At 61.7% G+C, this 40824-nt stretch carries 38 protein-coding genes, 2 tRNA genes, 3 rRNA genes and 2 pseudogenes; 22 read left to right on the top strand and 23 right to left on the bottom strand.

All coding sequences use genetic code 11. The annotated features are described in order from the left end of the window. Positions 1 to 276 precede the first annotated feature (276 nt). From EO136_RS08765 to rrf, 5 genes are all read left to right on the top strand, one after another. A 16S ribosomal RNA gene (locus EO136_RS08765) occupies positions 277 to 1762 on the top strand. Between the two features lie 323 nt (positions 1763 to 2085). Next, positions 2086 to 2162 (top strand) — tRNA-Ile (locus EO136_RS08760). Positions 2163 to 2300: 138 nt separating this feature from the next. Continuing rightward, positions 2301 to 2376 (top strand) — tRNA-Ala (locus tag EO136_RS08755). A gap of 487 nt (positions 2377 to 2863) precedes the next feature. Then, positions 2864 to 5598 (top strand): 23S ribosomal RNA (locus EO136_RS08750). Positions 5599 to 5678: 80 nt separating this feature from the next. Then, positions 5679 to 5794: ribosomal RNA gene (gene rrf / locus EO136_RS08745) — 5S ribosomal RNA — on the top strand. The 16S, 23S and 5S rRNA genes sit together here with 2 tRNA genes alongside, the layout of an rRNA operon. Before the next feature lie 95 nt (positions 5795 to 5889). Here rrf and EO136_RS08740 read toward each other — a convergent pair. Continuing rightward, complete coding sequence (locus EO136_RS08740; protein ID WP_127144069.1) at positions 5890 to 6189, bottom strand: 4a-hydroxytetrahydrobiopterin dehydratase; 300 nt, start codon at positions 6187 to 6189, stop codon at positions 5890 to 5892. A 196-nt stretch (positions 6190 to 6385) separates the two neighbouring features. Here EO136_RS08740 and EO136_RS08735 point away from each other — a divergent pair, with 196 nt between their 5' ends. Both EO136_RS08735 and EO136_RS08730 read left to right on the top strand, forming a co-directional pair. Next, the gene (locus tag EO136_RS08735) at positions 6386 to 8704 is read left to right on the top strand and encodes a putative bifunctional diguanylate cyclase/phosphodiesterase (protein ID WP_164730506.1); all 2319 of its coding nucleotides are present in this window, start codon (positions 6386 to 6388) and stop codon (positions 8702 to 8704) included. A 120-nt stretch (positions 8705 to 8824) separates the two neighbouring features. Continuing rightward, positions 8825 to 9532, top strand: coding sequence for an N-acyl amino acid synthase FeeM domain-containing protein (locus EO136_RS08730; RefSeq protein WP_127144067.1), 708 nt, complete (start codon positions 8825 to 8827; stop codon positions 9530 to 9532). A 31-nt stretch (positions 9533 to 9563) separates the two neighbouring features. On the opposite strand, the gene EO136_RS08725 is transcribed toward EO136_RS08730, so the two are convergent. The 5 genes from EO136_RS08725 to sdhC form a co-directional block, all read right to left on the bottom strand. Continuing rightward, on the bottom strand, positions 9564 to 9791 hold the full coding sequence (locus EO136_RS08725; protein WP_127144066.1) for a hypothetical protein: 228 nt from the start codon (positions 9789 to 9791) through the stop codon (positions 9564 to 9566). A 78-nt stretch (positions 9792 to 9869) separates the two neighbouring features. Continuing rightward, positions 9870 to 10649, bottom strand: a complete 780-nt coding sequence (locus EO136_RS08720; protein WP_127144065.1) for a succinate dehydrogenase iron-sulfur subunit — start codon at positions 10647 to 10649, stop codon at positions 9870 to 9872. A gap of 18 nt (positions 10650 to 10667) precedes the next feature. Continuing rightward, positions 10668 to 12470 (bottom strand): succinate dehydrogenase flavoprotein subunit, encoded by a 1803-nt coding sequence (sdhA, locus tag EO136_RS08715; RefSeq protein ID WP_127144064.1) that lies wholly within the window; start codon positions 12468 to 12470, stop codon positions 10668 to 10670. Between the two features lie 10 nt (positions 12471 to 12480). Beyond that, on the bottom strand, positions 12481 to 12822 hold the full coding sequence (gene sdhD, locus EO136_RS08710) for a succinate dehydrogenase, hydrophobic membrane anchor protein (RefSeq protein ID WP_127144063.1): 342 nt from the start codon (positions 12820 to 12822) through the stop codon (positions 12481 to 12483). A gap of 13 nt (positions 12823 to 12835) precedes the next feature. After that, positions 12836 to 13219, bottom strand: a complete 384-nt coding sequence (sdhC, locus tag EO136_RS08705; RefSeq protein WP_127144062.1) for a succinate dehydrogenase, cytochrome b556 subunit — start codon at positions 13217 to 13219, stop codon at positions 12836 to 12838. A gap of 235 nt (positions 13220 to 13454) precedes the next feature. Between sdhC and EO136_RS08700 the strand changes: the two genes are divergently transcribed. Together EO136_RS08700 and EO136_RS08695 are read left to right on the top strand one after the other, a co-directional pair. Continuing rightward, positions 13455 to 14051: an NUDIX domain-containing protein gene (locus tag EO136_RS08700; protein ID WP_127144061.1), complete on the top strand. Its 597-nt coding sequence runs from the start codon at positions 13455 to 13457 to the stop codon at positions 14049 to 14051. Positions 14052 to 14082: 31 nt separating this feature from the next. After that, a complete protein-coding gene (locus tag EO136_RS08695) occupies positions 14083 to 14484 on the top strand; it encodes a VOC family protein (RefSeq protein WP_127144060.1) in 402 nt (133 codons plus the stop codon). Positions 14485 to 14580: 96 nt separating this feature from the next. On the opposite strand, the gene EO136_RS08690 is transcribed toward EO136_RS08695, so the two are convergent. Beyond that, a complete protein-coding gene (locus tag EO136_RS08690; RefSeq protein ID WP_127144071.1) occupies positions 14581 to 14790 on the bottom strand; it encodes a DUF1737 domain-containing protein in 210 nt (69 codons plus the stop codon). A 110-nt stretch (positions 14791 to 14900) separates the two neighbouring features. On the opposite strand from EO136_RS08690, the gene EO136_RS08685 reads away from it, so the two are divergent. Together EO136_RS08685 and EO136_RS08680 are read left to right on the top strand one after the other, a co-directional pair. Next, on the top strand, positions 14901 to 15542 hold the full coding sequence (locus EO136_RS08685) for a carbonic anhydrase (RefSeq protein ID WP_127144059.1): 642 nt from the start codon (positions 14901 to 14903) through the stop codon (positions 15540 to 15542). A gap of 26 nt (positions 15543 to 15568) precedes the next feature. Then, the gene (locus tag EO136_RS08680; RefSeq protein WP_127144058.1) at positions 15569 to 15934 is read left to right on the top strand and encodes a hypothetical protein; all 366 of its coding nucleotides are present in this window, start codon (positions 15569 to 15571) and stop codon (positions 15932 to 15934) included. A 21-nt stretch (positions 15935 to 15955) separates the two neighbouring features. On the opposite strand, the gene EO136_RS08675 is transcribed toward EO136_RS08680, so the two are convergent. From EO136_RS08675 to EO136_RS08665, 3 genes are all read right to left on the bottom strand, one after another. Beyond that, positions 15956 to 16267, bottom strand: a complete 312-nt coding sequence (locus EO136_RS08675) for a YciI family protein (RefSeq protein ID WP_127144057.1) — start codon at positions 16265 to 16267, stop codon at positions 15956 to 15958. Beyond that, positions 16267 to 17307, bottom strand: a complete 1041-nt coding sequence (locus EO136_RS08670) for an aspartate-semialdehyde dehydrogenase (RefSeq protein WP_127144056.1) — start codon at positions 17305 to 17307, stop codon at positions 16267 to 16269. The genes EO136_RS08675 and EO136_RS08670 overlap by 1 nt, the downstream gene beginning before the upstream one ends. 355 nt (positions 17308 to 17662) lie before the next feature. Beyond that, entirely contained in the window at positions 17663 to 18220 is a 558-nt protein-coding gene (locus tag EO136_RS08665) for a fasciclin domain-containing protein (protein WP_127144055.1), read from the bottom strand. Between the two features lie 199 nt (positions 18221 to 18419). On the opposite strand from EO136_RS08665, the gene EO136_RS08660 reads away from it, so the two are divergent. Then, complete coding sequence (locus EO136_RS08660) at positions 18420 to 19424, top strand: LLM class flavin-dependent oxidoreductase (protein ID WP_127144054.1); 1005 nt, start codon at positions 18420 to 18422, stop codon at positions 19422 to 19424. A gap of 50 nt (positions 19425 to 19474) precedes the next feature. Here the strand turns inward: EO136_RS08660 and EO136_RS18570 are convergent, their stop codons facing one another. The 7 genes from EO136_RS18570 to EO136_RS08630 form a co-directional block, all read right to left on the bottom strand. Further along, positions 19475 to 19651, bottom strand: coding sequence for a hypothetical protein (locus EO136_RS18570; protein ID WP_164730505.1), 177 nt, complete (start codon positions 19649 to 19651; stop codon positions 19475 to 19477). 183 nt (positions 19652 to 19834) lie between these two features. Continuing rightward, positions 19835 to 21739: a glucose/sorbosone family PQQ-dependent dehydrogenase gene (locus tag EO136_RS08655; protein ID WP_164730504.1), complete on the bottom strand. Its 1905-nt coding sequence runs from the start codon at positions 21737 to 21739 to the stop codon at positions 19835 to 19837. Positions 21740 to 21842: 103 nt separating this feature from the next. Further along, positions 21843 to 23408 (bottom strand): ABC transporter substrate-binding protein, encoded by a 1566-nt coding sequence (locus EO136_RS08650; protein ID WP_127144053.1) that lies wholly within the window; start codon positions 23406 to 23408, stop codon positions 21843 to 21845. Between the two features lie 177 nt (positions 23409 to 23585). Beyond that, on the bottom strand, positions 23586 to 24086 hold the full coding sequence (locus EO136_RS08645; protein WP_127144052.1) for a DoxX family protein: 501 nt from the start codon (positions 24084 to 24086) through the stop codon (positions 23586 to 23588). Further along, a complete protein-coding gene (locus EO136_RS08640) occupies positions 24083 to 24877 on the bottom strand; it encodes an HvfC/BufC N-terminal domain-containing protein (protein WP_127144051.1) in 795 nt (264 codons plus the stop codon). The genes EO136_RS08645 and EO136_RS08640 overlap by 4 nt, the downstream gene beginning before the upstream one ends. Continuing rightward, positions 24874 to 25740 (bottom strand): MNIO family bufferin maturase, encoded by an 867-nt coding sequence (gene bufB / locus EO136_RS08635; protein WP_127144050.1) that lies wholly within the window; start codon positions 25738 to 25740, stop codon positions 24874 to 24876. Before bufB ends, EO136_RS08640 begins: the two co-directional genes overlap by 4 nt. A gap of 68 nt (positions 25741 to 25808) precedes the next feature. Then, positions 25809 to 26099 carry a BufA1 family periplasmic bufferin-type metallophore gene (locus EO136_RS08630; protein ID WP_206513298.1) on the bottom strand — a complete coding sequence of 97 codons (291 nt, stop codon included), beginning with the start codon at positions 26097 to 26099 and terminating at the stop codon, positions 25809 to 25811. A gap of 200 nt (positions 26100 to 26299) precedes the next feature. Here EO136_RS08630 and EO136_RS08625 point away from each other — a divergent pair, with 200 nt between their 5' ends. Together EO136_RS08625 and EO136_RS08620 are read left to right on the top strand one after the other, a co-directional pair. After that, positions 26300 to 26842, top strand: coding sequence for a sigma-70 family RNA polymerase sigma factor (locus EO136_RS08625; RefSeq protein ID WP_127144048.1), 543 nt, complete (start codon positions 26300 to 26302; stop codon positions 26840 to 26842). Next, a complete protein-coding gene (locus tag EO136_RS08620) occupies positions 26843 to 27475 on the top strand; it encodes an NrsF family protein (protein WP_127144047.1) in 633 nt (210 codons plus the stop codon). A gap of 21 nt (positions 27476 to 27496) precedes the next feature. Here EO136_RS08620 and EO136_RS08615 read toward each other — a convergent pair whose 3' ends face one another. The 5 genes from EO136_RS08615 to ytfQ form a co-directional block, all read right to left on the bottom strand. Next, positions 27497 to 28228 (bottom strand): FadR/GntR family transcriptional regulator, encoded by a 732-nt coding sequence (locus tag EO136_RS08615; RefSeq protein WP_246018305.1) that lies wholly within the window; start codon positions 28226 to 28228, stop codon positions 27497 to 27499. Between the two features lie 105 nt (positions 28229 to 28333). Continuing rightward, a complete protein-coding gene (yjfF, locus tag EO136_RS08610; RefSeq protein ID WP_127144045.1) occupies positions 28334 to 29329 on the bottom strand; it encodes a galactofuranose ABC transporter, permease protein YjfF in 996 nt (331 codons plus the stop codon). After that, positions 29326 to 30372 (bottom strand): ABC transporter permease, encoded by a 1047-nt coding sequence (locus EO136_RS08605; protein WP_127144044.1) that lies wholly within the window; start codon positions 30370 to 30372, stop codon positions 29326 to 29328. The genes yjfF and EO136_RS08605 overlap by 4 nt, the downstream gene beginning before the upstream one ends. After that, entirely contained in the window at positions 30369 to 31880 is a 1512-nt protein-coding gene (locus EO136_RS08600; RefSeq protein WP_127144043.1) for a sugar ABC transporter ATP-binding protein, read from the bottom strand. Before EO136_RS08600 ends, EO136_RS08605 begins: the two co-directional genes overlap by 4 nt. Before the next feature lie 129 nt (positions 31881 to 32009). Continuing rightward, a complete protein-coding gene (ytfQ, locus tag EO136_RS08595; RefSeq protein WP_127144042.1) occupies positions 32010 to 32984 on the bottom strand; it encodes a galactofuranose ABC transporter, galactofuranose-binding protein YtfQ in 975 nt (324 codons plus the stop codon). 483 nt (positions 32985 to 33467) lie between these two features. On the opposite strand from ytfQ, the gene EO136_RS08590 reads away from it, so the two are divergent. From EO136_RS08590 to EO136_RS18825, 8 genes and pseudogenes are all read left to right on the top strand, one after another. Further along, the gene (locus EO136_RS08590; RefSeq protein WP_127144041.1) at positions 33468 to 34403 is read left to right on the top strand and encodes a LysR family transcriptional regulator; all 936 of its coding nucleotides are present in this window, start codon (positions 33468 to 33470) and stop codon (positions 34401 to 34403) included. Between the two features lie 103 nt (positions 34404 to 34506). Further along, positions 34507 to 35328: an ABC transporter ATP-binding protein gene (locus EO136_RS08585; protein ID WP_127144040.1), complete on the top strand. Its 822-nt coding sequence runs from the start codon at positions 34507 to 34509 to the stop codon at positions 35326 to 35328. Continuing rightward, complete coding sequence (locus EO136_RS08580; RefSeq protein WP_127144039.1) at positions 35325 to 36098, top strand: ABC transporter permease; 774 nt, start codon at positions 35325 to 35327, stop codon at positions 36096 to 36098. The genes EO136_RS08585 and EO136_RS08580 overlap by 4 nt, the downstream gene beginning before the upstream one ends. Positions 36099 to 36133: 35 nt before the next feature. Continuing rightward, positions 36134 to 37150, top strand: a complete 1017-nt coding sequence (locus tag EO136_RS08575) for an ABC transporter substrate-binding protein (protein WP_127144038.1) — start codon at positions 36134 to 36136, stop codon at positions 37148 to 37150. A gap of 56 nt (positions 37151 to 37206) precedes the next feature. Further along, complete coding sequence (locus tag EO136_RS08570) at positions 37207 to 37683, top strand: nucleoside deaminase (protein WP_127144037.1); 477 nt, start codon at positions 37207 to 37209, stop codon at positions 37681 to 37683. Between the two features lie 35 nt (positions 37684 to 37718). Continuing rightward, positions 37719 to 38219 carry a thiamine pyrophosphate-binding protein gene (locus EO136_RS08565; RefSeq protein ID WP_127144036.1) on the top strand — a complete coding sequence of 167 codons (501 nt, stop codon included), beginning with the start codon at positions 37719 to 37721 and terminating at the stop codon, positions 38217 to 38219. Beyond that, positions 38216 to 38824: a thiamine pyrophosphate-dependent enzyme gene (locus EO136_RS08560; RefSeq protein ID WP_127144035.1), complete on the top strand. Its 609-nt coding sequence runs from the start codon at positions 38216 to 38218 to the stop codon at positions 38822 to 38824. The genes EO136_RS08565 and EO136_RS08560 overlap by 4 nt, the downstream gene beginning before the upstream one ends. A 61-nt stretch (positions 38825 to 38885) precedes the next feature. After that, positions 38886 to 39481: pseudogene (locus EO136_RS18825) on the top strand (IS701 family transposase); the annotation flags it as partial. Between the two features lie 112 nt (positions 39482 to 39593). Here EO136_RS18825 and EO136_RS08550 read toward each other — a convergent pair. Next, positions 39594 to 40760 (bottom strand): annotated as a pseudogene (locus tag EO136_RS08550) (IS3 family transposase). Between the last annotated feature and the right edge of the window lie 64 nt (positions 40761 to 40824).

Here is a 40824-nt window from a genome sequence, read left to right as displayed (position 1 = left end):
AAACGTTCTTATTGGGCGTTTGTTATTTTGACATTGTAGTTTTGTTGGAAAGGGAAACGTGGCCGGCGGCTTTGGTTTTGCGGGTTGATGTTTTCCGGGTTTTGGATGGCGCTGGATTTATCTGGTGTTGTTTGGGGTCTGGAAGGTATTGACTGTATGACTTTTGTCGATGGGTGCACGTTTTTCTAAGAGGTACACTCTTTCATTGTTTCCTTTATGGGGATGATGAGGTGTGTGTCCTCGTCAATGTGCATTGCGTCAGACATGTCAGAAATCAAACTTGAGAGTTTGATCCTGGCTCAGAACGAACGCTGGCGGCAGGCTTAACACATGCAAGTCGAGCGAGGACTTCGGTCCTAGCGGCAGACGGGTGAGTAACGCGTGGGAATCTACCCAGTCCTGCGGAATAGCTCCGGGAAACTGGAATTAATACCGCATACGCCCTTTTGGGGAAAGATTTATCGGGATTGGATGAGCCCGCGTAAGATTAGCTAGTTGGTGGGGTAATGGCCTACCAAGGCGACGATCTTTAGCTGGTCTGAGAGGATGATCAGCCACACTGGGACTGAGACACGGCCCAGACTCCTACGGGAGGCAGCAGTGGGGAATATTGGACAATGGGGGCAACCCTGATCCAGCCATGCCGCGTGAGTGATGAAGGCCTTAGGGTTGTAAAGCTCTTTCACCGGTGAAGATAATGACGGTAACCGGAGAAGAAGCCCCGGCTAACTTCGTGCCAGCAGCCGCGGTAATACGAAGGGGGCTAGCGTTGTTCGGAATTACTGGGCGTAAAGCGCACGTAGGCGGATATTTAAGTCAGAGGTGAAATCCCAGGGCTCAACCCTGGAACTGCCTTTGATACTGGGTATCTTGAGGCCGAGAGAGGTGAGTGGAACTCCTAGTGTAGAGGTGGAATTCGTAGATATTAGGAAGAACACCAGTGGCGAAGGCGGCTCACTGGCTCGGTACTGACGCTGAGGTGCGAAAGCGTGGGGAGCAAACAGGATTAGATACCCTGGTAGTCCACGCCGTAAACGATGGAAGCTAGCCGTTGGGGGGTTTACCCTTCAGTGGCGCAGCTAACGCATTAAGCTTCCCGCCTGGGGAGTACGGTCGCAAGATTAAAACTCAAAGGAATTGACGGGGGCCCGCACAAGCGGTGGAGCATGTGGTTTAATTCGAAGCAACGCGAAGAACCTTACCAGCCCTTGACATCCCGGTCGCGCTTTCCAGAGATGGATTGCTTCAGTTCGGCTGGACCGGTGACAGGTGCTGCATGGCTGTCGTCAGCTCGTGTCGTGAGATGTTGGGTTAAGTCCCGCAACGAGCGCAACCCTCGCCTTTAGTTGCCATCATTTGGTTGGGCACTCTAGAGGGACTGCCGGTGATAAGCCGGAGGAAGGTGGGGATGAGGTCAAGTCATCATGGCCCTTACGGGCTGGGCTACACACGTGCTACAATGGCGGTGACAGAGGGCAGCTAGGTCGCGAGGCCGTGCTAATCCCTAAAAGCCGTCTCAGTTCGGATTGCACTCTGCAACTCGGGTGCATGAAGTTGGAATCGCTAGTAATCGCAGATCAGCATGCTGCGGTGAATACGTTCCCGGGCCTTGTACACACCGCCCGTCACACCATGGGAGTTGGTTCTACCCGAAGCCGGTGCGCTAACCGCAAGGAGGCAGCCGACCACGGTAGGGTCAGCGACTGGGGTGAAGTCGTAACAAGGTAGCCGTAGGGGAACCTGCGGCTGGATCACCTCCTTTCTAAGGATTGTCCTTCATCGGGCTTGCTCGATATCGGACTTTCATTGGACAGATCGGTCAAGTCAGGCCGATCGCTTGAATAACAGGCGAACCAGAACCGCCGCCTTCGTTTCTCTTTCCACACACACGCACATCATGGAGCTTGGGTCTTTGGGCCTGGGGCGATCATGATGACAGTGAAGTCCGGGTTCTGACCCGGAGGCCGGCCGGCGTTCGAAAGGCGCGTTGTTCTTTTGAATTGGCGCGCCTTGTTCACCACCAGAGCCGGAACGGGTGTCTCTTTGGAGGCGCCTGGTCGCAAGGCCAGTCCCGGCGACGGGCATGGGCACGTAGCTCAGGTGGTTAGAGCACACGCCTGATAAGCGTGAGGTCGGTAGTTCGAGTCTACCCGTGCCCACCATTCTCTACCTCACGGGCCGTACCGCTCGGGCATGACGGCGCTAAAACCGCGCCTATGCCCTCGCTGGCCCTCCAGCGGGCGGCGAACGGTCGCCGGCTCGCTCTTCGCTCGCGAAAGAGGCGTCGCGTTCCCGGAAATGGGGCCATAGCTCAGCTGGGAGAGCGCCTGATTTGCATTCAGGAGGTCGTCGGTTCGATCCCGTCTGGCTCCACCACTTCGGTCCGTCCGGAACGGTAAAAGCGCTCCGGTGGAGCGATTTGAGGGGAGAAGGCCATGAGAGCTGTGCTCGAATGGCAGGACCCTTGGGTGGCAAGGCGATCTTTGGGGTCTTGATCTGGTTTGCGTGTGTAGGGAAGAAAACGGTTCGGCCGTCTCTTGAAAAAGGGCGTGCCTGTTCGACGATACATTGTGAAGAGAAGGATTGTTTGTCCTGCCTGTACCCCAGGCGATCCCCCAGTCGGGATTAGGCTTTTTGCCTTGGAGAAACGATACCTCGTGAAACTGGTCTTTGGATCGGATCAGGGCAGCACCTGGAGGCGTGGCGACACGTCTTGTGGGGTTTTGTCCGGTCGGATGGGCCGCTCGCATCGGTGGTGCACACCGGTGAGCAACGGGTGGTCTGTTCGGTATATCCGATCCTTTAAATGATCTGACCATCGATGCCCGATGATCGAGAGATTGCGGGCATTGGTAATGAGAACGATCAAGTGCCAAAAGGGCGTTCAGTGGATGCCTTGGCGCACACAGGCGATGAAGGACGTGATACGCTGCGATAAGCGTCGGGGAGCTGCGAATAAGCTTTGATCCGGCGATTTCCGAATGGGGCAACCCACTCAGCAATGAGTATCCCGCAAGGGAGGCGAACCCGGGGAACTGAAACATCTCAGTACCCGGAGGAAAGGACATCAATTGAGACTCCGTTAGTAGTGGCGAGCGAACGCGGATCAGGCCAGTGGCAACAGGGTAAGAACGGGAACGCATTGGAAAATGCGGCCAGAGTGGGTGATAGCCCCGTACCGGTAGAAAACCTTGTTGTCCTCGAGTAAGGCGGGACACGTGAAATCCTGTCTGAACATGGGGGGACCACCCTCCAAGCCTAAGTACTCGTGTGCGACCGATAGTGAACAAGTACCGTGAGGGAAAGGTGAAAAGCACCCCGACAAGGGGAGTGAAACAGTCCCTGAAACTGGATGCCTACAAACAGTCAGAGCCCAAGGTTTGTCCTGGGTGATGGCGTACCTTTTGTATAATGGGTCAGCGACTTGGTCTAACGAGCAAGCTTAAGCCGATAGGTGTAGGCGCAGCGAAAGCGAGTCTTAAGAGGGCGAATGAGTTCGTTGGATCAGACCCGAAACCGAGTGATCTAGCCATGTGCAGGTTGAAGGTGCGGTAACACGCACTGGAGGACCGAACCCACGTCTGTTGAAAAAGACGGGGATGACGTGTGGCTAGGGGTGAAAGGCCAATCAAACTCGGAAATAGCTGGTTCTCCGCGAAATCTATTTAGGTAGAGCGTCAGACGAATACCTCGGGGGGTAGAGCACTGGATGGGCTAGGGGTCCTCACCGGATTACCAAACCTAACCAAACTCCGAATACCCGAGAGTACTATCTGGCAGACACACGGCGGGTGCTAAGGTCCGTCGTGGAAAGGGAAACAGCCCTGACCTACAGCTAAGGTCCCCAAGTCATGGTTAAGTGGGAAAGCATGTGGGAATGCTTAGACAACCAGGAGGTTGGCTTAGAAGCAGCCATCCTTTAAAGATAGCGTAACAGCTCACTGGTCAAGCGTTCCTGCGGCGAAAATGTAACGGGGCTCAAACCATGCACCGAAGCTTAGGGTGTGCAGCTTTTGCTGTACGCGGTAGCGGAGCGTTGTGTAAGCCTGCGAAGGGATACCCGTGAGGGATCCTGGAGGTATCACAAGTGCGAATGCTGACATGAGTAGCGACAAAGAGTGTGAGAGACACTCTCGCCGAAAGTCCAAGGGTTCCTGCGCAATGCTAATCAGCGCAGGGTTAGCCGGCTCCTAAGGCGAGGCCGAAAGGCGTAGTCGATGGGAATCACGTTAATATTCGTGAGCCTGCTGGGAAGTGACGGATTGCCAGAGTTGTATGTCCTTATCGGATTGGACGTGCAGTGAGGCGGTTCCAGGAAATAGCCCCAGCTTATAGACCGTACCCGAAACCGACACAGGTGGACTGGTAGAGCATACCAAGGCGCTTGAGAGAACGATGCTGAAGGAACTCGGCAAATTGCACGCGTAACTTCGGGATAAGCGTGACCCTTCATCGGGCAACCGGTGGGGGGTGGCACAGACCAGGGGGTGGCGACTGTTTATTAAAAACACAGGGCTCTGCGAAGCCGCAAGGCGACGTATAGGGTCTGACGCCTGCCCGGTGCCGGAAGGTTAAAAGGAGAGGTGCAAGCCTTGAATTGAAGCCCCGGTAAACGGCGGCCGTAACTATAACGGTCCTAAGGTAGCGAAATTCCTTGTCGGGTAAGTTCCGACCTGCACGAATGGCGTAACGACTTCCCCACTGTCTCCAGCATCGACTCAGCGAAATTGAATTCCCCGTGAAGATGCGGGGTTCCTGCGGTCAGACGGAAAGACCCCGTGCACCTTTACTATAGCTTCACGCTGGCATTCGTGTCGGCATGTGCAGAATAGGTGGTAGGCTTTGAAGCGGGAACGCCAGTTCTCGTGGAGCCGCAATGTGAGATACCACCCTTATCGTCATGGATGTCTAACCGCGGTGTAACAGCACCCGGGACAGCGTGTGGTGGGTAGTTTGACTGGGGCGGTCGCCTCCCAAAGAGTAACGGAGGCGCGCGATGGTGGGCTCAGACCGGTCGGAAATCGGTCGTTGAGTGCAATGGCATAAGCCTGCCTGACTGCGAGAGTGACAACTCGAGCAGAGACGAAAGTCGGTCATAGTGATCCGGTGGTCCCGCGTGGAAGGGCCATCGCTCAACGGATAAAAGGTACGCCGGGGATAACAGGCTGATGATGCCCAAGAGTCCTTATCGACGGCATCGTTTGGCACCTCGATGTCGGCTCATCACATCCTGGGGCTGGAGCAGGTCCCAAGGGTACGGCTGTTCGCCGTTTAAAGTGGTACGTGAGCTGGGTTTAGAACGTCGTGAGACAGTTCGGTCCCTATCTGCCGTGGGTGTTGGAATATTGAGAAGAGCTGTCCCTAGTACGAGAGGACCGGGATGGACGAACCTCTGGTGGACCTGTTGTGGCGCCAGCCGCAGTGCAGGGTAGCTAAGTTCGGACGGGATAACCGCTGAAAGCATCTAAGCGGGAAGCCTCCTTCAAAACCAGTATTCCCTATCAGAGCCGTGGAAGACCACCACGTCGATAGGCCGGGTGTGGAAGCGCAGCAATGCGTGAAGCTTACCGGTACTAATAGCTCGATCGGCTTGATCGTTCTCATTTATCAATGCCTGCAACCCGCACGTTGCACAGATCTCAAAAAGACCAGTCTCACACCAATTTGTTCTTGTTCGACCTGGTGGCTATGGCGAAGCGCCCAGAACCCGATCCCATTCCGAACTCGACCGTTAAACGCTTCAGCGCCAATGGTACTGTGTCTTAAGGCACGGGAGAGTAGGTCGCCGCCAGGTCTAACAAGAACAAATATCCCTTCTCTTTAACCCTCATCCAAAAAGCCCCGCTGCATAACCGCAGCGGGGCTTCTTGTTTTCCAAAGAACACAACATCAGCCAAAAGCATCAACCAAAGACGCAAACGAAAAGTCCAAACCCGTCACACCACCCGAATCATGGGTCCAAAGACCTATCTCAACACGCGAATAGACATTGAATATCTCAGGGTGATGGCCAAGCTGCTCGGCAACCAACGCCACGCGCGCCATGAAACCGAATGCTTCCGAGAAGTTCTTGAACTTGAATGTTCGCGCCAGGCGGCCCTCGTGATTGATGGCCCATTGTGGGCATTCGGCCAGATGCTTTTGCAACGCGGGGCCTTCGAGCAGGTCTCGCTCCGTCGGTCTTGCCATCGGTTCGCTCCGTATCGTGGTGGATACCGGACTGTGGTCCCTGGGACGTTATGTCCGCATTAACCACATGGGCCGGCGCGCCCCAGTCACGGCCGTGAACGTGGCGGTCTTAACCAAATCGCATTGGGACGGGCCCATAATGCACACCCGATCCACGATGCGCCAGCCGAGCTGGACAGGGGAACACGCCGGACCCATGCAGTCAGCCAAGATATTGCCGACTCTCGACTATGTGTCGATCGTTGCCTCCGTTTATCAGGAGCGGCGGGCGATGCTTGTTGGCATGGGGGCCACGATCCTCGCCGTAGGGCTCACGGCGCTCAAGACCGGCGCTCCTGTTCTCTGGCTCCACGTTGCCGCCTTTATGGTGCTCACCTATTTCCGGGACCGCAACGTGGTCGGCTTCTCCAGGGCAGACCTCGGGCCAGCAGACAGGGCAAGGGCACGGTTCTGGGAGGGCCGGGCGACGTTGTTTGGGGTGATGACCTCGGGGCTTTACGGGAGTTGGTGCTTTTTCTCCCTTGTCATCGTGAACGACCCTTTTGCCGAACTTACGGCGGTTTCTGTCACGGTCGCGGCCATGATCGGAATCGCCACGCGCAATTTCGGAATCGATCGGCTGGTGACGCTCCAGTGTCTCGCAAGCGCACTGCCTCTGGCGCTCGGGCTCTTGCTGACATTCGATTCCTACCACATCGCGCTGTCGGCGCTCTTGCTGCCGCTGATGACCAGTTTCCGGTTCCTGGCGGCCGACGTGCGCAACATGCTGCTCAACGCTGTCCATGAACGGGTGGCGGCGTCCAGCCTCGCAGATCAGCTCGATACCGCCCTCGATACCATGCAGCATGGGCTCTGCATGCTCGACAACAACGGCGTGATCGCGCTCGCAAACAGCCGGGCCCAGCAGTCCTTTGCCATGATCGCCAACGGCGCCTGGGTCGGCCAGACCTTCAGGGAGCTGATCCTGGCCGGCGCGGAGCAGGGCGTTATGCGCCGCACGACCGCCGAGCGCGTTCTGCGGATGGTCGGCGATGGTGGAGGAGGCAAGGTGGTCGTCGCCCTGACTGAGGCCTATCATTGCGAGATCACCATCAGCTCGCGTGGGGACCGGACCGTCCTTCTGTTCGAGGACGTGACCGCACGGGTGCGGGCCCAGGAGAGGATCAACTTCATGGCCCGCTACGACGGGCTGACCGGTCTGCCGAACCGGGCCCAGTTCACCGAACTGGTCGATGCAGATCTTGCCGGGCGCGTGCGGCGCGACGAGGCGACGCCGGTCGTTCTCATGATCGTTGACCTTGATGATTTCAAGCACGTCAACGATTCGCTTGGCCACCTGGCCGGCGACAAGGTGCTTGCCGAGGCTGCGAACCGGCTGCGCCGGGTCGTGCATAACGCCAGCCATGTGGCGCGGTTCGGCGGGGATGAATTCGTCGTCTATCGCGCCCAGCCGACGCTCGATTCCGAGCCGGGGCTCGAAGCGCAGGCGATGCTCGACGCGCTGGCCGAGCCTTACGAGATCGATGGAGAGCGCCTCGAACTCAAGGCAAGTATCGGCATCGCAAGGGTACCGGGGAACGAGACCCTGCTGGACGATCTCATCCGGCAGGCTGATCTGGCACTCTATCGCGCCAAGGGCAATGGCAAGAGCCAGTGGCACGAGTTCGAAGAGGCGCTCGACGTTGAGTACCGTTATCGCCAGAGACTCAAGGCGGATCTGCGCGCGGCCGTCGAAGCGGGGTCACTGACCGTGGTCTACCAACCGGTCGTCGATCTCGCCACGCGGCGGATCGCAGGCTGCGAGGCGCTGGTGCGCTGGTATCATCCCGAGCTTGGAGCCGTCGCCCCCATGGTGTTCGTGCCGTTGGCCGAGGATATAGGGCTGGTCTCGAGAATCACAGAATTCGTGCTCGACACCGCCTGCGCGGAATGCGCGCGCTGGCCTGAAGGCATCGGAATTGCCATCAACGTCTCGGGACGGGATCTGAGAAGTGACCTTCTGGTCGGTCAGGTCGATGCTGCGATAAAGAGAAGCGGACTTTCGCCCGAGCGGCTGGAGATCGAGGTGACCGAAACCGCCCTGATCGAAGAGCGCAACCTGGCGGCCCAGCGCCTTGATGCATTGGTGTCCCATGGTATCGGGCTGGCGCTCGACGATTTCGGGACGGGCTACTCCTCGCTCTCTTATCTCAATGAGCTGCCCTTCACCAAACTCAAGATCGACCGCTCCTTCATCTGCGACATAGCCCGCAGCGAGCGTTCCGAACGCCTTGTGCGCAATGTGGCGCGGCTCGGCCAGGACCTCGGCCTCCTGGTCACGGCCGAAGGCGTGGAAACCGAAGAACAGCTCGAGGTGCTGGCCGACCGGGTCGGGGTGGACCAGGTGCAGGGCTATCTTTTCGGCGCGCCGCTGCCCGCGAGCGAAATCCGCGAGCTGATCACGTCCATGAAGGGACAATCGGCGCGTCTGGAGATGATTGGGCGGGAGCACAGCCGGCGCATGAACGCCGATTAAAGGTTTCCATTATCATTAAAAATTTATTACAATTGCCCTCAATGGTTTCGGGGGCGATATGTAATGGGTACCAACCGAACACGGCCGGCGGCGCAAACTTCGCGGTTTGCCTCGGCTCTCATGGATATTCTTGATCGGGTGGAGTACCGCCGGGTCAGGCTCGATGAGATTCACGATCCGATCTTCAGGCTTAGATACGAAGCCTATCGGCGCGAAGAGGGCGTTCCCTTCAATGTGGACCGCATCGTGCGCGAAGATCTTGATCTGGTTCCAAATGCCATGTGCTACGGCGTCTATATCGATGGCGCGCTGGTGAGTTCTATCCGCCTCCACCATGTGACCGCCGATTTCCGGCGCTCCCCTTGCATGTCGGTCTGGCCGGACGTGCTCTCCCCATGGCTCGATGCGGGGAGGACCTTTATCGATCCTTCACGCTTTACCGCTGACCGCGACGCGACGCTGGCCTTCCCGGCCCTGCCGTTCCTCACCCTGCGCGTGGCGGCCATGGCATGCGAGTATTTCGAGGTCGATCATTGTCTCTCGGGCGTCCGGGACGAGCATGCGCCCTTCTACAAACGGGTGTTCGGAGCCGTGCCGATCGCCGAAGAGCGGACCTGGGGCGGGGCGACGTTCAGCGTCAAGCTCCATTCGGCCGACGTGCGCGATATCCGCAACAGGGTGGCCGATCGCTTCCCGTTCTTCATGTCGACGCCCGAGGAACGCGAGCGCATGTTCGGTGGAGATCCCGATTCGCGGTTTCTCTCTCCGGTGGTGCCCACAGCGCGGGTTGCTGCGATCGCAGAGAACCGCTTCGCGCCCGCTCAGTAGCGTTTCACGCCAGCCGCACGACAGCCGATCTTCAATCCCTCATGTCGCCAAGGAGCGCTTCGGCCAGGGGCCGGGCCTCCGCGGCTTCGCTGGCAGGGACAGTGATGGGTATTCCAGAACCCGTGAGCCCGCTCGAGACGCCCGGAAAGCCGCCGTCGGCGATGTCGCGCGGTGAGAAGCCGTGGGCTCTGAGCGCGGTGATGAGAACGCGGGCGGTGCCTTCGCGCTTGACCGTTGCGATGGTCTCGAAGTCAATCATCTGAACTCCTTTGAACGGCAAGCAAAAAACAAGGGGCCCGGTTCCCCGGACCCCTCGATTATGTGAGATTTTATTTTCTCAGGCCACTTTGCGCTCGACCATCATCTTCTTGATCTCGGCGATGGCCTTGGCCGGGTTCAACCCCTTGGGGCAGACCTGGGCGCAGTTCATGATGGTGTGGCAGCGATAGAGCTTGAACGGATCCTCGATATTGTCGAGGCGCTCGGACGTGTTCTGGTCGCGGCTGTCGATCAGCCAGCGATAGGCCTGGAGCAGGGTGGCCGGGCCCAGATACTTCTCGCCGTTCCACCAATAGGACGGGCAGGAGGTCGAGCAGCACGCGCACAGGATGCACTCGTAAAGCCCATCGAGCCTGGCCCGGTCATCGCGGCTCTGGATCCATTCGGTCCCTGGCGCTTCGGTCTTGGTCTGAAGCCAGGGCTCGATCGACTTGTGCTGGGCATAGAAAGTCGTGAGGTCGGGCACCAGGTCCTTGACCACCGGCATGTGCGGCAGCGGGTAGATCGAGATCGGTCCGTCCCCGTCCATGCCGCGGGTGCACGCAAGGGTATTGGCGCCGTCGATGTTCATGGCACACGATCCGCAGATCCCCTCGCGGCAAGAGCGGCGCAGGGTCAGGGTCGGATCGATATTGTTCTTAATCCACAACAGGCCATCGAGAACCATCGGCCCGCAATCGTCGAGATCGACGAAATAGGTGTCGATCCGGGGATTGGCCTCGGTGTCCGGGTCGTAGCGGTAGACACGGTATTCGCGCACATTGGTGGCGCCTCCGGGACGGGGCCACACCTTACCCTTGCCTGGTCGGGACTTCTTGTCGAGCAGGAGTTCAACCATGATGCCGTCCGCCCTTGGTTAGTATACGCGCGCCTTGGGCGCGATCTTTTCGAGGTCGATACCGTCCGAAAGCGGATCGGTGTGCACGGGGCGGTAGTCGAGGGTGACTTTCCCGCTCTCGTCGATCCAGGACAGGGTGTGCTTGCGCCAGTTGGCGTCGTCGCGGTCCGAGAAGTCCTCGCGCGCATGGGCGCCACGGCTTTCCTTGCGCGCCTCGGCCGAGTAGACCGTGGTGACCGCATTTGCCATCAGGTTCTCCAGCTCGAGGGTCTCCACAAGATCGGAGTTCCAGATCAGCGAGCGGTCGTGGACCTTGAGGTCGGAAAGCTCGTCCCAGATCTCGGAAATCCTGCGGCAGCCCGCCTCGAGCGTCTCCTGGGTGCGGAACACGGCCGCATCTTCCTGCATGGCCCGCTGCATGTGGTCGCGAACCTTGGCCGTGGGCGTGCTGCCATCGGCGTGGCGCAGCCGGTCGAACCGAGCGAGAATCTGGTCCTCGCTGGCGACGTTGATGTCGGGGATTGCGCTGTTGCGGTCGATGATCTCGCCGGCGCGGATCGCGGCGGCCCGCCCGAACACCACGAGGTCGATCAGCGAGTTAGAGCCCAGACGGTTGGCGCCGTGCACCGAGGCGCAGGCCGCTTCGCCCACGGCCATCAGGCCGGGTGAGGTGGCGTCGGGCCCGCCGCGGCGCGGGTCGATCACTTCGCCCCAATAGGTCGTGGGGATGCCACCCATATTGTAGTGCACCGTGGGCAGCACCGGGATCGGGTCACGGGTCACGTCGACGCCGGCAAAGATCTTGGCCGATTCCGAAATGCCGGGCAGGCGTTCGTGCAGGACGGCCGGATCGAGATGGTCGAGATGAAGGAAGATGTGGTCGCCCTTGGGGCCGACACCGCGTCCTTCTCGGATTTCGAGGGTCATGCAGCGCGAGACGACGTCGCGGCTGGCCAGATCCTTGGCATTGGGCGCATAGCGCTCCATGAAGCGCTCGCCCTCGGAATTGACGAGATAGCCGCCCTCCCCGCGGGCACCCTCGGTAATCAGGCACCCCGAGCCATAAATGCCGGTGGGGTGGAACTGGACGAACTCCATGTCCTGGAGCGGCAGGCCGGCGCGCGCGATCATCGCATTGCCGTCCCCGGTGCAGGTATGGGCGGAGGTGGCCGAGAAATACGCACGGCCATAGCCGCCGGTCGCCAGCACCACCATCTTGGCGCGGAACCGGTGAATGGTGCCGTCATCAAGCTTCCAGGCGATGATGCCCTGACAGACCCCGTCCTCGCTCATGATCAGGTCGAGTGCGAAATACTCGACGAAGAATTCCGCGTTGTTGCGCAGGGATTGGCCGTAAAGCGTGTGCAGGATGGCGTGTCCGGTGCGGTCAGCCGCCGCGCAGGTGCGCTGGACCGGGGGGCCTTCGCCATAGTTCTGCATGTGCCCGCCGAAAGGGCGCTGGTAGATCTTGCCCTCTTCGGTGCGCGAGAAGGGCACGCCGTAATGCTCGAGCTCATAGACCGCCTGAGGCGCCTCGCGGGCGAGATACTCCATGGCGTCGTTGTCGCCCAGCCAGTCCGAACCCTTGACGGTGTCGTACATGTGCCACTGCCAGGAATCCGGGCCCATGTTGGACAGGGACGCCGCGATGCCGCCCTGTGCGGCCACGGTGTGGGAGCGGGTGGGGAAGACCTTGGTCACGCAAGCGGTCTTGAAGCCCTGCTCGGCCATGCCGAGCGTTGCCCGCAGGCCCGCTCCGCCGGCGCCCACGACGACGACGTCGTAAGCGTGGTCGATAATCGGATAGGATTTGGTCGCCATGAGTAGAGAGCTAGCCTCCAAAAGCCAGGACGAGGACCGAAAAAGCTCCGACCACGCCCAGCATCAGAACGAAAACGGTGTTGAGCGCCAAAGCGAGGGAGTTGAGCCGCGGCTCGTGAACGTAGTCCTCGATGATTTCGCCCATCCCGATGCGCATGTGAAACAGCACCGAACCCAGAAGCGCCAAGGTGAGGATGGCGACGATCGGGTTGGAAAAGGTTGCAGCAATCGTCGCGCGGTCGGCCTGGTACAGCGTGGCGACCAGCCAGACGAGAAAGCCGATGACGACGATGTTGGTCAGTGCGGTGACGCGCTGCTGGATGAATATGCCCGTGCCCCGATGATGTGACATGCGCCGACCTTCCTCAGAACCAGACGAACACGGCCCAGACCACAAGCGTGGCGAGCACGGAAAAGATGAGGGTGGCCAGAGAGATCGCCTCTCGCTCGGCCTTGCCAAAGCCCAGACCCGTATCCCAGATCAGGTGCTTGATCCCGCCCGCCAGGTGGTGGAACAGCACCCAGGTATAGAGAAAAAGTCCGATCTGGATCAGCGGGAAGGCATAAAACCCATTGATCGCCGCGAGCTGGTCTTGTCCCAGAGCGGCAGCGCCGAGCCAGAGAATAAACAGCACCGAGCCGAAATACAGCGCGCCGCCCAGAATACGATGGGTTATCGACAGCACATAGGTGAGCGTCGGGCGCCATATCTGCAAATGGGGCGAGAGCGGTTTGAACTTTTCGGCCATGTCTGCCTCTATACGCGCTGGTGCGCGATGCGGATTGATCGCTTTGCAAGTCTTCTATCGCTGCTTTCCCCATTCGTCAAAGCCAAGCAGCTACTCATTTGGTCGGACCTGAGCTCAGTCTGGCGGGAGAAAATATGTTGAGTTTCAATATCATCTTTGTTTCCCTGGCCGGCCAGCCTCCAAGTAGCTGTCCGGCGTACCAATTCTGCAGATACCTGACCTATAGGTAAATTTCGTGGACCGGCATCGCACACACATCACCAGCAAGACGATTCTTTCCGATGGCTGGGGGCGGCTCACCCTCTATGACCTCGACTATGCCCGTTCGGACGGATCCCGTCAGCCATTGAAGCGTGAAGTCTACGATCATGGCAATGGCGCCTGCGTGCTCCTGTTTGACCCCCGTGCGCAGACACTGACCTTCGTGCGCCAGTATCGGCTGCCCGGAGCGCTCAATGGCGACGAGCCAATGATGCTGGAGGTCTGCGCGGGGCTTCTCGATGGCGATGGTCCCGAAGAGTGCGCGCGGCGCGAGGCGATGGAGGAGACGGGGATCGCTCCCGCCCGGGTCGTTCACGCCTTCGATCTCTATATGAGCCCGGGGTCGCTCTCGGAAAAGGTCCACTGTTTTGTCGGCTATTACGGCACGGGCGACCGGCCGGGATGGGGCGGCGGGCTCGCGGCGGAAGGGGAGGATATCGAGGTGGTCACGCTCTCGCCCCAAGAGGCGCTGGCCATGATCCGCTCGGGCGCCATAACCGACGCCAAGACCGTGGCCCTGATCCAGCATGCGGCCCTCGAAGGGCTTCTGGAAGCCCCGGCAACGGGCTAGACTGGACTTCGATTTGCAAGGGAGACGACAGATGGAGTTCTATCGCGGTCGGTTGATCGACCACATTCACCTCAGGGTGGCCGATCTCGACAAGAGCCGGGACTTCTACCGGGCTGCGCTGGCCGCTCTGGGGCGCACGATCACCCACGAGACCGAACATTTCTTTGTCGCCGACGAGTTGTTTGTCGACGCCGCCGATGGTGAGGTTTCCCGGATCCATCTGGCATTCCAGACCGACGGTCCGGAATGGGTCAAGGCGTTCCACGCGGCAGGCCTCGCCAATGGCGGCACCGACAACGGGGCGCCGGGGGAGCGGACCTACCATCCGGGCTACTATGCCGCGTTCGTGCTCGATCCGGACGGCAACAATATCGAAGCGGTCTGGCACGGGCCGGCAACCCGCAGCGCCGATGCGGTGGTCCTCACCGCTTAGTGCTCCTGTTCTGATTCAATCCGAACAGGAGCACTCAGTCTTTGATGTGCCGCGTTTCCGAACCGGAAAAGCGTTTCCACTTTTCCTGGAAACGCTCTAGGCGTAGTCGACCAGCTTTTTGTCCGGATCGTAGGGCTGGTCGGCCACGTCCCGCGTCACAGCCTGGCCGCAGCGCATACGTCCGGTGCCGGGGTCGTGCACATAGCGGGGCTCGCCATAAAGCTGCCAGCCTTCGATCAGGGCCTTGGACACCTTGTGGCAAAAGGCGGAATCGTCGTCACCGGAGAGAAATCTGTAGATCAGCATGGCCTGTCTCGTCTGCATAGGCGCCCGCCGGGTGGCACTGCGCGATTGATCTTGCGCGCGCTTGCCGCTAATCGGTCGGGCGGTCACACTTGAGATGAAAGCGAGTGACGATGCAAGATTTTCCGCCTTTTCTCATCAACGGCTATCGCAACTTCATGTCCGGGCGCTACGCGGCCGAAAGCGAGCGCTATCGCGAACTGGCCGAAGACGGGCAGAAGCCCACGACGCTGGTCATCGCGTGCTGCGACTCCCGTGCCGCGCCTGAAACCATCTTCGACTCTGGTCCCGGCCAGCTTTTCGTGATCCGCAACGTGGCCAATCTGGTGCCCCCGTTCGGACCGACGGGCACGTTCCACGCCACATCAGCAGCCATCGAATTCGCGGTCAAGCATCTCAGGGTCGAGCACATCGTGGTGATGGGGCATGGCCGGTGCGGCGGCATTCAGGCTGCCCTTGCCAGCGCGGCCGGTGCGGCCCCGGCCGGCGATTTCATCGGCAAATGGCTGACCATGGTCGAGCAGGTGGCCGAGAAGGTGGAGAACAATGACCTGATGACCGCATCCGAGCGTCAGACTGCGCTCGAGCGTATCGCCATCCGGCAGTCGATCGGCAATCTGCTGAGTTTTCCGTTCATCGCCGAGGCCGTGGACGGTCAGGCGCTCTCGCTCCATGGCGCGTGGTTCGACATCTCCAGCGGTGAGCTTTGGGTGATGAGCGGGGAAAGCGGCGACTTCCGGAGGCCGGAACTCTGAGCGCAAGCGGTCGGCATCGATCGACCTTGGTGCTGGGCGTATGCCTGTTGCTGGCGCTTGTCGTGTCGCTCGCCCTCGCTCCGGCTTTGCCCGCTCAGGAGGACGATGAAGGGCTCGTTGGTATGCTCGTTGTGGTCGAACGCTACCAGGCGATCGTCACCCGATGCGGGATCGAAATCGATTCCGATTTTCTCGCCGAACTTGCAGAGACCGCAAACCTGCTCGAGAGCTATTCGGAGGCTGGCACGCGCGCCGGTGTCGCCAGAGCAATCAAGGCCGAACCGATCAACTGCCACGGGGAGGCCGAGTGGGTGAGAATGTTGCGCCGTGCTGAAGCGGGCTTTCTGGCACAACAGGACCGCCAGAGCGGTGACCGGACGAAGGAGCGCTGATCCTTCGTCCAGCCAACGCGATCAGTCTTTTGGGGCGATCGCCACGTCTTCATAGCCAGGGGCGGTGCCCCAGGCGTAGATCCGGGTGACTGCCCTCAGGCCCTCGCGCTGGAAGGGGTCCTGGCGGATGATGTCCTCGACCTCCTGCCTGCTGTCGGCCTCGAACACCCAGAGCCCGCCGACCGGCTTGCCATCGGGGTCGGCGCGCATGGCGCCGGCAAGGACGATCTTGCCCCTGTTGGCCCGCAGATAGGCCTGGTGGGCATCGGTGAACCGGGCGCGGATATCGGCCGCGCCTTCGGTCTTGTCCTCGAACAGTGCCACCCAGCGCATCAGGACGCCTTGGCCGTCACCAGGCCGCGCTCGATGAGCGTTTCGGCGATCTGGACCGTGTTGAGCGCGGCGCCCTTGCGCAGATTGTCCGAGACCACCCACATGACCAGCCCGTTCTCGACCGTCACGTCTTCGCGGATGCGCGAGACGAACGTGGCATCCTCGCCCTTGGCTTCGACCGGGGTCACGTAGCCACCGTCCTCGCGCTTGTCCACGACGGAAATCCCCGGGGCGTTGCGGAGCGCTTCGCGCGCCTCGTCGGGGGTGATGGGGCGGGCAAACTCGAGATTGACCGCCTCGCCGTGTCCCACGAACACCGGTACACGCACTGCCGTGCAGGTCACTTTGATCTTGGGGTCGAGCATCTTCTTGGTTTCGGCGAGGACCTTCCACTCTTCCTTGGTGTAGCCATCTTCCATGAAGACATCGATGTGGGGAATGACGTTGAAGGCGATCTGCTTGGTGAACTTATGCGCCTGGGGCGTTTCGTTCACGAATATGCCCTTGGTCTGGCCCCAGAGCTCGTCCATGGCGTCCTTGCCCGCGCCCGAGACCGACTGGTAGGTCGAAACCACCATCCGGGTGATCTGGGCCAGATCGTGCAGCGGCTTGAGCGCCACGACGAGCTGGGCGGTCGAGCAATTGGGATTGGCGATGATGTTCTTGCGATCGGTCCGGGCCATGTAGGCGTCCAGAACGTGCCCATTGACTTCCGGGACGATCAGCGGGACGTCCTCGTGATAGCGGAAGGCCGAAGAGTTATCGATGACGATGGCGCCCGACGCTCCGATCCTGGGTGACCAGGTCTGCGAGAGCGTGCCACCCGCGCTCATCAGCACGAAATCGGTGCCGGTGAAGTCGAAATCATCGAGGTTCTTGCACTTGAGGGTCCGATCCCCAAAGCTGATCTCGCGGCCGACCGAACGCGAGGAGGCGAGCGCCACCACTTCGGACGCCGGAAAATTGCGTTCGGCCAGAATATCGAGCATCTCGCGGCCCACATTGCCCGTGGCACCGACGATTGCGACTTTGTATCCCATAGTGGAAATCTTCCTTTCACCCCGCCTCCCGCGCCAGGGACGATGCCCTTGCCGACCGCATGGTCCGATCCGCCCTCCCGGCGGGAGGGGGCGGCCGCTGGGAGTGCGTCTAGAGAGTTTTGGTGGTGGTTTTGGTCCCGCGCGAGGATCCGGGCCGCACATGCGCGCCGGTCGCGATCGGCAATGATGTGGTCGTCCTGCGAACCATCTTGCGCTCCGGGAAACGAGAAAGTGCCCGTTTCATACGCGGTCTGTCGGATAAGTCAATTGTGACGCGGGGGCAGGGAGCCCCACGCTGAAAGGCCCCGCCCAGGGGGGCGGGGCCTATCCGGCACTTGGGTCTCGATCAGCAGGATCAGTTGGGTACGAGCACCGAATCCACGACGTGGATCACGCCATTGGACTGGTTGACGTCGCCGATGGTCACGCGGGCGGGATTGCGGTTCTCGTCGACGACGTAGAGGCTTCCGCCGATCATCTGGAAGCCCAGGGTGTCGCCGCTGACGGTGCGCAGGCCGACAGCGCCGCCATTGGCTTCGATCCGCTCCATCAGGTCTGCTGCCGAATAGGTGCCGGGCAGCACGTGGGCGGTCAGCACCTTCTGGAGCATTTCGATGTTCTCGGGCTCGAGAAGCGTTTCGACCGTGCCGTCGGGAAGTTCGGAAAATGCGCTGTTGGTGGGCGCAAAGACCGTGAACGGGCCCGGGCCGGCCAGTGTGTCGACGAGGCCGGCGGCCTGAACGGCGGCGACCAGCGTGGTGTGGTCCGCCGAATTGACGGCGTTCTCTACGATGTTCATCTGGGGCGACATGGGCGCGCCTCCGACCATCGGGTTTTCCTGAGCTATGGCCGTGCCGGCACCGGCGGCGAGCAGGGCGGCTAGCGAAAGTGACTGTGCGAGTTTGACGAGCATGATGAAAGTCCCCCCTTCAGGGATTGATTGTGCGGTGGCCCGTGGGCCTGTTGACGCAGACTTGTACGGCCCGGACTGGGCACCGAGTTTCATTCGGCAGATCACGAAAACGGGAGCACCAGAAAAACCCGGCTCGCGGTGGCAAGGAACCTGTTGGCTCAAGCTTGAAGGGGAGCGTCCGCGCGCCTATCTCGTGGGCATGACACGCCCCCCACTTTCCATTCAGGATCTCGCCCCCGTCTCCAAAGGCTCTTCGAGTCAGGAGGCGCTGGCCCGCACCCGCGACCTCGTCCGCCTGGGCGAGGCGCTGGGCTACCAGAGGCTGTGGTACGCAGAGCACCACGGCATGGCCTCGATCGCTTCGTCCTCGCCAGAGGTGCTGATCGCCAATGCGGCGGCCGCCACCGACCGGATCCACGTGGGCGCAGGCGGGGTGATGCTTCCCAATCACGTGCCGTTGAGAGTGGTGGAGACATACCGGACCCTCGAAGGGCTTCATCCGGGTCGGATCGATCTTGGGATCGGGCGTGCGGGTGGCTCGGATTCGCGCACGCTACAGGCGCTGCGTTCGTTCGGGGGAGAAGCCTTTCCCGAGCAGTTCGCTGAATTGCTGGCCTTCGAGGGCGGCAGCTTTCCGCCAGACCACCCGTTTGCCGAGGTCGATGCGGTGCCGGGTGGCATCACCCTGCCGCCGATCTGGCTGTTGGGGTCATCGGGCGCGTCGGCGCAGATGGCCGGCCAGTACGGGATCGGCTATGCCTTTGCCTCGCACTTCAGCCCAACGCCTGCCGGCCCGGCGTTCCATGCCTACAGGCGCAGCTTCAGGCCGTCCGAGGCGTTTCCCGAGCCGCATGCGATCCTGTGCGTTTCTGTGATCTGTGCGCCGACCGACGCCGAGGCAAAGCATCTGGCCAAGTCCATGGAGCTGACCTGGCTGAGCCTGCGCTCGGGCCAGCCCCAGCCCATCGCGCCGCCTGAAGAGGCGGACGCCTACCCTTGGACCGATGCGGAACGGGCTTTCGTTTCCGAGCAGTCGCGGCTCTGGATCGTGGGCAGCCCCGAGACGGTGGTGGAGGCGATCGAAGCCAAGGCTCAGGAGGCCGGCGCCAGCGAGGTCATGGTGACAACGACGGTGCACGACTACGACAAACGCGAAGAGAGCTATCGTCTCCTCGCCAGGGCCTGGGGCCTCCCAGAGAGCTGATGATCCGCGCAAGATGACGGGCGGCACCGGGATGTGCCGCCCACGTAAGATCACGTTCCGGCCTTGTCCGTGCTCTTGGCCTTGTCCGGATTGTCGGACGCATCCTTTTTGGCTTTGGCCGGGTTGGCGCCTGTGGCGCTTGGGCCCTGACCGAAATGGGTGCCGCCGAGATGCTCTCCGGCATTCATGTTTTCGACGCGCCGGCTCTTTTGATCGTCCTTGGTCATGCAAGGCTCCTTTGGCATTGTTCACCTGTCCAACGGCACGAGATGAACCTGCGTTTCGTGCTCCTGACGTCAGGCGCTGGAAACGCCGGGCGGGATTGATCCATGACATCGATTAAACGGTCCCGGGCATGAAAAAGGGGCGAGATCGCTCTCGCCCCTCTTCCTTCGGTTCAGTGTCAACCGTTAGCGGGCCGCTTCAACCGCTTCGGTGGTCAGGACGCCAAATTCATTGCCCCAGGTGCTGCGGATATAGCTGCCGATCTGGGCGATGTCTTCGTCGCTGAGCTGGCTGCCGAAAGCCGGCATGTAGCCGAATCCGTGAACGATCGTTTCGGCAACAAAGGTCGCATCGGCCAGGTTGTCATTGCCCGAAAGGACTGCGCCGGCTCCGCCGGCCCCACCACCGTCGGCGCCGTGGCACCCGCCGCAATTGACCACATATTTGGGCTGACCGAGCGCAGCGACCGCTGCGACGTCGGACTCTTCCGTGATCGCGCCGGCGTCGGAGGTGTCTTCACCCTCTGCCGGGGAGGCGTCCTGCGAGCCTTCGGCTTCCTCATTGCCGGTGTTGGGGTCTTCCCACTCCTGGACGTTCGCTTCGCCGGAATCGGAGGGGGCGGCCTCGAAATCATTGCCTTCGACTACGCCGATCGATCCGCCTTCCTCACCATAGGTGAATTTCAGGATCGCGCCGGGGTTATGCAGCACCGAGGTGTTCAGGCCTTCGCCAAACTTCTGCGCTGCCGATCCGAAAGCGTCGGTCGCGATGAAGACGGTCCGTCCGTCGGGTGAGACCAGAACATCACGATAGCGGTTCTGCGTGCTGAACCAGGCCTCGGGCAACCCGTCGGCTTCCGTGCCGTCCTCGTTCAGGTGCTGAACATAGAGCGTGCCGTGCTTGAGCGTCGGGATCAGGATCGAATTCTCCCATTCCGCGATGCCGTCTTCTCCGGCCTCATAGGCAAGAACGGAAGACGGAGCGATGGTGGGATCGCAGATGTAGCCGCAGATCTCGCCGATGGGATAATCGTCCTCGACCACCCAGTAGGCGGCGATTGGGGCGGTCATGTCGCCCTCAAACTCGCTCTCCTGGAACTGGGGTACCGAATCGGGCAGCGGATCGGCGTTCTGGTCGATATCCTCGGGGGCTTCGTGCCAATTGATGAAGCTGTAGGCCTTGTCATCGATATAGCCCGAAACGTTGGGCCAACCGTAATTGCCGCCCGCCTCGATGATGTTGAGTTCGTCTCCGCTCGCCGGGCCGTGCTCGGTCTGATAGAGCGTGCCGTTGCTGCCGAACGCGATGCCCTGCGGGTTGCGGTGGCCATAGCTGTAGACGTGGCTGCGAACGCCCTCGATCTCGGGATTGTCCTCGGGGATCGATCCGTCCAGATTGAGGCGCAGGATCTTGCCCGAATAGGTGCGCCAGTTCTCGCTCTCCACTTCCTCGGATGTCGGCAGAACCTGGGCGAGGTTCTCGCGGCGAAGATTGCGCCCGAAATTGGCGCCCTGATCACCGATCGAATAGTAGATTTTACCATCAGGGCCGATTTCCACGCGACCGGCATTATGGTCGTTCCAGGCGGGCAGATCTTCGATGAGCGTCATCGGCTCGACAAGCTGCAACGCCTGGCTGTCCCAGGTGTAGCGCACGATCTGCGCTGTGGGCTCGGGCTCCTCAGCGGTGCCGTTGTTGATGGTGTAGGCGATATAGACGTAATCGCTGCCTGCATCCTGTCCGAACTCCGGATGCAGGGCGAGGCCCAGCAGGCCTTCGTGCTGAGGGCCGGTATAGACGTCATCAAGGGTCAGCACCGTCTGCTGCACGCCGGTCTCGGGATCGATACGCGTCACCTCTCCGGCCGTGCGCTCTGTCACCCAAATCTGGTCGTCAGGACCCCAGCGCATAGCCCAGGGATTATCCAGCCCGGTGGACAGGACGCGGGAAGCAAAAAGCTCGTTCTGCCCGGTCTCGATTTCCACGGGCGTGACCTGGGCCTGCACAAGGCCTGAACTGAGCATGAGATTGGCAGCGAACACGCCGCCGATCAGCAGTGCTCCACGGTGACGTCCAGCATATCGCATCATGAGGGAACTCCTAAAAAACCGTTGGCTTGGCGGGGATTTGATCCCACCATGCCTCAACTGTCCAACGCACATGGCCGGTGAAGCGTTCCCGGCCACGCATCGGCTATCGGTCGATGTTTACCCAGCGCAGCATGAAGAAATTGTCAGGACGCTGGACCAGATCGATGCCCTCGCGCGCAGCCCAGACAAGAGGCTCCTCGTAGAGGGGCACATAGGCGACTTCGTCCTGCAGGATGCCGGCGATCTCGTCGAGCATGGCCTGGCGTTCGGTGGGGTCGAGTTCGGACCGGACCAGGGGCAGCAATTGGTCGACGCGCGGGTTGGAGTACCCCCCGAAATTCCAGGTGCCCAGGGTATCGGTCGGGGTGTGGGCGAGGAAGCGGATCGGGTGCTCGGCATCGAAGGTGCCGGGCGACCATCCGAGAAGGAACATGTCGTAGTTGCCCTCGCGCAGCTCGGTCCAGTACCCGGCGACCGGCATGGCTTCGAGCTGGGCCTCGAGCCCGACCTGAGCCAGCATGCCGACGATGGCCTGGCAGACGTCGGAATCGTTGAGGTAGCGGTCATTGGTGCATTTGAGGTTGAAGCTGAACCCCTCGGGATAGCCGGCCCCGGCGAGCAGTTGCCGTGCAAGCTCGGGATCGTAGTCCGGGCGGGCGGCATGGACATCGCTGTAGCCCGAAAGCCCCGCGGGCTGGAGCTGGCTGGCGGGTTCGGCGAGCCCGTCCATGAGTACGGTGTCGATTGCCTCGACGTCGATCGCGTGTGCCACGGCCTGACGCACCGCAACGTCCTGGAACGGATTTTCGTCCAGCGTGCCGTCGCCGCCGTAGAGCTCGGCCTGATCGTGACCGAACCCCATCATGATGACGCGGGCCTCAAGGCCCTCAAAGACGGTGATCTCCTCGCTCTGGCGCAGCCGGTCCACGTCCTGGACCGGCACCGTTGCGAGCATGTCGACCTCTCCTGAGACCAGCGCCGCAATGGCGGTGGCCGGCGTCGTGATCGGGTTGAGGATCGCGCGGGTGATGTTGTGCTCGGCAGTGTCCCACCAATCGGGGGTCGGCACGAGGCTGGTCTCCACGCCGGGCTCGCGCGCTTCGAGCATGAAAGGACCCGTTCCGTTGGTTTCCAGGGTCGCGGTGGTGGTTTCGTCGCGCGCAGGCGCCGTCGACCCGTTCGCCTCCGCCCAGCCGCGGTCCATGATCATCCAGTTGGCGATGGAATCCGGAAAGATCGGATTGGGAGCGTTGAGAACGATATCGACCGTTTGGTCGTCGACCACGCGCACGTCGCTCACCGGCGCGAACCAGGAGCGGACGTCGGACTGCTCGGAAATGCCCCGCTCATAGGAGAACAGGACGTCATCGGCGGTGAATGCCGCGCCGTCGTGGAAGGTGACGCCCTCGCGCAGATAAAACCGCCAGCCGTCCTCTCCTTGGAGCGGCTCCCAGCGTGTGGCGAGCGAGGGTTCGATGGCCATGTCCCTGCCGCGCCGGACCAATCCTTCGTAGATGTTGTTGAGGAACGAGGTCACCGGCGCCAGATTTGCAGCGTGGGGATCCATGGTCTGGGGATCGGTCGTGGCTGACCAGCGGAAGGTCTCGGCCTGCGCTGCGCCCACCAGAACGGTGGATGCCAACAGCGTCATCGCAATCGATTTCATCATTTCTTCAATCCCCGAAAAGGCAAAATCTGCAAACATCTTTTGGCTGTCAGACTGGCGCGTTCGGGCAAGCCTGGCAAGGCCCCAGCGCTCTCGCGTCAAACCCCGTGCAAGCATTCCCGAGGCGTCCAGCGGTTTTGATAGAGCCGCCCGCTGCATGCGCGCGGCCCGGTTGCTGGCTCATAGGGACTGAGGCTTCACCATGACGCGCGGCTTGCCCAGCAGCAGGGCATCGGCGGACAGCCGCCCACCCCCGGCCTGCATCAGGACAAGGGCCATCGCCGCCCACGGCAGATGGAAATTCGCCCACCCGCTGGGGATGGTCAGCTGGATGACGATGGTCATGGCCAGCACGCCCAGGGCCGAAAACCGGGTAAAGAGTCCGGCGATCAGCAGAGCCGGCAGCACGATTTCGCCGATGGCTGCGGCCCAGGCCATCAGGTCCGGGAACGGATAGGGGTAGGCGTTGCCCAGGATGTGCAGCTTGAACTCCTGCCGGAACAGGAAAAGATGGCTCGGGCTGAGCGCACCCAAGCCGTCCCATTTGGTCAGTCCCGAACGCAGGAACGGCACCGCCAGCGCAATGCGTGTGACCAGCAGCACGGCTGGGAGCGGGACCCGCCCGACGAGGCTTTCGAGATCGTTGACGCGCGTCCAGAGGTATCCTGCCAGCCTGTTCATGTGACCGCTCCTTGCGTGGTTGTGGCGGCCAGAGCGCCCTTGCGCACGAGGCCGGTCAGGGCCGTGCCGAAATCGAAAGCCGGATTTGCCTGACTGGCCCGAACGGCCGCCTCGCCCAGCGGCGTGCCGGCCAGAACGTCGAGGACAAAGCCGGCGTCCCGGTCGGGGATGATGGTCACATCCACCCTGGCCTCGGGCCGGGTCACGAGCACGGTTTCGGCCCGTCCAGCATCGATCCGGCCGCTGGGGTGCGTGCGTGCTGCGCTATGGGCGGACCAGATCGATCCCACCGCATAGGACGAGCGCACAACTCGCGCGGCCGGATGGGGGGTAAGCACGGCGCCGGCCAGCAATGCGGCATCGAGAGCGGCAAGCGCGGGCACGCCAAGCGCGGCGACATCTGCCGCATGGTAGCTTTCGAGCCAGGCGCGTTCGAGCCGGGCCAGATCGGGGAGATAGGGGAGGCGCGCTGCCGGCGCGAAGGCGGCGATGAACGCGGCAAACCGATCCCCATAGAGAATGAGGACGGGGCTCGTTGGCTTGTTGTGGGTGACGTAATCGCGAGCCATGGCCGTAAAGAACGCATCCCCCACGACCCGTTCAACGACAGGGAACGCCCTGCGCAGAGCCTCGACCAGCCCGACATGCACATTGTTGCGGTAGACGGCAAAGCGGAGCCGGTCGGCGGGCGTGTTCCCGGTCTCAAGGCCGGCTGGAACCGGCGCTGCGGGATCGGTCAGCGCTGCGGCGAAGGCACGCGACCAGGATTGGAGGGTGGGCCGGGCACTCATTGCGCGGCAACCGGCCGGGAGCCCCGCGATCGGGCGATGACCGCTTCGACCCGCCGGGCTTCGGCGTGAAGCTCGGCAAAACCGGGGACATTGTTGTCCCATTCCACAAGGACCGGACGTGGACCTGCCTTGTTCAGCGCGAACACGAACAGCTCGAAAACGTCTGGCCTGACCGCCGATCCGTGGGCATCGATCAGCAACCGGTCCCCGGCGCCGTCTACGGTTTCGTCATAGCCGGCCATATGGATTTCGCCCACGAGATCGAGGGCGAAGCGCTCGATATAGGCGTAGGGATCGAGCCGATGATTGACGGTCGAGACCATCACGTTGTTGACGTCGAGCAGCAGCCCGCATCCTGTGCGGTCGGCTATGCGGGTGAGAAATTCGGTTTCTTCGATGGTGCTCTCGGAAAAGAGCACGTAGGTGGACGGATTTTCCAGGAGCATGCGCCTGCCCAGCGCGTTCTGGACCTCATCGACATGCTCGCAGACGCGCGCGAGGGTCTGCTCGGTATAGGGCAGGGGCAGCAGATCGTTGAGATAGGCCGAGTCATGGGTCGACCAGGCCAGATGCTCGGAGAACGACGCCGGGCGATAGCGGTCGATCAGCGTTTTCAGGCGCCCGATATGATCCTGATCGATCGGGCCATCCCCGCCGATCGAGAGGCCCACACCGTGAAACGACAGGGGATAGTGCGCCGCTATGGTTTCCAGATACCGGTGGGGCGGCCCGCCATCACCCATATAGTTTTCGGCATGAACTTCGAAAAATCCGAGATCGGGCCACGTGCCGACGATGTCGGCATAGTGTTCTCCCTTGAGCCCCACTCCGGCGCGGTCGGGCAGCACATCGAGCTTGGTCATGTCACAGCCTCTCGTTCTCAAATGCAATGCGGGGCCGATGATGCCGGCCCCGCATCCTGGGGCTTCGATCAGGGGAGATCGCGATCGAGCTCGGCGAGCGAGCCCATCCGGTCACCATCCAGCGCGATGTCCTCGCAGGTCCCTGCGGGAACCAGCGACCAGGCATTGCCCTGATAGTCCATGGTGGAGGTGCCGGCGCATGTGGTGCCCGGGCCTGCCGCGCAGTCGTTCTCTCCTGCCAGCGCCACTCCGTAGCATTTCTCCATGTCGCCGGTGTCCTGTGCCGTGGCGATCCCGCCACCTGCCATGGCGGCTGCGAGAGAAGAGGCGAGTGCGAGCGAAGCAATCGTGCGGTTCATGATGGTCCATCCTTCAAACAGTGGTTCGCGGTACCGGCGTTTTGCGGCACCATGAGAAGCTGTTCGTGGCGGGGACGCCGATTGTTACGCTCTTCCCGCGGCTACACGGATTCGTTACCGGGCGGCGTGCGCGCGAAAATGGAAAATGCCCGCCGGCGGCCGTAACAAGCACGCGTGTCCGAGCGTACTGGGGAGATACGATGACACCCGCCAAGGACAAGGAACTTTCCGATCTGATGCGGGCTGTGCTGGCCGGTGACGAGTCCGGGTATGCACGGCTGCTGGGCGATATTGCCCGGCTGATCAGGCCGATCGCCCGGCGAAAGATCGGGTCCGGGGCCGGGCTCGACCCGGAGGACATCGTCCAGGAGACGTTGTTGGCGGTCCATCTGAAACGACACACCTGGCGTCCCGAGGAGCCCATCGGCCCCTGGATTTATGCGATAGCCCGCTACAAGATCATCGACGCCTACAGGCGGCGCGGTCACCGCGTGGAACTCGACATCGCGGCTTTCGCGGACACGCTGGCAGGCGAAGAAAAGCAGACCGTTCTGGCCCGCGACGTCCAGAGAGCGCTCGACTGCCTTTCGGACGGGCAACGCCAGGTCGTATCGGCCATCGGGGTTGAGGGCGCCTCGATAGAGGAAACGGCCAAACGGCTGGGCATGAAGGAAACGGCGGTGCGGGTCGCGCTGCACCGCGGCCTCGCTGCCATTGCCGCCAAATTCGGAAAGACCGACTGAATGCGTACCGAAGACCTGATCACCGCGCTGGCCGCGGACACATCCTCAACCAGAACCGGGCAGGACCGGGCCTGGACGCTCGCCATACTAGGCAGCGTGGTTCTGGCCGGCCTCGTGTTTTTCGCGACCATCGGTCCGCGCGCGGACCTGATGGCGGCCGTTCAGACGCTCCGGTTCGACTTCAAGTTCGTCTTGACGCTGTCCCTTGCCCTGTCGGGGTTCATGGTTCTGCGCGCCGCTGCCGTGCCGGGTGCGCGCGTGCCGTTGCGGGCTCTGCTGATCGCGCCGGTGCTGGGGTTTGCCGCCGTTGGCACCGAGCTGATGGCGTTGCCTGCCGGAGTCTGGGCCATGGCCGCGGTGGGCAAGAACATGCTCGTCTGCCTGACGTTCATTCCGCTCATCAGCCTCGCGCCGGTCCTCGTTCTGACTCTGGCTCTACGAAACGGCGCGCCGACCAGGCCGGCCTTGTCCGGCGCACTGGTCGGGCTGACGGCCGGAGCGATCGGGGCGACATTTTATGCGGCCCATTGCACCGACGATTCCCCGCTGTTCGTCATGGTCTGGTACCCGATTGCCATCGCGTTGGTGACGGCCATGGGCGCGGCGCTTGGGCGGTTGTTCGTGCGCTGGTGATGCGAGCCGAGTGGTCCGCTGCTACTGGCCGTTACGTCTTTCGTCGCTCTTTTTGGTCCTTTTGATGCCGTCCAGGATGACCTCGCGCATGGCTGCCGCCGCCTCCTCGGGCTGCCGGGACACCACCGCCTGGGCGATGGTTGCGTGCAACTTTAGGGTGTGGGCCAGGGCCTCTTTGCCGAGCATGATCGGCGAGCTGATGGTGAAGGACACCGAGAGGGCCGCTTCGACCACCGAGGTGATCGATACCATGAAGGGATTTGCCGAGGCATTGGCGATGGCCTTGTGAAACTCGAGATCGTGCAAGGCGAACTCCTGGGAGTCGATGTCGGGCAGGGACATGTTCTCGAGCGCATGCATGATCGCTTCGCAATCTTCGGATGTTCTGCGCCGGGCGGCCAAAGCCGCCGCCTCGGGCTCGAACCCCATGCGGATTTCGGCGAGCTGGTCGACGAGGGCGGCGTCGTTTCCCGATTGCAGATGCCAGGACAGCACGTCGGAATCGAACATGTTCCAACTGCGCCGCGCCAGAACCCTGGTCCCCACGCGCGCCCGGGGCTGAACGATGCCCTTGGCGGCCAGGGCCTTGATGGCATCCCGGATGACCGTCCTCGACACCTGAAAGCGGCCGGTCAGCTCCACATCGCCCGGCAGCACATGGTGCTCGGGAAAACGGCCCGAAACGATATCCATGCCCAGTTCACGCACCACCTGCGCGTGAAGATTGGCCGGCTTTCGCTTTCTTCCCAGCATCGCGGACGCACCTTCTCCCGAAGATCCTGAACCCAGTGCTGGCGCTTTTTCCATAATTCTCTCTATCGGTCACCACCGTGCGACATCGTGGCCCGCGCCGGAGCCTCAGCCCGACGGTGCAGGCTCGGGGTGGGGCTTTGTGCGCCAGTCCCGTCTGGATGCCGCGATGATGACCCGCTGCATGACGATGAATCCGAAGAGCAGGCCGCCGATGACGATCTTGGTCCACCAACTCGACAGGGTGCCATCAAAGACGATGTAGGTCTGGATCATGCCCTGGATGGAAATGCCAATGAGCGTGCCGAACATGAAGCCGACACCTCCCGAGAGCAGGGTGCCTCCGATGACCACGGCCGCGATCGTCTCGAGTTCGACCCCCACCGCAGCGAGCGGGTAGCCCGACGAGGTGTAGAGCGAATAGACGATGCCCGAAAGCCCCGCAAGAAAGCTCGACATCGCATATATGCCGATGGTCGTGCGTGCGACCGGCACTCCCAGAAGCGCGGCGGATTGCGCATTGCCGCCCATTGCGTAGACGTATGAGCCGAACCGTGTGCGATGGGCCACGATAATCCCGACCAGGAACACCAGGAGCATCAGGCCGCCATTGAAGGTGATGCGGCCGCCGCCGGGCATGACGTAGTAGAACTGGCGGACCCAATCGTAAAATGCGTGATCGATGGGGATGGAGTCCTGGGTCAGAAGGAATGTGACGCCGCGTGCGAGAAACATGCCGGCGAGCGTGACGATGAAGGCGGGCACTTCGAGATAATAGATCATCGCGCCCATGGTCCCGCCAAAGCAGGTGCAGATCAGAAGCGTGATGGCGAAAGCCGGCAGGGGATGAAGGCCGAGCTGGCTGACGAGAACGGCGACGAGAACGCCCGAGAAAGCGATCACGGAGCCCACGGAGAGGTCGATGCCGCCGGACAGGATGACGAAGGTCATGCCTACGGCGGTGACGCCCAGGAATGCGTTGTCGGTCAGAAGATTGCCGAGCACGCGTGTTGAGAACAGGGCCGGGAACTGCATCACCGCGAGCGCGTAGGCGACGACAAAGATCGTGATTGTCGCCACGAGGGGCCAGTATCGCGCGTTCATTTGGGTCCACCTTCAGCGCTGGTTGCGGTCGTTCGAGAAGGGCGATCGTCAGGCGGGCGCTCGCGCGATGGCGCTACGAAGTACCAGATGCGGCCTGCCAGCGGCGACTGGACGACGAGGATGACGATGATCAGCGCTGCCTTGACCAGAAGATTGAACTCGGGCGGGAAGCCCGAGACCAGGATACCGGTGTTCATCGCCTGAATGATGAGGGCGCCGACCACGGACATGGGGATGGAAAAGCGCCCCCCCATCAGCGAGGTGCCTCCGATCACGACCGCGAGAATGGCGTCGAGCTCGAGCCAAAGCCCCACATTGTTGGCATCGGCGCCACGAATGTCGGCTGCCGCGATGATCCCCGAGGTCGCGGCACAGAACCCCGCAAAGGCGTAGACCCCGATCAGCAGGGCACGCGAGCGCAGCCCGGCATAGGTCGATGCCGATTCGTTGACGCCGATGGATTGAACGAACAATCCCAGCGCGGTCAGTCGGAAGACCGCTGTCGCGAGCACGGCGAGGGTGGCCATGATGATGATGGGCGTCGGGAGCCCGAGCATCGCTCCCGATCCCAGGAAGATCAGGCCCGGATCGTTGAAGGTGACGATGAAGCCTTCGGTGATGGTCTGGGCGATCCCGCGCCCAGCAACCATCAGGATGAGCGTGGCGATAATCGGCTGCAGGCCCAGAACGGCCACCAACGTTCCGTTCCAGAGCCCGCACAGGAGCCCCACGCCGAGCGCGGCCATCAGCACGATGAAAAGCGGCGTGCCATCGCCCACCATGGTTGCCGCCACCGCGCCCGCGATGGCCATGACCGCGCCGACCGAAAGGTCGATGCCGCGCGTGGCAATCACCGCCGTCATGCCGATCGCAAGGATCGCCACGGGAGCGCCGCGGTTGAGCACGTCGATCAGTGAGCCGTATATGCGACCGTCGCGGACAAAGAAACTGAAGAACCCGGGAAACAGGATCCAGTTCAACAGCAGGATCAGGGCGAGCGCGACGAATTGCGGCTTGACCAGCGAACGCATCGGACGGGTCATAATGGCTGCACCTCATGCTGGGCCGCGATCATTTCCATTATGGCTCCCTGGGTGATTTCAGCGCCGCGCAGTTCGCCGGAAATGGCCCGATCGCGCAAAACGAGCACGCGCGAGGAGTAGGCCACGATCTCGTCGAGCTCCGAGGAAATGACGAACAGGCTCATGCCCTGGTCGCACAATGCGTTGATCATGCGGATGATTTCCGCATGGGCGCCCACATCGATGCCGCGGGTGGGCTCGTCCAGAATCAGCAATCTGGGATTGGTGGCAAGCCAGCGCGCGAGCACGACTTTCTGCTGGTTGCCGCCGGAAAGAAACTTCACGGGCTGTTCGATTCCGGTGGTCCGGATGTCGAGCGCCTTGACGAAATGATCGGCCATTTCGACCTGGGCCTTTTGGGAAAGCGGTCGCGTCCAACCCTGGCGCGCCTGCAGCGCGATCATGATATTTTCCCTGACGGTCAGATCCCCTAGGATGCCATCGATCTTGCGATCCTCGGGCGCAAAGGCAAAGCCCAGGGCAACGGCATCACGAGGCTCGCGCAGCCTGGCCTTCTGGCCGGCCACTGTCAGCTCACCGCTGTCGGGCCTGTCGATCCCGAACAGAAGGCGCGCCATCTCCGTTCGTCCCGATCCGAGCAGTCCGGCAACGCCGACGATCTCGCCCTTGTGCAGATCGAGGTCGAACGGTGCGGCCTTGCCGGACAGAGCATAATTGCGAAAGGACGCGTAAAGCTCGCCGGCTTGGCGCGCTTTGCCGATCCTCATGGCCTCGTCATGCTCGAGCGCCTGGCCCAGCATCATCTTGACCAGCTCCATGCGGTCCAGGTCCTGGATGGGGTGCGATCCGACACGCTTGCCGTTGCGCAGCACCGTGACCCTGTCGGCGATTTCGTAGACCTGATCGAGAAAATGGGTGATGAAAACGATCGCCATACCGTCGGCCTTCAGGCGCCCGAGGATGGCGAACAACACATCCACTTCATGCTGGTCGAGGCTGGCAGTGGGCTCGTCCAGGATGAGCACCTTGCCGGAGATGTCGACCGCGCGCGCGATGGCGATGATCTGCTGGACGGCGACCGAATAGGTGTCGAGTTGTGCGCCGACATCGATGTCGAGCTGGTAGCGCGCCAGAAGCTGGTGGGCGTCGCGCTCCATCTTCCTGCTGTCCACGAGACCGAACCGGCGCGGCTGGCGCCCGATATAAAGATTTTCCGCGACGGTCATGTTGGGAAGCAGATTGACTTCCTGATAGACCGTGCCGACGCCCATCTCCTGGGCATGCTTGGTGTCTCTGGGATGAACCGGCCTGCCCTCGAGCAGAATGGTGCCTGAATCGTGGGTATAGGCCCCGGTGAGGATCTTGATCAGCGTGGACTTGCCTGCGCCGTTTTCTCCGAGCAGCGCATGAACCTCTCCGGGCAGCAGATCCATGCTGACATCGTCGAGGACCTTGTTGTCGAGGAAGGATTTGTCGATGTGCGCGGCGCTCAATAACGGCTCAGCCATGATCGCACCCTTTTTGACCGGAGGGGGATGAGGCAGGGCCCTGCTGGCCCCGCCTCTCGAATCGGCCTGCCCGCGCTTGGGGGACGAGGCCGTTCAGGCCTCAGCCCTCACCTTCTGCGGGGCCGGAGATCAGTAGCCCAGGCCGCGGCGACGCTCGGCTTCGCCCTCGGGGTCGTCCTCGGCCGTGTAAAGGCGCGATTCGGTGATGATGAACTTCTCGGGCTCGACGCCATCGTTGAGATAGGCGTCCAGTGCTTCGAACGCGGGCCCTGCCATGTTCGGGGTCAGCTCTACCGTGGCGTTGGCCTCGCCGGCCGCGATTGCCGTGAAGATGTCGGGAACGGCATCGATCGACACCACGAGGATGTCTTCGCCGGGCGCCAGGCCAGCTTCGTTGATCGCCTGGATGGCGCCGACGGCCATGTCGTCATTGTGGGCATAGAGTGCGCAGATGTCGGCACCACCATTTTCCGCACGCAGGAACCCTTCCATGACCTGCTTGCCCTGGGCACGCGTGAAGTCACCGGTCTGGCTGCGGACGATCTCGATGGTGTCGGTTTCCGCAATAGCTTCCTCAAAGCCCTGCTTGCGGTTGATGGCCGGCGACGAGCCGACAGTGCCCTGGAGCTCGACGACGCGGCATTCCTCGCCGGCGACTTCCTCGACCAGCCATTCGCCCGCAACACGGCCCTCAAGGACCTGATCGGATGCAACGGAAGTAAGATAAAGATCTTCGGGTGCTTCGATGCCGCGGTCGAGCAGCACCACGGGAATCTCGGCATCCTTGGCCTCGGAAAGCACTTCCTCCCAACCTGTCGCCACGACGGGAGCCAAAAGGATCGCGTCCACGCCTTGGGCGACAAAGCTGCGAATGGCGCGGATCTGGTTTTCCTGGCGCTGCTGGGCGTCGGAAAACTGCAGGTTCACGCCCCATTCCTCGGCCTGCTGGCGGGTTACCGACGTTTCGGCGGCGCGCCAGCCGGACTCGGAGCCGATCTGGGAAAAGCCGATGGTCATGCCTTCAAGACCGCTCTGCGCCATAGCGCCAGAGCCCATGACAGCGAATGTGCTTACGCTGAGCGCAAGCAAGTTTACGAGTTTCATGATGTTCCTCCTGTGTGCGCCGGTCAGAGCCTCCCTAACCAGCCGCACGCAATAGTCTGCATAAAGTAATACTTAATGTAAAGCGCGATTCGAACGCTCTGCTTGCCGAGGCCCGGTGAACGCCACACGGGCTATGGCGCGAAACGGAAATGGGGTCGTCAGATCGCTCAGGCAGGCCGGCGCGGGAGGGCTGCGGGTGGACACATCGAAGCGGGCAAGGACCCGGCGCCTGATCCGCCTATTCCGCCGCTCTCGCTGCCGATGACGAGGAGGCACAACGGATCGTCGTCCGAGGAACAGGAGGCTGGAACAGCCCATTGCCTATGATAATACTCCCGGGCACGTTTTCCGGGGCCAGCTTCTGTTGGTGCAGCGCCTGGCCATGCTCCGACAGCGTAGAACCGGGCTTCCCTTTCGTGTAGACGCCACAGTCAGGGCGCTAATCGGTCAACGAGCGAGTGGATGCATCGGGGGGCTTAGAGGATGGACGCGCGCCGTTTTGGTCTCATCTCGACGAAACTGCATTATTTCCAACTCGTGGCCGAGTTCGGATCCATCCGCAGGGCCGCCCATGCGCTCAACGTGGCCCCCTCGGTGCTCAGCCGCAGCATAAGGCAGATCGAGGCCGATCTGGACGTCCAGTTGTTCGATCGGGTCAGCCGCAGGCTCAAGCTCACCAGTGCCGGCGAAACGCTGCTTTATCACACCCGGGCCAGTGCGCTCGAGCTCGGCCATGCGCTCAATTTCATCCAGGACCTCAAAGGTCTGCGCGGCGGTACGGTATCGATCGCGGCCATCGAGAGCGTGGCGCGCCATGCGATCCCCAAGGTTCTGGGCATGTTCTGGCGTAGCCATGAGAATGTCGAGGTCGATATCCATGTGGCCGGATCCACCGAGGCGTTCGAATCGGTGGCGAACGGTTTGCACGATCTCGCAGTGGCTTTCGACGTGGACGTGCCCCGCCGTGCGCGCCGCCTTGCCAGTTGCAGGATGAAGCTCGGGGCTCTGCTTCGTCCCGATCATCCGCTCGCGGGCAATCGGTCGGTCACGCTGCGCGACTTCGCGCTGGAGCCCATCCTGCTCGCCGAACCTTCCCTGACGCTCGGGCGCACGATCGAAATCGCGGCCGCGGCGGCCGGCGTGGATTTTCGCTCTCGCGTTGTGACCAACTCGATCGGCGCGCTGATCGAGCTAGCCCGTTCGGGTCAGGGTGTCACCTTCCAGACCCGGGTGGGGGTCGAGCCGGAACTCGAGAGCGGGCGGCTCGTGTTCGTGCCTTTGAGCGACCCCAATGTGAAGATGCGGGAATTGCTTCTCGTCGCCCGCGCCAACAGCGCCCTGCCGCAGGCCGCGTCCGCGGTTTCTCGAATGCTCGGAGAAGCACTGGCCAAGCTCGATGAAAGCGATGATGTTGCTTAATGAGCAACATCATATGCGAAAAAATCATCCTATCGAGAACATTTTGCGTGTGACAGCATGATGGAAAGCTCAGGCTTCGAGCGATCCAGAATCAGGTGTCCATGTGTCTTCCTTCCAGCCGGCATCGCACGCGTCAAAGGCCATCGAGCTTGATGGCGTCGACCGCGTCTTCGGCCAAGACGGTTCGGCCGTCCATGCGCTCAACGATATCAATCTCGATGTCGATGCGGGAGATTTCGTGGCGCTGGTCGGACCTTCGGGGTGCGGAAAGTCCACCATACTGAGGATACTGGCTGGGCTGGAAGTACCTGATTCCGGCGCTGCGACAGTGGCCGGCAGGGAAGTGGGCTCGCCGGCTGCAAAAGTCGGGCTGGCCTTTCAGAATCCGACCATGCTGCCGTGGCTGACAGTGGAAGCCAATGTCATGCTTCCGCTCAAGATCGTGCGCCCCTATCGCGACCGCTATCAGCGCGAGCGCAAGCGGTCATTCAGGGATCGCGCAATGGGTTTACTCGAAAGCGTTGGCCTCGGCCAGTTCGCCTCGAAGTATCCCTGGCAGCTTTCGGGAGGAATGGTCCAGCGCGCCAACCTATGCCGCGCACTGATCCACGAGCCCGACATCCTCCTGCTTGACGAGCCCTTCGGGGCCCTCGACCAATTCACCCGTGAATCGCTCTGGATAACCATGCAGTCCATGTGGATCGAGCGGCGGCCTACGGTTCTGCTCGTGACCCACGACCTGCGGGAAGCCGCATTCCTGGCTTCCAGGATCATCGTCATGACGCCGCGCCCTGGCCGCATTCTCGAAGACATCGCCGTGCCCTTGCAGCGGCCGCGGACCATCGAAGGGACCTACGACACTCAATCGGTGGATCTGTGCCGGCACATGCGTGCGCTGATCGACAGCAGGGAGGGCGCAATATGAAGCTGAGCGACTTCACGATGCGCATCTATTCGATCGCGATCATCGTTTCAGTTTTCTTGTTCTGGGAGTTCGTGTGCCGCGCATTCGACGTCAGCCAGTTCATCCTGCCGCCGCCCAGTTCCATTATCCATACCCTTTATACCCGTTTCGGGGCCCTGCAGCCGCATCTGGTGCAGACCCTTTACACGACCGTGATCGGCTTCACGCTCAGCGTGGTGATCGGAACTCTGATCGGCGGGCTTGTGGGGACCTCGCGCCTGGCCTACGAGGCAATCTATCCCATTCTGGTGGGCATATCCTCCATTCCCAAGGTGGCGCTGATCCCGATCTTTGTGGTGTGGATGGGCGCGGGAACCGGACCGGCCATCGCTACTGCCTTCGCGATTTCGGTCTTTCCCGTCGTGGTCAACGTCGCTACTGGCCTCGCCACCACCGAGCCCGAACTCGAGGATGTCCTGAAGGCGCTTGGCGCCAGCAAGGCGGATATCTTCTGGAACGTGGGGCTGCCGCGGACCATGCCCTATCTCTTTGCGGCAATGAAGGTCGCGATCACAGTCGCCTTCATCGGCTCGATCACCTCCGAGACGATCGCGGCCAACCGGGGCATCGGCAATGCGATGCTGGTCGCTTCGTCGAACTTCAACATGCCGCTGGTTTTCGCAGCGCTGCTGATGATCTCGATCACCGGCGTCCTCTTTTACACGCTCTTTTCCATTGTGGAGCGGCGCTTCACGCGCTGGGCCACGAGGGGCAGGGACCCGCTCGCCTAGTTCGATCTTCCACCTCCCGCACAAGGACTATTGCCATGATTAGACTGCTTCCAGCCCTGCTCGCCAGCACGGTCACGTTCGCCACCGGGTCAGCGATGGCCCAGAACGTCCCGGTCAACTTCACCCTTGATTGGGCCGCCCAGGGCCCGCACTCCTGGTTCTATCTCGCCGAGGAGCGCGGCTATTTCGAAGACGAAGGCATCGACATCACCATCGATCAGGGCGAAGGCTCGGCGGCAGCTGTCAGCCGCGTGATGACCGGGGCCTACGACGCAGGCTTCGGCGACATCAACGCCGTGATCCAGGCCGCCGCGACCGAGCCCGAAGACGCGCCCGTCATGGTTTACCTCGTCTATAACCGCGCGCCGTTCGCCATCATTTCCAAGGCCGATGGCCCGGTGCAAGAACTCCCCGACGTCGAAGGTCGCGTGATCGCTTCTCCGGCCGGGTCGGCGACGTTCCGCCTGTTTCCCGCGCTTGCGGAAGCAAACGGGTTCGACGGGCAGAACGTCGAGGTTCTAAACGCCGCGCAGAACCTGATCGAGCAGATGCTCATCAGCGGTGACGCGGAGGCCATCGCGCAGTTTGGTGCGACCAGCTACATGAACTTCATCGCGATGGGCCTTGATCCCGAGACTGATTTCAACTGGTTCTTTTACAGCGACAACGGGCTGGATCTCTACTCGAACGGGGTGATCGTCTCGCGGGCAATGATCGAGGAGCAGCCCGAAGTGGTGGCAGGCTTGGTGCGCGCCATCAACCGTGCCGTGCTCGATGTGGTGTCTGAACCGCAAGCCGGCATCGACGTGCTCATGGAGATTGAGCCCCTCAACGATGCCGATCTGGAAATGCAGCGTCTCCAGTACACCATCGACAACCAGCTCTATACCGACGAGACCGGCGAGCTGGGTATCGGCCACCTGTCCATGGATCGCCTTGCCTCCTCGATCGAGACCATTGCCGAGGTCTACGAACTCGAGGCCGCCCCAGAGGTCGAGGCGATCTTCGATCCCGCCTTCCTGCCGCCTGCCGAAGAGCGGATGCTTCCCTGACAGCCGCACCAAAGCGCGGCGGCCCCTGCCGCCGCGCGTCACACAAAGGACGAAATATGGCGCAAGTCCACGAACACTACATGGCGATGGCCATAGAAGAAGCGCGGGCCGGGGCTGCCTCGGGCGAGCAGCCCTTTGGAGCGGTCGTCGTCTGCGACGGCGAGGTCGTCGTGCGCAGCCGTTCGCTCAAGGTCTCCACCAGCGACACTACCGCGCACTCGGAAACGCTGGCGGTCAAAATGGCCACCCAAAAGCTGGGGCGGCGGCACTTGCCCGACGCTGTCTTCTATTCCACCTGCGAGCCCTGTCCGATGTGTCTGGGCGCGGTGCTGAACGCTGGAATGGGTACGCTGGTACTCGGCGCGCGCAACACCGACATACAGAAGCTCGCCACGCTCGCTTTCAATTTCAACACCTATTCCGTCGAGAACTTTGCGCGGATGGTCGGATGGGACCTCACCCTTGTGACCGGCGTGCTGCACGAGGAATGCGTCGCTCTTTATCGCGATGCGAAGGTGGAACTCACCCGCTAGGTCCATCCTCGCGTTCGATCATCAAGGAGACACCCATGCGCCCCAGCGCCGTGGACGCCGTCATTGCCGGGCTCAAAGCCGCCGGCGTGAGTATCGTCTGTTATCTGCCGGACTCGCTCTTCAAGGAGCTCTACCCTGCGCTCGATGCGGAGCCGACGTTCAGGACCATCCGTGTCACCAATGAGGGGGAGGGAGCCGCGATCTGCGGTGGTGTCTTTCTTTCGGGAAAGCGAGCCGTGCTCATCATGGAGAATTCTGGCCTGAGGGCCTCGGTCGAGCCATTAGCCCGAATGGGGCTGGGTGCGGGCATTCCGGTGATCATGATCATGAGCTTCCGCGGCGAGCTGGGCGAGAACAACTGGTGGGCCATTCCCCATGGCATCACCATGGAGCCGGTACTCAATGCACTGCGCATCCCTTATCGGATCGTGGACCGGGAGGCCGAGATCGCAAGAGCCGTAGCGGACGCCTATCAATGGTCCTACGCTGCCTATCACCACTCCGCGGTCGTGCTTGGCGGAGAACTGGTACGATGAGACGCTTCGATTGCATGACCATCCTCGCTTCCCGGCTGTCCGACGAGCTGGTCATCCTTTCGCTGGGTGGCAGCGTGGACGAATGGTATAATGCCGCGCCCCATATGCGCGAGGCCAGTCTGTTCCAGCAGCAATTGGGGTGTGTGACTCCGCAGGCATTCGGGCTGGCTGCCGGGTTGCCGCATCGCCGGATCATCTCGCTGGATACCGATGGGGGGCTTTTGTTCAACCTTGGGATCCTCGCCACGCTGGGAAATGAGCAGCCCGGAAACCTCAAGGTCGTGGTCTGGGACAATGAATGCTATCAGTCCATCGGTGGGCCGCCCACCCATACCGCCAGTGGTCGGGTCGATCTCGCCGCCATTGCCCGGGGAGCGGGGGTTGAGCAGGCGCACACCGCCACGGATATCGAGGGATTTACCAAACTCTGTGATCTGGCCATGAAGACCTACGGCCCATTCGTGATCGTCGCTAAGGTCGACACGACCCCAGAGCCCGGGATCAGGCGCAAACATTCCGATGGCCGTGAGGACAAGTACATCTTCGTGCGCCATGTGGAGCTGACCGAGAGCATCACCATCATGGGCCCGAGTGAGCACAACTAATGGGCGGAGGACCAACGCAGTTTGTGTGAGTGGTGGGCTGCTGGCATTACAGTTCTCCTGAGTGGTGGCCGACGGCGTCTATGGCGTGGGTGATATCGAAATCGCCCTCAGACGAGCAGGCAAGGGCTAAGTGCTGGGCGTGACGCCACCCATTCCTTCCGCTCATGGAACAAGCCGCTGGCTGTGGCTGGAACCGCAAAGGATATCGCCGAGGCCTTGCCGGAGGAGGCCTGGCGACAGCTGTCGGCAGGCGAGGGAAGCAAAGGCGCGAGCCTGCATTGGGCCTATCTCGAACTCGCCGATCTTGACGCCGCTGATTTCGACGCGGACTTTGCCGGCATCTGGACCCGTGGGCTGATGATCGTCGTAACATTGTCGATGGTGATCTCGCATTCTTCTCCACCGGGTGTCCGTTTTGGGCGACCCTGGAGAAACCGGTCACGGTGGAGGGGCGCCGGCGGCCGATAGAATACAGTCTCGAAACCGCCAAGAATGAGTTCGGCCTCGATCACAATAAGACCCGATCCTGGCATGGCTGGCATCGCCATGTTTCGCTCGGCATGCGCCTTTGCCATGGTGGCTGTCATCGGCTATCGCGCCAACGCCGTGCTTCCCCCAAGAACGATTCAGCCCGCAAGACGCAAGATCGACAATTGATCCGATGGCCGATTCAGGAAATCCGGCTCATCGCTACCCGCCTCGCACGAGCGCATTGATCCTTCATACATTAGCGCATGGTCGCTCTGGCGACTGACGTTGCCCCCAACTTTTATCCAGCGTGACGTAGACTCCTGGAGTTGTTTTGGCCCTGCCGAGCCTGGTGGAAGACGGGGGCTGGCGCGGAGCTGGCCATTGAGCGCAGCGCCAGGTCCCGTCGTGGGGGGGGTGAGCCAGCCCAGCCGCGAGTGTGGGCGATTGGCATTGTAGTCAGCCAGCCATTCTCGAAGGGCGATGCGTGCGTAGGAGAGGCTCGGGAACAAGGTCTCGTTGAGCATCTCGTCCCTGAGCCTGCCATTGAACGATTCAATGAACGCGTTCTGCATCGGCTTTCCCGGGGCGATATAGTGCCAGTCGATCTTGTGCCGGTCGGCGAAGCCCAGGATGGCATTGGAGGTGAACTCGGTGCCGTTGTCGCTGACAATCATCTTCGGTTTGCCACGTGCCGCCATGATCATTTCGAGCTCTCGGGCAACCCGCAGACCTGAGAGGGATGTATCAGCGACGAGCGCCAGGCACTCGCGCGTGCAGTCATCCACGACGGCCAGAACCCTGAACCGGCGCCCGTCGGTCAGTTGGTCGGAGACAAAGTCCAACGACCAGCGCTCGTTGGGTGCCATGGGGATGACCATCGGCGCCCGCGTTCCCAAGGCCCGCTTCCGGCACCCCCTGCGCCGCACCGATAGCTTCTCTTCCCGATACATCCGGAACAGACGCTTGTGGTTGACCACATAGCCTTCCCGGCGCAACAGCACATGTAGCCGCCGATATCCAAAGCGCCGGCGTTCATGGGCAATTGCCTTCATCCGATCCCGCAGATCGATATCATCCACGCGGCTGCCCTGATATCGCATGGTCATGCGACAACAGCCCAGCACTGTGCACGCCCGCCGCTCGCTCATCTCAAAGGTCTCCCTGAGATAAGCGACCGCCTTTCGCCTGGCGGCGGGCGCTACCATTTTTTTCCAAGAAGATCCTTGAGTGCGGAGTTGTCGAGCATGGTATCGGCCAGGAGCTTCTTGAGCTTGGCGTTTTCGTCCTCGAGCGATTTAAGCCGCTTGGCCTCGCTCACATCCATGCCGCCGTATTTGGCTTTCCATTTGTAGATACTGGCGCTGCTCACGCCGTGCTTCCGGCACAAATCGGCGACCGGAACGCCTGCCTCATGCTCCTTGAGGATGCCGATAATCTGTTCTTCGCTGAACCTGTTGCGTTTCATCTCTGGTCCTTTTCGATGGGCCAGAGTCTATTTCAAACTGGATTAGCTCCAAGGGGCAACGTCA

The sequence above is a fragment of the Pelagibacterium montanilacus genome, from assembly GCF_003992665.1.
GTDB lineage: Bacteria > Pseudomonadota > Alphaproteobacteria > Rhizobiales > Devosiaceae > Pelagibacterium > Pelagibacterium montanilacus.
The sequence above is the reverse complement of the archived record's forward strand: the minus strand, read 5'-3'. Positions and strand labels throughout refer to the sequence as shown.

Coding starts and splice junctions, on each gene's coding strand:
- EO136_RS08625 (WP_127144048.1), top strand. CDS start 26,300: ATGACACCCGCCAAGGACAAGGAACTTTCCGATCTGATGCGGGCTGTG.
- EO136_RS08630 (WP_206513298.1), bottom strand. CDS start 26,099: ATGAACCGCACGATTGCTTCGCTCGCACTCGCCTCTTCTCTCGCAGCC.
- EO136_RS08655 (WP_164730504.1), bottom strand. CDS start 21,739: ATGATGCGATATGCTGGACGTCACCGTGGAGCACTGCTGATCGGCGGC.
- EO136_RS08725 (WP_127144066.1), bottom strand. CDS start 9,791: ATGATTGACTTCGAGACCATCGCAACGGTCAAGCGCGAAGGCACCGCC.
- EO136_RS08720 (WP_127144065.1), bottom strand. CDS start 10,649: ATGGTTGAACTCCTGCTCGACAAGAAGTCCCGACCAGGCAAGGGTAAG.
- EO136_RS08590 (WP_127144041.1), top strand. CDS start 33,468: ATGGACGCGCGCCGTTTTGGTCTCATCTCGACGAAACTGCATTATTTC.
- ytfQ (WP_127144042.1), bottom strand. CDS start 32,984: ATGAAACTCGTAAACTTGCTTGCGCTCAGCGTAAGCACATTCGCTGTC.
- EO136_RS08740 (WP_127144069.1), bottom strand. CDS start 6,189: ATGGCAAGACCGACGGAGCGAGACCTGCTCGAAGGCCCCGCGTTGCAA.
- EO136_RS08640 (WP_127144051.1), bottom strand. CDS start 24,877: ATGAGTGCCCGGCCCACCCTCCAATCCTGGTCGCGTGCCTTCGCCGCA.
- EO136_RS08650 (WP_127144053.1), bottom strand. CDS start 23,408: ATGATGAAATCGATTGCGATGACGCTGTTGGCATCCACCGTTCTGGTG.
- sdhC (WP_127144062.1), bottom strand. CDS start 13,219: ATGGCCGAAAAGTTCAAACCGCTCTCGCCCCATTTGCAGATATGGCGC.
- EO136_RS08565 (WP_127144036.1), top strand. CDS start 37,719: ATGCGCCCCAGCGCCGTGGACGCCGTCATTGCCGGGCTCAAAGCCGCC.
- yjfF (WP_127144045.1), bottom strand. CDS start 29,329: ATGAACGCGCGATACTGGCCCCTCGTGGCGACAATCACGATCTTTGTC.
- EO136_RS08605 (WP_127144044.1), bottom strand. CDS start 30,372: ATGACCCGTCCGATGCGTTCGCTGGTCAAGCCGCAATTCGTCGCGCTC.
- EO136_RS08660 (WP_127144054.1), top strand. CDS start 18,420: ATGACACGCCCCCCACTTTCCATTCAGGATCTCGCCCCCGTCTCCAAA.
- EO136_RS18570 (WP_164730505.1), bottom strand. CDS start 19,651: ATGACCAAGGACGATCAAAAGAGCCGGCGCGTCGAAAACATGAATGCC.
- EO136_RS08685 (WP_127144059.1), top strand. CDS start 14,901: ATGCAAGATTTTCCGCCTTTTCTCATCAACGGCTATCGCAACTTCATG.
- EO136_RS08580 (WP_127144039.1), top strand. CDS start 35,325: ATGAAGCTGAGCGACTTCACGATGCGCATCTATTCGATCGCGATCATC.
- EO136_RS08670 (WP_127144056.1), bottom strand. CDS start 17,307: ATGGGATACAAAGTCGCAATCGTCGGTGCCACGGGCAATGTGGGCCGC.
- EO136_RS08730 (WP_127144067.1), top strand. CDS start 8,825: ATGGATATTCTTGATCGGGTGGAGTACCGCCGGGTCAGGCTCGATGAG.
- bufB (WP_127144050.1), bottom strand. CDS start 25,740: ATGACCAAGCTCGATGTGCTGCCCGACCGCGCCGGAGTGGGGCTCAAG.
- EO136_RS08600 (WP_127144043.1), bottom strand. CDS start 31,880: ATGGCTGAGCCGTTATTGAGCGCCGCGCACATCGACAAATCCTTCCTC.
- EO136_RS08645 (WP_127144052.1), bottom strand. CDS start 24,086: ATGAACAGGCTGGCAGGATACCTCTGGACGCGCGTCAACGATCTCGAA.
- EO136_RS08615 (WP_246018305.1), bottom strand. CDS start 28,228: ATGCTGGGAAGAAAGCGAAAGCCGGCCAATCTTCACGCGCAGGTGGTG.
- EO136_RS08620 (WP_127144047.1), top strand. CDS start 26,843: ATGCGTACCGAAGACCTGATCACCGCGCTGGCCGCGGACACATCCTCA.
- EO136_RS08695 (WP_127144060.1), top strand. CDS start 14,083: ATGGAGTTCTATCGCGGTCGGTTGATCGACCACATTCACCTCAGGGTG.
- EO136_RS08575 (WP_127144038.1), top strand. CDS start 36,134: ATGATTAGACTGCTTCCAGCCCTGCTCGCCAGCACGGTCACGTTCGCC.
- EO136_RS08560 (WP_127144035.1), top strand. CDS start 38,216: ATGAGACGCTTCGATTGCATGACCATCCTCGCTTCCCGGCTGTCCGAC.
- sdhA (WP_127144064.1), bottom strand. CDS start 12,470: ATGGCGACCAAATCCTATCCGATTATCGACCACGCTTACGACGTCGTC.
- EO136_RS08675 (WP_127144057.1), bottom strand. CDS start 16,267: ATGCGCTGGGTGGCACTGTTCGAGGACAAGACCGAAGGCGCGGCCGAT.
- EO136_RS08690 (WP_127144071.1), bottom strand. CDS start 14,790: ATGCTGATCTACAGATTTCTCTCCGGTGACGACGATTCCGCCTTTTGC.
- sdhD (WP_127144063.1), bottom strand. CDS start 12,822: ATGTCACATCATCGGGGCACGGGCATATTCATCCAGCAGCGCGTCACC.
- EO136_RS08735 (WP_164730506.1), top strand. CDS start 6,386: ATGCAGTCAGCCAAGATATTGCCGACTCTCGACTATGTGTCGATCGTT.
- EO136_RS08570 (WP_127144037.1), top strand. CDS start 37,207: ATGGCGCAAGTCCACGAACACTACATGGCGATGGCCATAGAAGAAGCG.
- EO136_RS08665 (WP_127144055.1), bottom strand. CDS start 18,220: ATGCTCGTCAAACTCGCACAGTCACTTTCGCTAGCCGCCCTGCTCGCC.